Annotated in this window: 53 protein-coding genes, 2 tRNA genes, 1 other RNA gene and 1 pseudogene (2 of these 57 cut by a window edge); 31 read left to right on the top strand and 26 right to left on the bottom strand. The window is 57.7% G+C overall.

Annotation, left to right across the window (positions count from 1 at the left end; translation table 11 throughout):
- The 5 genes in view from ACOWVD_RS03070 to ACOWVD_RS03050 are tightly spaced (each overlapping or abutting the next) and all read left to right on the top strand, a layout consistent with a single transcriptional unit that may run on beyond the window.
- On the top strand, nt 1–1394 hold the 3' portion of the coding sequence (locus tag ACOWVD_RS03070) for a DNA cytosine methyltransferase (protein WP_421105417.1). Its footprint begins 601 nt before the window's first position; only the last 1394 of its 1995 coding nucleotides appear in the window; the start codon falls outside the window, past its left edge; it ends in the stop codon at nt 1392–1394.
- On the top strand, nt 1391–1660 hold the full coding sequence (locus ACOWVD_RS03065; RefSeq protein WP_421105416.1) for a VRR-NUC domain-containing protein: 270 nt from the start codon (nt 1391–1393) through the stop codon (nt 1658–1660). Before ACOWVD_RS03070 ends, ACOWVD_RS03065 begins: the two co-directional genes overlap by 4 nt.
- Nucleotides 1657–1785 carry a hypothetical protein gene (locus ACOWVD_RS03060; RefSeq protein ID WP_275585100.1) on the top strand — a complete coding sequence of 43 codons (129 nt, stop codon included), beginning with the start codon at nt 1657–1659 and terminating at the stop codon, nt 1783–1785. Before ACOWVD_RS03065 ends, ACOWVD_RS03060 begins: the two co-directional genes overlap by 4 nt.
- On the top strand, nt 1782–3176 hold the full coding sequence (locus tag ACOWVD_RS03055) for an SNF2-related protein (RefSeq protein WP_421105415.1): 1395 nt from the start codon (nt 1782–1784) through the stop codon (nt 3174–3176). The genes ACOWVD_RS03060 and ACOWVD_RS03055 overlap by 4 nt, the downstream gene beginning before the upstream one ends.
- Complete coding sequence (locus ACOWVD_RS03050) at nt 3176–3379, top strand: helix-turn-helix transcriptional regulator (RefSeq protein WP_046687211.1); 204 nt, start codon at nt 3176–3178, stop codon at nt 3377–3379. The genes ACOWVD_RS03055 and ACOWVD_RS03050 overlap by 1 nt, the downstream gene beginning before the upstream one ends.
- 1 nt (nt 3380) lies before the next feature.
- Here the strand turns inward: ACOWVD_RS03050 and ACOWVD_RS03045 are convergent, their stop codons facing one another.
- Nucleotides 3381–4562 carry a tyrosine-type recombinase/integrase gene (locus tag ACOWVD_RS03045; protein ID WP_421105414.1) on the bottom strand — a complete coding sequence of 394 codons (1182 nt, stop codon included), beginning with the start codon at nt 4560–4562 and terminating at the stop codon, nt 3381–3383.
- Between the two features lie 363 nt (nt 4563–4925).
- Between ACOWVD_RS03045 and ACOWVD_RS03040 the strand changes: the two genes are divergently transcribed.
- Nucleotides 4926–5876 carry an amidohydrolase family protein gene (locus tag ACOWVD_RS03040; protein ID WP_421105413.1) on the top strand — a complete coding sequence of 317 codons (951 nt, stop codon included), beginning with the start codon at nt 4926–4928 and terminating at the stop codon, nt 5874–5876.
- Between the two features lie 208 nt (nt 5877–6084).
- Here ACOWVD_RS03040 and ACOWVD_RS03035 read toward each other — a convergent pair whose 3' ends face one another.
- Nucleotides 6085–7971 (bottom strand): hypothetical protein, encoded by a 1887-nt coding sequence (locus tag ACOWVD_RS03035; RefSeq protein ID WP_421105412.1) that lies wholly within the window; start codon nt 7969–7971, stop codon nt 6085–6087.
- A 170-nt stretch (nt 7972–8141) separates the two neighbouring features.
- Nucleotides 8142–8464 (bottom strand): annotated as a pseudogene (locus ACOWVD_RS03030) (substrate-binding domain-containing protein); the annotation flags it as partial.
- A gap of 4 nt (nt 8465–8468) precedes the next feature.
- Between ACOWVD_RS03030 and ACOWVD_RS03025 the strand changes: the two are divergent.
- A complete protein-coding gene (locus tag ACOWVD_RS03025) occupies nt 8469–8627 on the top strand; it encodes an amidohydrolase family protein (RefSeq protein ID WP_021503833.1) in 159 nt (52 codons plus the stop codon).
- 12 nt (nt 8628–8639) lie between these two features.
- Here ACOWVD_RS03025 and ACOWVD_RS03020 read toward each other — a convergent pair whose 3' ends face one another.
- On the bottom strand, nt 8640–9506 hold the full coding sequence (locus tag ACOWVD_RS03020) for a LysR substrate-binding domain-containing protein (RefSeq protein ID WP_164094886.1): 867 nt from the start codon (nt 9504–9506) through the stop codon (nt 8640–8642).
- 91 nt (nt 9507–9597) lie between these two features.
- Here ACOWVD_RS03020 and ACOWVD_RS03015 point away from each other — a divergent pair, with 91 nt between their 5' ends.
- Nucleotides 9598–10542 carry a DMT family transporter gene (locus ACOWVD_RS03015; protein ID WP_049242977.1) on the top strand — a complete coding sequence of 315 codons (945 nt, stop codon included), beginning with the start codon at nt 9598–9600 and terminating at the stop codon, nt 10540–10542.
- Between the two features lie 24 nt (nt 10543–10566).
- Here ACOWVD_RS03015 and ACOWVD_RS03010 read toward each other — a convergent pair whose 3' ends face one another.
- Nucleotides 10567–11529, bottom strand: coding sequence for a LacI family DNA-binding transcriptional regulator (locus ACOWVD_RS03010; protein WP_021503836.1), 963 nt, complete (start codon nt 11527–11529; stop codon nt 10567–10569).
- Between the two features lie 110 nt (nt 11530–11639).
- Nucleotides 11640–12194, bottom strand: a complete 555-nt coding sequence (locus tag ACOWVD_RS03005; protein ID WP_021503837.1) for a D-lyxose/D-mannose family sugar isomerase — start codon at nt 12192–12194, stop codon at nt 11640–11642.
- A gap of 228 nt (nt 12195–12422) precedes the next feature.
- Between ACOWVD_RS03005 and ACOWVD_RS03000 the strand changes: the two genes are divergently transcribed.
- From ACOWVD_RS03000 to ACOWVD_RS02980, 5 genes are all read left to right on the top strand, one after another.
- Nucleotides 12423–13457, top strand: coding sequence for an NAD(P)-dependent alcohol dehydrogenase (locus ACOWVD_RS03000; protein WP_004932112.1), 1035 nt, complete (start codon nt 12423–12425; stop codon nt 13455–13457).
- 4 nt (nt 13458–13461) lie between these two features.
- Nucleotides 13462–14979 (top strand): xylulokinase, encoded by a 1518-nt coding sequence (gene xylB, locus ACOWVD_RS02995; protein ID WP_197842859.1) that lies wholly within the window; start codon nt 13462–13464, stop codon nt 14977–14979.
- Complete coding sequence (locus ACOWVD_RS02990) at nt 14976–16481, top strand: sugar ABC transporter ATP-binding protein (protein ID WP_004932117.1); 1506 nt, start codon at nt 14976–14978, stop codon at nt 16479–16481. The genes xylB and ACOWVD_RS02990 overlap by 4 nt, the downstream gene beginning before the upstream one ends.
- Before the next feature lie 76 nt (nt 16482–16557).
- Nucleotides 16558–17535, top strand: coding sequence for an ABC transporter permease (locus ACOWVD_RS02985; RefSeq protein WP_016927501.1), 978 nt, complete (start codon nt 16558–16560; stop codon nt 17533–17535).
- 33 nt (nt 17536–17568) lie between these two features.
- Nucleotides 17569–18576: a substrate-binding domain-containing protein gene (locus ACOWVD_RS02980; protein ID WP_004932124.1), complete on the top strand. Its 1008-nt coding sequence runs from the start codon at nt 17569–17571 to the stop codon at nt 18574–18576.
- Between the two features lie 142 nt (nt 18577–18718).
- Here the strand turns inward: ACOWVD_RS02980 and ACOWVD_RS02975 are convergent, their stop codons facing one another.
- Nucleotides 18719–19282, bottom strand: coding sequence for a TetR/AcrR family transcriptional regulator (locus tag ACOWVD_RS02975; RefSeq protein WP_021503841.1), 564 nt, complete (start codon nt 19280–19282; stop codon nt 18719–18721).
- 128 nt (nt 19283–19410) lie between these two features.
- Here ACOWVD_RS02975 and smfY point away from each other — a divergent pair, with 128 nt between their 5' ends.
- Both smfY and ACOWVD_RS02965 read left to right on the top strand, forming a co-directional pair.
- Nucleotides 19411–20883: a multidrug efflux MFS transporter SmfY gene (smfY, locus tag ACOWVD_RS02970; RefSeq protein ID WP_197799029.1), complete on the top strand. Its 1473-nt coding sequence runs from the start codon at nt 19411–19413 to the stop codon at nt 20881–20883.
- A 200-nt stretch (nt 20884–21083) separates the two neighbouring features.
- The gene (locus ACOWVD_RS02965) at nt 21084–21575 is read left to right on the top strand and encodes a Dps family protein (protein ID WP_004932132.1); all 492 of its coding nucleotides are present in this window, start codon (nt 21084–21086) and stop codon (nt 21573–21575) included.
- A gap of 45 nt (nt 21576–21620) precedes the next feature.
- Here ACOWVD_RS02965 and ACOWVD_RS02960 read toward each other — a convergent pair whose 3' ends face one another.
- Nucleotides 21621–21797: a YciY family protein gene (locus ACOWVD_RS02960; protein WP_025159792.1), complete on the bottom strand. Its 177-nt coding sequence runs from the start codon at nt 21795–21797 to the stop codon at nt 21621–21623.
- 242 nt (nt 21798–22039) lie between these two features.
- On the opposite strand from ACOWVD_RS02960, the gene cls reads away from it, so the two are divergent.
- Both cls and ACOWVD_RS02950 read left to right on the top strand, forming a co-directional pair.
- The gene (gene cls / locus ACOWVD_RS02955) at nt 22040–23500 is read left to right on the top strand and encodes a cardiolipin synthase (protein ID WP_004932137.1); all 1461 of its coding nucleotides are present in this window, start codon (nt 22040–22042) and stop codon (nt 23498–23500) included.
- A 56-nt stretch (nt 23501–23556) separates the two neighbouring features.
- Nucleotides 23557–23880, top strand: coding sequence for an HI1450 family dsDNA-mimic protein (locus tag ACOWVD_RS02950; RefSeq protein WP_004932139.1), 324 nt, complete (start codon nt 23557–23559; stop codon nt 23878–23880).
- Between the two features lie 73 nt (nt 23881–23953).
- On the opposite strand, the gene oppF is transcribed toward ACOWVD_RS02950, so the two are convergent.
- The 7 genes from oppF to ACOWVD_RS02915 all read right to left on the bottom strand — a co-directional run bounded on the left by oppF (nt 23954) and on the right by ACOWVD_RS02915 (nt 32670).
- On the bottom strand, nt 23954–24955 hold the full coding sequence (oppF, locus tag ACOWVD_RS02945) for a murein tripeptide/oligopeptide ABC transporter ATP binding protein OppF (protein ID WP_004932143.1): 1002 nt from the start codon (nt 24953–24955) through the stop codon (nt 23954–23956).
- Complete coding sequence (locus tag ACOWVD_RS02940) at nt 24952–25968, bottom strand: ABC transporter ATP-binding protein (protein WP_015378086.1); 1017 nt, start codon at nt 25966–25968, stop codon at nt 24952–24954. The genes oppF and ACOWVD_RS02940 overlap by 4 nt, the downstream gene beginning before the upstream one ends.
- Nucleotides 25969–25979: 11 nt before the next feature.
- Entirely contained in the window at nt 25980–26888 is a 909-nt protein-coding gene (gene oppC / locus ACOWVD_RS02935) for an oligopeptide ABC transporter permease OppC (protein ID WP_004932149.1), read from the bottom strand.
- Nucleotides 26889–26902: 14 nt separating this feature from the next.
- Complete coding sequence (gene oppB / locus ACOWVD_RS02930) at nt 26903–27823, bottom strand: oligopeptide ABC transporter permease OppB (RefSeq protein WP_004932150.1); 921 nt, start codon at nt 27821–27823, stop codon at nt 26903–26905.
- Between the two features lie 82 nt (nt 27824–27905).
- A complete protein-coding gene (gene oppA, locus ACOWVD_RS02925) occupies nt 27906–29543 on the bottom strand; it encodes an oligopeptide ABC transporter substrate-binding protein OppA (RefSeq protein ID WP_049242990.1) in 1638 nt (545 codons plus the stop codon).
- Nucleotides 29544–29691: 148 nt separating this feature from the next.
- On the bottom strand, nt 29692–31329 hold the full coding sequence (locus ACOWVD_RS02920) for an ABC transporter substrate-binding protein (protein WP_015378088.1): 1638 nt from the start codon (nt 31327–31329) through the stop codon (nt 29692–29694).
- Between the two features lie 696 nt (nt 31330–32025).
- Nucleotides 32026–32670 (bottom strand): YchE family NAAT transporter, encoded by a 645-nt coding sequence (locus tag ACOWVD_RS02915; protein ID WP_015378089.1) that lies wholly within the window; start codon nt 32668–32670, stop codon nt 32026–32028.
- Between the two features lie 531 nt (nt 32671–33201).
- Here ACOWVD_RS02915 and adhE point away from each other — a divergent pair.
- Complete coding sequence (gene adhE, locus ACOWVD_RS02910; protein ID WP_421105411.1) at nt 33202–35874, top strand: bifunctional acetaldehyde-CoA/alcohol dehydrogenase; 2673 nt, start codon at nt 33202–33204, stop codon at nt 35872–35874.
- 119 nt (nt 35875–35993) lie between these two features.
- Here the strand turns inward: adhE and ACOWVD_RS02905 are convergent, their stop codons facing one another.
- Nucleotides 35994–36578 (bottom strand): thymidine kinase, encoded by a 585-nt coding sequence (locus tag ACOWVD_RS02905; protein WP_015378091.1) that lies wholly within the window; start codon nt 36576–36578, stop codon nt 35994–35996.
- Between the two features lie 699 nt (nt 36579–37277).
- Here ACOWVD_RS02905 and hns point away from each other — a divergent pair.
- A complete protein-coding gene (gene hns, locus ACOWVD_RS02900; RefSeq protein ID WP_004932170.1) occupies nt 37278–37685 on the top strand; it encodes a histone-like nucleoid-structuring protein H-NS in 408 nt (135 codons plus the stop codon).
- A 185-nt stretch (nt 37686–37870) separates the two neighbouring features.
- Here hns and ACOWVD_RS02895 read toward each other — a convergent pair whose 3' ends face one another.
- From ACOWVD_RS02895 to rssA, 5 genes are all read right to left on the bottom strand, one after another.
- Nucleotides 37871–38881 carry an NAD-dependent epimerase gene (locus tag ACOWVD_RS02895; protein WP_049240803.1) on the bottom strand — a complete coding sequence of 337 codons (1011 nt, stop codon included), beginning with the start codon at nt 38879–38881 and terminating at the stop codon, nt 37871–37873.
- Between the two features lie 9 nt (nt 38882–38890).
- A complete protein-coding gene (locus ACOWVD_RS02890; RefSeq protein WP_197799027.1) occupies nt 38891–40234 on the bottom strand; it encodes a UDP-glucose dehydrogenase family protein in 1344 nt (447 codons plus the stop codon).
- A gap of 40 nt (nt 40235–40274) precedes the next feature.
- Nucleotides 40275–41192 (bottom strand): UTP--glucose-1-phosphate uridylyltransferase GalU, encoded by a 918-nt coding sequence (gene galU, locus ACOWVD_RS02885; protein ID WP_015378094.1) that lies wholly within the window; start codon nt 41190–41192, stop codon nt 40275–40277.
- Nucleotides 41193–41405: 213 nt separating this feature from the next.
- Entirely contained in the window at nt 41406–42419 is a 1014-nt protein-coding gene (gene rssB, locus ACOWVD_RS02880; protein ID WP_004932178.1) for a two-component system response regulator RssB, read from the bottom strand.
- 103 nt (nt 42420–42522) lie between these two features.
- Nucleotides 42523–43425 (bottom strand): patatin-like phospholipase RssA, encoded by a 903-nt coding sequence (rssA, locus tag ACOWVD_RS02875; protein WP_015378095.1) that lies wholly within the window; start codon nt 43423–43425, stop codon nt 42523–42525.
- Nucleotides 43426–43543: 118 nt separating this feature from the next.
- On the opposite strand from rssA, the gene ACOWVD_RS02870 reads away from it, so the two are divergent.
- The 8 genes from ACOWVD_RS02870 (at nt 43544) to ACOWVD_RS02835 (ending at nt 47660) form a co-directional block, all read left to right on the top strand.
- A complete protein-coding gene (locus tag ACOWVD_RS02870) occupies nt 43544–44008 on the top strand; it encodes a YchJ family protein (RefSeq protein ID WP_004932183.1) in 465 nt (154 codons plus the stop codon).
- 68 nt (nt 44009–44076) lie between these two features.
- Complete coding sequence (gene purU / locus ACOWVD_RS02865) at nt 44077–44925, top strand: formyltetrahydrofolate deformylase (protein WP_004932187.1); 849 nt, start codon at nt 44077–44079, stop codon at nt 44923–44925.
- A gap of 175 nt (nt 44926–45100) precedes the next feature.
- Nucleotides 45101–45185, top strand: a tRNA-Tyr gene (locus tag ACOWVD_RS02860).
- Between the two features lie 96 nt (nt 45186–45281).
- Nucleotides 45282–45366, top strand: a tRNA-Tyr gene (locus ACOWVD_RS02855).
- Nucleotides 45367–45414: 48 nt separating this feature from the next.
- A non-coding RNA gene (locus tag ACOWVD_RS02850) (RtT sRNA) lies at nt 45415–45542 on the top strand.
- A gap of 192 nt (nt 45543–45734) precedes the next feature.
- Nucleotides 45735–46307: a TIGR00730 family Rossman fold protein gene (locus ACOWVD_RS02845; RefSeq protein WP_004932190.1), complete on the top strand. Its 573-nt coding sequence runs from the start codon at nt 45735–45737 to the stop codon at nt 46305–46307.
- A 101-nt stretch (nt 46308–46408) separates the two neighbouring features.
- Nucleotides 46409–47215, top strand: coding sequence for an exodeoxyribonuclease III (gene xthA / locus ACOWVD_RS02840; RefSeq protein WP_004932192.1), 807 nt, complete (start codon nt 46409–46411; stop codon nt 47213–47215).
- A 43-nt stretch (nt 47216–47258) separates the two neighbouring features.
- Entirely contained in the window at nt 47259–47660 is a 402-nt protein-coding gene (locus tag ACOWVD_RS02835; protein WP_021503849.1) for a pyrimidine (deoxy)nucleoside triphosphate diphosphatase, read from the top strand.
- Between the two features lie 21 nt (nt 47661–47681).
- On the opposite strand, the gene ACOWVD_RS02830 is transcribed toward ACOWVD_RS02835, so the two are convergent.
- The 5 genes from ACOWVD_RS02830 to ACOWVD_RS02810 form a co-directional block, all read right to left on the bottom strand.
- Nucleotides 47682–47978 (bottom strand): YnjH family protein, encoded by a 297-nt coding sequence (locus ACOWVD_RS02830; RefSeq protein ID WP_004932195.1) that lies wholly within the window; start codon nt 47976–47978, stop codon nt 47682–47684.
- Entirely contained in the window at nt 47975–49900 is a 1926-nt protein-coding gene (locus tag ACOWVD_RS02825; RefSeq protein ID WP_004932196.1) for a DNA topoisomerase III, read from the bottom strand. The genes ACOWVD_RS02830 and ACOWVD_RS02825 overlap by 4 nt, the downstream gene beginning before the upstream one ends.
- Nucleotides 49900–51009, bottom strand: coding sequence for a tRNA 2-selenouridine(34) synthase MnmH (gene mnmH, locus ACOWVD_RS02820; protein WP_172575159.1), 1110 nt, complete (start codon nt 51007–51009; stop codon nt 49900–49902). Before mnmH ends, ACOWVD_RS02825 begins: the two co-directional genes overlap by 1 nt.
- A gap of 8 nt (nt 51010–51017) precedes the next feature.
- Nucleotides 51018–52061 carry a selenide, water dikinase SelD gene (selD, locus tag ACOWVD_RS02815; RefSeq protein WP_016927479.1) on the bottom strand — a complete coding sequence of 348 codons (1044 nt, stop codon included), beginning with the start codon at nt 52059–52061 and terminating at the stop codon, nt 51018–51020.
- 157 nt (nt 52062–52218) lie between these two features.
- A complete protein-coding gene (locus ACOWVD_RS02810) occupies nt 52219–52770 on the bottom strand; it encodes an NAD(P)H nitroreductase (protein ID WP_004932204.1) in 552 nt (183 codons plus the stop codon).
- Between the two features lie 160 nt (nt 52771–52930).
- Here ACOWVD_RS02810 and sppA point away from each other — a divergent pair, with 160 nt between their 5' ends.
- The 4 genes from sppA to ACOWVD_RS02790 all read left to right on the top strand — a co-directional run.
- Entirely contained in the window at nt 52931–54787 is a 1857-nt protein-coding gene (sppA, locus tag ACOWVD_RS02805) for a signal peptide peptidase SppA (RefSeq protein ID WP_004932207.1), read from the top strand.
- 93 nt (nt 54788–54880) lie between these two features.
- A complete protein-coding gene (gene ansA, locus ACOWVD_RS02800; protein ID WP_421105410.1) occupies nt 54881–55897 on the top strand; it encodes an asparaginase in 1017 nt (338 codons plus the stop codon).
- A gap of 22 nt (nt 55898–55919) precedes the next feature.
- Nucleotides 55920–56552, top strand: coding sequence for a bifunctional nicotinamidase/pyrazinamidase (pncA, locus tag ACOWVD_RS02795; protein ID WP_049240333.1), 633 nt, complete (start codon nt 55920–55922; stop codon nt 56550–56552).
- 233 nt (nt 56553–56785) lie between these two features.
- Nucleotides 56786–57671: the 5' portion of a glycoside hydrolase family 18 protein gene (locus ACOWVD_RS02790; RefSeq protein ID WP_049240332.1), read on the top strand. 392 nt of this gene lie beyond the right edge of the window; only the first 886 of its 1278 coding nucleotides appear in the window; the start codon lies at nt 56786–56788; its stop codon lies off the right edge, out of view.

Here is a 57671-nt window from a genome sequence, read left to right as displayed (position 1 = left end):
ATTACGGCGCACCAACTATCCGCAAGCGTTTTTTCATGGTGATGCGCTGTGATAGTAAACCTGTCGTGTGGCCAGAGCCAACACATGGCGATCCGGAATCGCTGGAAGTGCAAAGCGGTAAGTTGAAGCCCTGGCGCACGGCCGCAGAGTGCATCGATTGGTCTATCCCATGCCCGAGCATTTTTGAGCGCAAGCGCCCGCTGGCCGAAAATACACTGCGCCGCATCGCGCGAGGTCTGCAGCGTTTTGTTCTGGACTCTCCAGCACCGTTCATTGTGAAGTGCAACCACACCAGCACGAAGACAATTTACGATTGTTTCCGAGGTCAATCGCTGGGTGAACCGCTTCAGACCATAACAAAAACTCACGGTTATGCCCTGGTGGCGCCCCACATCACCAAATTCCGCACCGGTGCCACTGGGCAGGAGTGCGATGAACCGATCTCTACCATTACGGCTGGTAGCTCCGATCGCCCTGGTGGTAATGGTCATGCGCTGGGAATGGTTGAGGCAACGCTGACGCCATTCATCGCCGGTGCTGGAGGCTCAGAATATCAGGGTAAACCTCGCGTTGTGGATCAGCCGCTGCACACGGTTCTCAAAGAATCACATGCGGCCTTGGTTACGCCATACATCGCGCGTATCGGGCAGACTGGATTTGGCGGCGATCGCATGTCGTATGGTGCGAAGGATCCACTGACTACTGTCACAAGCAAAGCGGAACACTTGCTGGTGGCGCCGGTTATCGCCCGTCAATTTGGCGCCAGCGTTGGTCATGGCGCTGATGAACCGAGCGGCACGGTCACCGCTGGCGGTGGCGGGAAAAGCCAACTGGTATCAGCGTTTTTGGCGAAACACTACGGTGGTAATTACACCGGCGCTGGTACCGGACTCGATGAACCGACACACACCGTAACGACTACAGATCACCACGCACTCGTATCCTCGCACCTGGTCAAGCTACGCGGAACCTGCAAAGACGGTCAGGCCGTGACGGAGCCAATGCCGACGATTACTGCCGGCGGCCTGCATATTGGTGAAGTGCGGGCCTTTCTGCTGAAGTATTACGGCAACGAGAAAGAAGGAGTAGCCCTCAATGCCCCACTCCACACGGTGACAACGAATGACCGTTTTGGACTGGTGACCGTCGCTGGCGTCGATTATCAGATCGTCGATATTGGTATGCGCATGCTCCAGCCCCACGAACTCTACGCTGCACAAGGTTTTCCGGGCTGGTACATCATTGACCAAGACTACCGCGGCGTAAAATATGCGAAAGATAAGCAGGTAGCGCGTTGCGGCAATGCGGTACCTCCGCCGTTCGCCGAAGCCCTTGTGCGGGCAAACCAGCCGGAGCTATGCGCAACTGTCGCTGCTCAGGAGGCGGCAGCATGACCTACATCCGCGAATCAACGATCGAGCGGCATCTGGTGAAGCAGGTTAAAGCCGCCGGCGGCGCCGCCTATAAATTTACATCACCCGGGCGTCGCAGCGTGCCCGATCGCCTGGTGCTGCTCCCCGGCGGCCGGGCGGTGTTTGTCGAGTGCAAAGCACCTGGCGAACAGCCGAGGCCTGATCAGGTGCGCGAGCACAACCGGCTCCGCGCGCTGGGCTTCGATGTGGTGGTTTTGGACAGTAAGAATCTGGAGGGGATATTGTGAAAGGCTCAAACATTCTCAACTGGACACGGCGCGCCACCTGGTGCGCCGTTTTTGCATTCTGCGCCAGCTTCTGGCTTGGCGTTTTCGGCCTGGTGCTGATCGCTATTGCTGAGTGGGCGCAATGAGCGGCCGCGTATTCACCCCTCGCCCCTACCAAAATCTAATTATCGACCACGCGCTGCGGGTGCCCCGTTCCAACGTCTGGGCTGGCATGGGGATGGGAAAAACGGTGGGCACACTCAGCAGCTTGGAGGCACTCTACTGCTCCGGTGAAGAGACGCAGCCGACGCTCGTTCTGGCGCCGCTACGCGTGGCAGCCAGCACGTGGCCGGACGAGGTCGCAAAATGGGGCCACCTGCGCAACATTGAAATGCAGCCGATCGTTGGCACGGCCAAAGAGCGCGCCGCGGCGCTGCTCAACAGCAACGCCAGCGTGTTCACCACCAATTACGACAACCTAGTTTGGCTTGTTGAGCAGCTCGGCGGCCGCTGGCCGTTCGGCACGGTGATCGCCGACGAGAGCACCCGTCTGAAATCGTTCCGGCTGCGGCAAGGCGGTAAGCGTGCCGCGGCGCTGGCCAAGGTGGCGCACAAGCACGTGCACCGCTGGGTAAATCTCACCGGCACGCCGGCGCCGAACGGCCTGATCGACCTGTGGGGCCAGGCATGGTTCGTTGACCGCGGCGAGCGGCTGGGACGCACCTTCGGCGCGTTTACCTCGCGCTGGTTCAACAGCATTCAGTTCCCAGGGCAGCAGTGGTCAAAACTGGAGCCGTGGCCGCACGCGCAGGAGCAGATGCAGGCAGCGCTCGCCGACGTGACGATTTCCCTTGATGCCGCCGACTGGTTCGACATCGACGAACCCATCCACAACGTGATCCGCGTTGAACTGCCGCCAAGGGCGCGCCAGCAATACCACGACATGGAAAAAGAAATGTTCCTCGAGCTGAACGGCACCGACATCGAAGCGCTGAATGCCGCGGCCAAAACGGTGAAGTGTTTGCAGATCGCCAGCGGCGCCATCTACACCGACGACGCAGGCAGCTGGGCCGAAGTGCACGACGGCAAGCTGCAGGCGCTGGACAGCATCGTGGCCGAAGCCGGTGGCATGCCGGTGTTGGTTGCCTACCACTGGAAACACGACCTCGAGCGGCTGCTAAAGGCGTTTCCCAAAGGCCGCCAGCTCGACGCAGATCCGCAGACAATCCGCGACTGGAACGCCGGCAAGATACCGGTACTATTCGCGCACCCAGCCAGCGCTGGCCACGGCCTGAACCTGCAGGATGGCGGCAACATTCTCGTGTTCTTCTCGCACTGGTGGGATCTGGAACAGTACCAGCAAATCATCGAGCGCATCGGGCCGACGCGCCAGGCGCAAGCCGGCCACCGCCGGCCGGTGTGGATACACCACATCATCGCCGCCGATACCACCGACGAAATGGTGATGGAACGGCGCAATTCTAAACGTGAAGTGCAGGACATCCTGCTGGAAGCCATGAAAAAGAGAGGCATGTGATGGGCGAGAATCCGATCGTGTTCACGCGGGATATTCTGTCCCGCTATCAGATTTCAGAAAAGACGCTGTGGAAATGGCGAGACAAAGACCAATGTCCGAAGGGGTTTAAGTTACCTTTTCCGGCGCCGACGATCCCCGGCAGTCCAAACCGCTGGCGCCTTTCCGATGTGCTGACCTGGGAAGACGCCAACAGCGCAAAGTAAGTTACCCTGTAACCCCTTTCACATACTCCTCCCACACTGCCAACCAATGCCGCTGATCGTCCATGTAATCGTGCAGATTGTAATGCGCCATCGTCCCTGTCATCAGGTGGCCAAGAATCTTCTCGATTACGTGCGGTGGCGCGCCCTGTTCTGACAATTTTGTCGCCAGCGTTCTGCGCAGGTCATGCATCGACCACGGCTTCATCCCGGTGCCTTCAAACACGCGCCGAGTGTAGTTTGCGGCAACCTGTGGCTGAACAGGCCTATCAAACTCTTTCCCAGGCATGGCCCGCTGTGAGGTAACCACATGGCGGGTATTCACCTTTTCGCGATGGGCCAAAAGCAACGCTTTTGCCAGCGGCGGCAGCGCGCGGCGGACCGCCACTCCGGTCTTATACTCTTCTTTCGGCACCGTCCAGGTGTCATCCTCAAAATCAAACCAGTCCCAGCACGCCCGGCGGATCTCAGCAGTTCGGCACCCGGTCAGCAGCATAAACCGGATAATCAGGCGCGCCTCGTCGGTCTGGTGGTCATCCAACCACTGCCAGGTTTGCCGAATCTCGCGATCTGCCAGATAGCGTTTTTTACGCGTCGGTGCTGTGCCTACGTCACGCGGCCCCAGCCCTCCCAACGGATTCGCCGCGATATACCCCCGATTGACGCAAAACTTGAACGCGCGTTTACACAGCGATGTCATGTAGTTGGCCATGACGCTGCTATCGATAGAGTCCAGCACCTCCAGCCAGTGCATCCGGGCAGTTGACTCCATCCGCAGTTCGCCCAGCTTGGGTTTGATATGCTTGCGGTACACCTGCAGGTAATAGTCGATCTTAACCGAACCATTCGGCCGGCAGTATTTGTCGATCCAGTAGTTGAAGGCTTCGTCCACCGTCGGCGAAGCGTTGCGGGAAAGGCGCTCTAAACGAATTTTTTCGCGAGGGTCGAAGCCCTCCGTCAACCAACCGCGCAGCACCTGGCGCCGCTCGCGCGCCTGTGCGATAGTCATCGCAGGGTATTCGCCGATCGATAGCTGCACAGGCTCTTTCACCCACCGGTAGCGGTAGAAGAACGTAATTTTGCCGGCTTTGCTGATCCGGGCGTTCAGTCCGTGGCTATCTGAAATGATCTCTATCGCATCGCGTTTTTTACCCAGCGATTTTTTCAGCTTCGTGTCTGTCAACATAGGGGGTTGGCTCATGTTTTTATGTACGCATTAGTGTACACAAAATTAAAGCCTTGCAAATAAATCGAGGGTAAAAACTTAGAGATGAAAGGTAATGATTTGTCCTATCAAGCCAGATACAACGGGACTTAAAAGGTAAAAACGTGAAAGGTGGGTACTGAAGGGTAAACCTGCCAGAATACTTTTCAAACAGGTGTTCTGACCTCATTAGCTGACCGGGAGCGGCGCACCGTTCCCGGATCAATGCGTGCTCTCGCCCGCTCCCGTCGGTAGAAAAAATGCCTTCCCTCCAGGGGCTGTCGCACCGCCCGCCTATACTCTCCTGAACCAGCGGCATCGCCGCGTACTCCGGGAGATCGACCGATGCGACTCGATGTTCACGCTCACCTGTGGAGCACTGAGTATCTGGATCTTTTGCAATCTCATGGCCTGCACGAAGTCGCCGCCTATCGGCAATTGGGCGCCGGCCGCAGCGATCGCGAGCTGGCAGCCCGCTTCGCTCTGCTGGACAGCGTCGGCATCGACATGCAAATCTTGTCGGCGACGCCGCTGTCGCCGCACCTGAAAGACGAGCAGGCTGCCGTTGATGCCGCGCGCCGGATCAACGATGAATATGCGGAGCTGGCAGCGCGTTATCCCGCCCGCTTCCGGGCCATCGCTTCCTTGCCGCTGCCGCATATCGACGCTGCGTTACGCGAGCTGGACAGAGCCTTGACCCAGCTCGGCATGCTGGGCGCGTGTATCACCACCTCGGTGCTCGGGCTGTCTATCGCCAACCCACTGTTCGAGCCGCTCTATCAGGAACTCAACCGTCGCCGCAGCGTGCTGGCCATTCATCCCGCTGGCCGCGGCGCGCACTCGCCGCTCATCGCCGATTACGCTTTAACCTGGTCGATCGGCGCGCCGATCGAAGACACGGTCGCCGCCATGCACTTTATCCTCAACGGCATCCCCCAACGCTTTGCGGAAATGAAAATCATTGTGCCACACCTGGGCGGCCTGCTGCCGATGACACTGGAACGCCTCGACCAAACCGTCGCGTGGGAAGCGCCGAATACGCCGGAACCCCCGAGCCGCGCCGCCCTGCGCATGTGGTACGACACGGTAGGCCACGATCAGGTGCCCGCGTTGCAAGCGGCGGCAGCGACGTTCGGCACAGAGCGGCTGTTGTTCGGCACCGATTTCCCGTTCCAGCCGGGCGAACTGTTTCAAACCACGGTGGACTACGTCCGGCGCGCGGGATTGCCGGAGGAAGACGTGAACGCCATTTTGGATCGCAATGCGGCTGCGCTGTTTGGGCTGGGTGCGGACTGAAGATCCGTCCTCATTCAGTAACGGGCAGGAGACTCCATTCCGGCCCCGGATTTCGGTTAGCTCAAGTGGGCTTTATACGGTTCTTTCACGTTGTGCTTCACGCAGGCCAGCGACAGCCGCGCAAAACGCTGCGTCCTCAATGTCGCACATCCCCCGTAATAACGGGATGTGCGACATGTCGTGAACCGGTCAATGTTGGGAAACTGCGTCAGACCTGTCGCAGGTAAACATCCGTAATGCGCAGGTCAAAGTTGCTTTTCATTTCGGTGACGTCAATAAGCAAGAAAGCGTGCGTAGCCCAGTCCGGCGCTCGCTCGAAGGCGGGAGGCTGCGTAGGATAACCCTGCATTTGGCCTGGGATGATAACGCTCTTCAGATCGGATTCATTGCCGCTAAATTGATAGGTGTAAACGTGACCGGTTTGCTGCTTGAGAATTTGGGGTTCCACGTCTTGTTGCGGACCATATTCGCGCAGCTTCGCCCATAGGATTTTGACCTGGCAGCGTTGCCCATCACCCGCGTAAGTGTTGGCGCGAACATGGTGAATAACGCTGCCGTAACCTTTCAGGCTGATGGTTCCCAGCACCGCCTGGAACACACCATTACCAGCGGCCGCGTTGCGCCCCAATGAAACGAAACCGGCCTGGCGAATAAGGCTGAAATTGGTGCTGTTAGTCGTACCCCACCCGTAGCGAGATTTGCGCACCGTATTAACGCCTCCCGGCGGCAGAACCCAAACTTCCTCAGTCCATTTGTCGCTACCGTTGCTATACGTCGTGCCATCCAGCCAATTGTCCTGTACGGCGGTATCGGTTCGCACCTGAGTTAACAGATAAGGCCAGGCGATAGGCAATTGCGTATTACGCAAAGAGACAGAGCCCGTGCCATCAATCCAACCACTGACGTTGGAGTCACCACCTTGTTGCATCTGACCAATATTGACCTTATCAAAGACCACTCGCGCCAAATCACCCACATAGAATGGGTTAGAGGTTGTCGGATAGGCCGTTGGGCTACCGCCGGCTTTGAAGGTAAACAGACCGCCGATAACGTTGACTTTGCAACTTTTGGCATCCGGGATGTTCAGGATATAATTTTGCGGGCCATAGCCTTCAACGTGACAATCGCGGAAAATATGTTGCCCCCCCTCGATATGCATATACTTTCCGACATGGCTGGAGGAGGTTTGCGACCCGTTTTTACCATAAATGTAATCGAAGGAACAGTTGAAGAAATAGCTGTAGCCCCCCTGTAATTTCACACCGCAATTGCTCTGAGCGAAAATGCAGCTGTGGAAATTCATTTCTTCACCGGAGTTGGAAGTATTGTCGGGGAAGTAATAGCAAATGTCGCAGTGATTGAAACTAAAGCCATACATACGCAGGAAGTAGAAATCGGTAGTGCCGGTTATGCCATAGGCAAAACCTTCGATCCCACCCCCGATAAAGGTCAACGAATTGCGACCATAGCTAGCCGAGAGCGAAGTAGAAAACGTCATGCCATCGACAAATGAATTGGCGCCAGGGCCAATCATACGCAAATTTTTCACGCTGAGATTGCCCTGGGTATAACCGGCGTTGTTTTGCCATTGAATCGCGATTTTACGTTCGGTGGCGTTGCCCTGTGTCATGGCGCTAAAATCCAGCAAGGCGCCGGAGAAATCGTAATCGACGGTTTTCAAATCCAGCTTTAGCGTTTCCGTACATTTAAATTGCCCGCTCCCGAACTGCAGATTCCCGTTTTTCAATACGCGTGAACCGCTGGATACAGCCTGCGAACTGGCATAATCGTGAGCGGCTTGAATGGCAGCGGCATCTTCTGAAATACCGTCACCTTTCGCACCGAACATATAAGGCGACACCGTGCCGGCAACGTCCAGGACGCGCACCCACAACCAAGCGGCGTTGGGGCGGATGAACATCCCGCCATCATCCATCGGTGTCGATTGTGCTTTGGCGACGAAGATACCGCCGCCGAGAGGCTGACGATTGCCGGCATTCCAATCGCCATAGTATGCGGTCACGGCGATCAATTCGCCGACTGCGCCAGGAAGAGTGTTTCGTAACGTAGCGATATCAGGGCAGGTATTCATCATATTATCCTCATAGGGTTACTGTATTTATATACAGCCATATAACTCTATGAACGAATGAACCGTGCATCAATAGCGGGAGTGTTGTTCTATTGCCCACCGAACATACCGGTCTATTGGATGGCCTCCTTCTGCTCCTTTTATCCCCTCCATACAAAGGCAGAGACATGCCGTTACGCGACGAGTTTTCCTCGCACCACCACCTTGCCCGGCTTGATCTCGGGTTCGGCAATACGACAGATCGCCAGATTCAACGCTTGCCAGGCGATCTCGTGCAAATCATACGAAATGCAGGAGAAATGAAAACCGTAGATCTCGGCATGCGAAACCTCATCAATGCTGAACAGCACACGTCCTGCATCAACGGCAGCCGATATTCGATGCAGGCCTTGATGATGCCCAGAGAGATCTGGTTATTGCAGCCCACGAAAAAGTCCGGGGCGCGGTGATTGGCCAGCTAACGGCTCGTCTCTTGCCAGGCGACGCCCATAAAGAAACTGTTGTTCGGCACCGATTTTCCAATCCAGCCGGGCGAACTGTTTCAAACCACGGTCGACGACATCCGGCGAGCGGGTTTGCCGGAGGAAGATGTGAACGCCATTTTGGATCGCAATGCGGCTGTGCTGTTTGGGTTGCAGAATGTGAAGCGGCCCACATAGGTTTGGCCGCGTTTACGGCACGATGTGTTCACCGCTCTGAAAATACTCACCGATGACGCTTTCCAGCATCGCCACCGCCGGTTGACTGGCGGCCGTGGCAGAACGGAGCAGTTGCACTTCATGTGGTGCGACCGACGGCAATTCGTCGAGTATCCGCATCGCCGCCGAAACCCGTGCGCGGTCGAGCAGCGTGACGGCCAATCCTGCCTCGATGGCAGCCGCCACCACGCTGGCCGAAGGGCTGCTCACAACCACTCGCCAACGCCTTCCCGCCCTGGTCAATGCATCGATCATAGCCTCACGATAAGGGCAATCGGCGGCATGCAACGCCAGCGGCAGTGGCCGGTTAGCCTGCAGCGCCAGCGAACGGCCTCCGGCCCACACCGGCGCAGTCACCGCGAGCGGTGTCTGGCACGGTTTCCCCGAGGGTTGAACCACCAGCGCGAGATGCAGCCGATTACGGCCAACTTGTTCCGCCAGCGCCTGACTGGCAGCGGTAGAGACCTCCAGTTCCACCGCGGGAAAACTGTCGGCAAACCGCGGCAAAATATGGCGTATCACATGGGAAGCGTACTCATCAGGCAACCCCAATTTGATATGGCCGCTTAGCGGCGCGCCCCGCAGTTCCCGCAGAATATCGTCATGGGCGCTCAACAGCCCGAGCGTCGAAGCCAGCAGCTTGTTGCCCAGCGGCGTCAACGCCACGGACTGATTGTCACGCTCCAGCAAGCGGCCGCCCGCCACCTGTTCCAGGCGCCGGATATGCACGCTCACGGCGGCGGGGCTGCGATTGACAAATGCCGCCGCCGCGCGAAATTGCCCCAAACGCGCAATAGCGTGAAAAGTGCGCAAGAGATCGATATCCAATGTCGGCCGCATGATTTAACTCCATTAAACAACTGAACGAAAATCATTCGATTTATTAAATTATAGCCACTCACTACCATCGGGCGGAAAGGAGGTGACCATCATGTCCCTGCCACCATTTCGCCCCTCTTCCCACCGAGGCAAAGCCGCCCTCTGGCTGGCTGCGGCCGAGGTCCTGCTGATCGTGGCCTGGAGCTCCGGCTTCGTCGGCATCCGCTTCGCCGCCGATTACGCGCCGGTGTTACTGGTGGCGTTCTGGCGCTGCGTGGTGGTCGCGTTCGCGTTGCTGCCGCTTAGTGTGCGCGCCATCAGGCGCGCATCTCCGCTGACGATAGCTGTTCACGCCGGGATTGGGTTGCTCGCCATGACCGGTTACCTGACCGGCGTCAGCAAAGGCATCGAATATGGCGTGCCGGCCGGGTTGGCCGCGCTCATCGCCGATTTGCTCCCGCTCGGCACCGCGCTGCTGAGCATGCTGTTGCAACGCCGCTTGCCCGATGGCCGCGTTTGGTCCGGGTTAGCCCTGGGGGTTAGCGGGGTAACGCTGGCGACCGGCAGCGCCATCTCATGGGGAGATGCCCCATTGTGGAGTTACCTGTTGCCGCTGGCGGGGATGTTGGCGCTGGCGCTGGCAACGCTGTGGCAGGAACGGCTGCCGCAGACGCAAGCAATGAGTTTGCCAGCCTCGCTGGGGATACAAAGCGCGGTTTCCGCGCTGGCTTTCGCCGCCATGGCCGGCGCGGAAGGCCCGCTGCTGCCAACGGTAACGACGGGGTTTGTGATCGGCGTGCTTTGGACCGCGCTACTGGCGACGCTGGCCGGCTACGGTCTGTACTGGTTTTGTCTAAGGCTCACTTCTGCGCTGCGCGTGACGAGCCTGCTGTTTCTCAGCCCCTTCGTCACCTTCTGCTGGGCAGGGTTAATGTTCAATGAACCCCTTTCCTGGCCCATGCTGCTAGGCGCGGCGGTGGCGGGAAGCGGTTTATGGCTGCTAATCCGTCCCGCCGGGCGGGATGAGCCCAAAACAGCGCAACGCGCTGAAAAATGACGGATAAGGCGAAAGGCGGCGCCGTTATGCGACGAGTTTTCCCCGCACCACCACCTTGCCCGGCTTGATCTCGGGGTCGGCAATACGACGGATCGCCAGATTCAACGCTTGCCAGGCGATCTCTTGCAAGTCGTGTGACACGCACGGGAAATGAAAACCGTAGATCTCGGCATGTGAAACCTCATCGATGCTGAACAGCGACACCTCCTGCATCAACGGCAGCCGGTGTTCGATGCAGGCTTTGATAATGCCCAGGGAGATCTGGTTATTGCAGCCAACGAAAAAGTCCGGGGCGCGGTGATTGGCCAGCCAACGGCTCGTCTCTTGCCAGGCGACATCCATAAAGAAATCGGCATACAGCACTTCAAACGACGCCACTTTCCCTTGCAGCGCCGCCTGCAGCCCTGTAACCCTGTCCCGTGCAACGTTGGAGTTCTCCGGCCCGGACACCACCACCACCCGCTGCGCTTTCTGTTCCAGCAGCCAGCGCCCCGCCTGAAGGCCGCAGTCCAGGTTATCGATATACACCCCGCTGCAGTGGCGATTGTCCAGCTCACGGTCGATCAATACCACCGGGATATTCAATGTTTCCAACCGCTTTAGATAGGAAGGCTGGTACAGATGATCGTTGGAAATGACCGAGAGAATGATCGCATCGACGTTGTAGCCAATCAGTTTGTCGATGATTCTGTCTTCGCTTTCCTGAGACTCATAGGAATCGAACACCAGGGTGTCATATCCCATTTTTTGCGCTTCAAGCGTCATCAACCGCGTCAGGCCGCCAAAGAACGGGTTGGCCATATCAGGGTTGACGATGCCGATGGTTCTGCTGCTTTTCGCCCGCAGGTTGCGCGCCGCAGCATTGACCACATAACCGAGTTCGGCAGCGGTCTCCCGAATGCGGCGCAGCGTTTCCGGATGAACCTTGTCCGGCTGTGAAAATGCCCGCGACGCGGTGATTTTACTGACGTTTGCCTGTGCGGCCACGCTAGCCAGCGTCGCTTTCCGTCCTCGCCCCACCGCCAAATGCAGCTCCTTAGCTTAAAGTTATCATTTTGTACCATTAACAACATCATGACAGAACTTTCATCGTGGCGCTAATGGTTTACGCCTGCCAGCCGGTTAATCCGGGGATCGGTAAAGATATCCAGCTCGTCACGGCTCTCGGAAGAGAACTCGGACACCACCGCCCCCCGCTTTCCAGCCTGAAACCAGTGCCGGGTATTGGGCGCGATGGTATATTGTTCGCCAGGCCGCAAGAGGATATAGCGATTGCAGGTATACCACTGCTCCGCGCCTTCCGGCACCCGGCATACCGGTTCACCGCCGGCGTCATTAAGCGTCAGGTTTTCATCGTCGACAAACAGAAACACCTCGCCCCAACGGCAGCGAAACGTCTCTTGCTTGCCGGGCGTGCCGGCAAAAGGAGGATGCAAATGCTCTGGGCAAGTCTGCTCAGGAAACAGCACCAACTCTTTCGCACAATACCGAGGTGAGTTGACATAGGTCAGCAGCTGCAGCCCTGAGACAGGATAGTCGGCCAAGCCAAACGTCGCAATTTCAATACGTTGCTGTTCTTCTTCGGTCAGAACGATGTCCGCCTCGCGCAAATATTCCAGCGTAGCGGCTATGGCACGTTGTTGTTTGTTCATCATTTCCCCTGCAAAGTAACGGTATCGATATCAGAATACTGATATTAAAACCGTCATTACATCGCCGATTTTGTGATCTTCATCCCCATATTGAATAACAACCCACCAGTAAAATTAACTCCCATCGAGTAATTCCAACATCGATCACAGTTTAACCACCCGCTTTAGCCCACTATCGCCGCATTGAAATGATATCGTTACCATAAAAATGATTCACCAGGAGGCAATATGAAAGCATTAGTGTTGGCCAAAGCGGGGGAAATCGCTATCGAGGACGTCCAGCTTGCCGAAACGCTGGGGCCCGATGATGTGCAGATAAAAATTCATTCCGTGGGCATCTGCGGCAGTGATGTGCACTATTACCAACATGGCCGCATTGGCCCGTTCGTGGTTAACGCCCCGATGGTGCTCGGCCATGAAGCTTCTGGCGTGGTGCTCGCGACAGGTAAAAACGTCACTCACCTCAGTATCGGCGATCGCGTTTGCATGGAACCCGGCATTCCGGATCTCAACTCGGCGCAGACGCGCGCCGGCATTTACAACCTTGACCCGGCCGTGCGCTTCTGGGCGACGCCGCCGGTGCACGGCTGCCTGCGCGAAACCGTCATCCACCCCGCCGCCTTCACGTTCAAATTGCCGGACAACGTCAGTTTCGCCGAAGGCGCCATGGTGGAACCCTTAGCCATCGGCATGCAAGCAGCCACCAAAGCCGGGATCAAACCCGGCGATATCGCGCTGGTGATCGGCGCCGGGCCGATCGGCGTGGTCACCGCTCTCGCGGCGCTGGCGGGCGGCTGCTCGGACGTCATTATTTGCGACCTGTTTGACGAAAAACTCGCCGTTGCGGCCAGTTATGAGGGGCTGCACGCCGTCAATATCAAAACCGGCGACCTGGCGGGGAAAGTGGCCGCGCTCACCAGCGGCAATGGCGCCGATGTCGTGTTTGAATGCAGCGGCGCAAAACCGGCCATCGCTACGCTGGCCGAACATGCGGCGCCAGGAGCGACCGCCGTGCTGGTCGGCATGCCGATCGATGCCGCGCCGATGGATATCGTCGCCGCGCAGGCCAAGGAAATCACCTTCAAGACCATTTTCCGCTACGCCAACATGTACCCGCGCACGCTGCGACTGTTGAGCAGCGGCAAATTGCGCGTCCAGCCGTTGATAAGCCAAACCTACAAGTTCTCCGACAGCGTGGCCGCCTTCGAGCGCGCGGCGGCGGGACATGCCTCGGACATCAAAATCATGCTGGAAATGGAGTGATCCTATGGCGCTCTATGCTGGCATAGACTGCGGTACGCAAGGCACGAAAGTCGTGATTGTCGACAGCACACAGGGCGTGATCCTCGGTGAGGGCAACGCCCCTCACCGTCTCATCAGCCAAGCCAATGGCCGGCGCGAACAGGAGGCCGACTGGTGGATTGAGGCGCTGGTCATCGCTTTTCGCCAAGCCGTGACTAACGCCGGCGTTGATGCACGGGAGATTCATGCTCTGGGGGTCTCGGGCCAACAACATGGGTTTGTACCTCTGGACGCAGACGGCAACGTGCTGCACAGCGTCAAGCTGTGGTGCGATACCGAAACCGCAGATGAAAACGAACGGCTCCTGCAGCAGCTCGGCGGTGCCAACGGCTCGCTGGAAACACTCGGCCTGCGGATCGCCACCGGTTATACCGCGTCAAAAATCCTTTGGTTCAAGACACACCATCCGGCGTTGTGGGCAAAACTGCACACCGTATTGTTGCCTCATGATTATTTGAACTTCTGGCTGACCGGAGAGCGCGTAGCGGAATACGGTGACGCTTCCGGCACCGGGTTGTTCGATGTGCGCACCCGTAGCTGGAGCAAAGCCGCCGTCGATCTCATCGACGACAGCGGCCGTCTGTGGCAAGCCCTGCCGCCGCTCAAAAATGCGGAGTGCTGCATCGGCACGGTGCGCCCCGCCGCGGCGGAAAAACTCGGCCTCAGCCCAACGGTGCGGGTATCGACCGGCGGCGGCGACAACATGATGGCGGCCATCGGTTCCGGCAACATCGAGGCCGGCACCCTCACCCTGAGCCTGGGCACCTCCGGCACGCTGTTCGCCTGGTCTGCCGCCCCCGTCGCGGCGGAATCAGACATGATTGCCGGCTTCTGCTCCAGCACCAACGGGTGGCTGCCATTGATTTGCACCATGAATGTCACCTCGGCCACCACCGCGGTACAAACGCTGCTGGACGAAGACCTTGCCGGCTTTAACGGTTTATTGGCGCAGGCCTCACCCGGCGCAGGCGGTGTCGAGATGCTGCCGTTCTTCAATGGCGAACGCGTTCCGCCGCTGCCTCACGCGCGCGCCAGTCTGCATAACCTCGATAGCGACAATTTTACCCGCGCCAATCTCTGCCTGGCGGTGGTCGAAAGCGCCACCTATGGCCTGCGCTATGGCATCGAGCTGTTTCGCCGTCAGGGCATTGAAGCGCGCGAGATCCGCCTCACCGGCGGCGGCGCTCGCAGCGCCGCCTGGCGACAAATCGTCGCGGACGTGATGGGGTGCCCGGTGGTCTGTCTGAAAGCCAAAGAGACCGCTGCGCTGGGCGGTGCCATTCAGGCGATGTGGGCGACGACGTTGGCCGACGATCCGCTGCGGAATGCCGGCGCGTTGCTGTCCGAACTGTGCCAACGTTTCGTTGCGCTGGATGAGGCCACACGTGCACGGCCACATGCCGGCAGACGGGCGCAATACGAGACGCTTTATCAACGGTACCTGCAACGCTTGCAGCAGACCTACCCGGAGGTGCAACTGTGACGCGAGATCCCCATACGCAAGCGCCCGCCTACCTGCTGGAGGTCAGCGGCGTCAGAAAAGCCTTTGGCCCGGTCGTGGCGCTCAAGAATGCGGAGTTTTGCCTGCGGCGTGGTTCCATCCATGCCCTGTGCGGCGGCAACGGCGCGGGTAAATCCACCTTTCTCAGCATTCTAATGGGCTTTATTCAACCCGATGGCGGCGACATTTTTATCAATGGCCAACGCTGTGAATTTCATCATCCCCGGGAAGCCCTCAACGCCGGCATCGCCATCGTGCAGCAGGAACTGAGCGCGATCCCGGATCTGACGGTGGCCGAAAACATTTGGCTGGGCCGTGAGCCGAGACGCCTGGGGTTCGTCGATTTCGCCACGCTCAATCAACGCACCACCAGCCTGCTCAAGGAACTCGATTTCAAGATCGACGCCCGAGAGAAAATGCGCAACCTGAGCGTCGCCGAGCAGCAGCTGGTCGAGATCGCCAAAGCGCTGTCGCATGCCAATGCCGACATCATCATCATGGATGAACCCACCTCGGCGATTGGCGAGGAGGATGCGCAAAAAATCTTTCAGACGCTTCAGCAATTGGCGGCGAAAGGTAAAGGCATTATTTACGTCTCTCACCGTTTGTCAGAGATATTTCAAATTGCGGACAGCTACACCATTTTCCGCGACGGCGCCTATATCCATGAAGGCTATATCGCCGACATTACCCGTGAGCAGTTGATCGAACACATTATCGGCGGCGAGTACGACAGCGAGTTCGCCAAATTCAATCAGCCCGGCGAGGAGGTCTTGCTGGAGGTCAACGGCCTGTGTTGGCGCAGCAAGATAAAGGATATCAGCCTGCAGCTTAAGCACGGTGAAATCCTGGGCATCTACGGGCTGGTGGGATCGGGCCGCAGCGAATTTCTCGATCTTATCTTCGGCATTCAGCATGCCGACAGCGGCACGATCCGTTTGGGCGACAAGACGCTGAACCGCCATTCCCCGCGAGAGGCCATCGACAGCGGCATTGCCTACGTGACGGAAGATCGCAAGGAAACCGGCCTGGTGCTGTGCCGTTCCGTCAGTGAAAACATCAATATCGCCTCTTTTGCCGGCATCAGCCGAATGGGGTTCGTCAGCGAGAAACGGGAGCAAGCGCGAACCCGCGACATGATCCAGCGCTTCAACGTTAAAACCCACGATGGCGAACAGCCCGTGGGCAACCTGAGCGGCGGCAACCAGCAAAAAGTGGTGCTGGGCCGCTGGGCGCTGCTGGATCCGGAGGTGTTGTTGCTCGACGAGCCGACGCGCGGCATCGACGTCGGCGCCAAGAAAGAGATCTATCGATTTATGTCGGAGTTCGCCTTGCAAAACAAGGGGATCATCATGGTTTCCTCCGAGCTTTCGGAAATTATCGGCATGAGCGATCGCATATTGGTGTTTCGTGACGGGCAGTTGGCCGGTGAGCTTTCGGCAGCCGATGCGACCCAGGCAGCACTGATGAAACTTGCGGTTTAACAGAGAGAGAAAAAAAATGAGCAGCGCCCACTCCTTATCACCAGGAATTTCATTTTTCACCCGCAATAAGCGCCGTATGCACAAATACGGCATTATCATCGCCTTCTTCGCGCTGTGCCTGATCGTGGCGCTGATTGGCGAATATCAGGTCGCCCAGGGGGCCTGGAGCAGCAATTATTTTCTCAGCAATGAAAACACCCTGATCGTCCTGCGCCAGGTCTCGATCAACGGCATTCTGGCGATCGGCATGACCTTCGTCATCATTACGGCCGGCGTCGATCTCTCCGTGGGCTCGGTGCTGGCGCTAAGCGGGATCGTCGCCGCTCGCTTCGCCACCAACAACAGCGGATTGGCTATCGGCGACACCGCGACCGCCGTCATGGCGCCGCTGATCGTGGCGCTGGGCATCGGGATCGTCTGCGGCCTGGTGAACGGCACCGTGTTGGCTCGCTACCGGCTGCAACCCTTTATCGTCACCATGGGCATGCTCTCTGCGGCGCGCGGTTTAACCATGTTGACCACCAACGGCAATCCGGTTTCGCAATTGAACAGCGATTTCCGCTGGTTGGGCAATGGTTATGTCGGCGGCGTTCCGGTGCCGGTCATTATCTTCATCGTGCTGTTCGCCCTCGCCTGGCTGGTGCTGAATAAAACCCTCTTCGGGCGCTACATCTACGCCGTCGGCGGCAACCCGAAAAGCGCGCGCACCTCGGGGATTAACGTCACGCGCATCAAAATACTGGTGTATACGCTGTGCGGCGCGCTGGCCGGCATCGCCGGCCTGATCCTCACCGCACGCACCGGTTCGGCGCAGACCAACGCCGGCGCAGGGTATGAGCTGGACGCCATCGCAGCGGTGGTGATCGGTGGCACCAGCATGGCCGGCGGCGTCGGTACGCTGGTCGGCACCTTCTTCGGCGTGCTGATTATCGGGGTGATGAATAACGGCCTCGATCTGCTCGGCGTGCAATCGTATTACCAACAAATTATCAAAGGCGCATTGATCGTTCTTGCCGTCTTGCTCGACCCATCGCGTAAGCAACAGCGCGATTAATAACATCAGACCCAACTCTACCAGGAGAAAACCATGAATAAGACCAAGATAGCGTTGTTTGCCTCTGCCATGATGCTCGGTAGCCTGTCGGCAGCTCAGGCCGCCCCGGTAAAAATCGCGGTATTGATGTACGGCAACAAAGCCGAGTTCGTGCAATTGATGGAAAGGTTCGGCAAGGAGCACCCGGCGGTGAAAAGCGGCGAAGCCGTGCTGACCTTCTACGATGGACGTTATGATGCCTCGGTGCAAAACGATCAGGCCGCCACCGCTATCCAGACGCGCGCCGATGCCATTATCGTCAACCCGATGGATTTTGAGGCCAATATCGATATCGTCACTAATGCCAACGAAGCCAAAATTCCGGTGGTGGTCACCAACGCGCGCCTGAACACGGACGCGATGACGTCTGAAGTAGTGTCTAATGACGAGTTGGGGGGATACCTGGAAGCCAAAGCCGTCCTGGACAAACTCGACTGCAAGAACCGAAAGGTGAACGTGGTGATTATCGAAGGCCCGAAAGGCGGCAGCGGCGAGATCCAGCGCGGCAAGGGCAATGATAAAGCGATTGCCGAGTGCGGCGTCGGCCAGGTCACGGTACTTGAACGTAAAACGGCCAACTGGTCACGCGCGGAAGCGCAGCCGCTGATGGAAAACTGGCTGCAGAAACACCGGGGCAAAATCAACGGCGTGATTGGCCAAAACGACGAGATGGCGCTGGGCGCTATCGAGGCGATCAAAGGCGCCGGCCTGAATGTGAAGGACTTCGCGATTGCCGGCGTTGACGGCGTTTCCGACGCGATTCATGCGGTGCAGGCCGGTGAAATGGTCTCTATTCTGCAAGATGCCAAAGGCCAGATGCAGGGCTCCATCGACGTCGCGCTGCGCGCCGTGAAAGGGGAAAGCTATCAACCGCAGTCGGAGATCTGGAAGCAATACGCCAAGGATCTGAAATGGGAGGGCGGCACGCAAAAGCATTACTACATTCCGTGGACCGTCGTTACCGCAGAGAACGCCCAGTCGCTGTTGGACGCTCGTAAATAATTTCCCCCGCCCCCTGCCTTCAGGGGGCCCCGCTGGGGCGCTTGCCTGCAAACAAAAAAAAGCCAGCACGGAGTGGCTGGCTAAAAAGTTCTTCGAGGGAATATCTTGTGCGATAAACATACGCCTTTCACTGCGGGCTTTACTAGCTATCAGTGCGATAGGCACCCCCAGTTAAAATCAACGCCTGCATATCGGTGAACATCGCTTCCCATTCCGCCTGATCGATATCCATCAAACCAAAGTAACGCAGCATAAAGGCGCCTTCCGTGGCGAGAAACGCCAGGCGCGCGCGCTTGCCTTCTTCCGTCGTCAAATCCAAACCGGCGATGCGGCTGCGATACCATTCGCGCGTGCTCGCCAGATGCTCCGGCGTTTGAATCAGCGTCGCCATCAGCCCGGCGGCCTTGGCGCTGGCGGTCTGATCCGAGCTTTGCGTCGCCAGCATATGCGCCCGCACGCCGGTCTGCGGTGAAGGATCGTCACCGGCGATAGCGGCGAACAGCGTCTCGTAGGCACTGCCCCAGCGATCGAACATGGCGTCAATCAGGGCGTCTTTGCTGCCGAAACAGTACTGCACCCCGCCCTTGGAGATCCCCATCGCTTTGGCGACGGCGTCGATGGTCAAACCGGCGGCCCCCTGAGTGGCGACGATCTCTTCGGCGGCGTCCAAAACCTTGTCGCGATCGATGCTGCGTTGACGTCCCATTAAGAAACCCTTCTTTTCAATACAAACGTATGGATATATATTATCACCAGTATATCATCCGGCATCGCCGGATGGGTTACCCGAATGGCGGCGCCTTCGCGCCGCCTACTTTAACTGGATTATGACTTATGTACGCCAAGAACCGCTGGTTGATCCTGACGATGGTCGCCAGCGCCCTGTTCCTGATCGTCATCGATATGACGGTGCTCTATACCGCTCTGCCGCGTTTAACCCAGGCGCTGGACGCCAGCGCCTCGCAAAAACTCTGGATCGTCAACGCCTACCCGTTGGTGGTGGCCGGTCTGTTGCCTGGCGCCGGCATGCTGAGCGATCGCATCGGCCATAAACGGCTGTTTCTCGCCGGGCTGCCGGTGTTTGCCGTCGCGTCGCTGTGCGCCGCTTTCTCGCCTACCGCCGAGTGGCTGATCGCCGCGCGGGTATTCCTCGCCGTTGGCGCGGCAATGATGATGCCCGCCACGCTGTCCATCGTACGCCACGTCTTTACCGACGAACGCGAACGCGCGCTGGCGATCGGCATCTGGGCATCGGTGGCCTCCGGCGGCGCGGCCATCGGCCCGGTGGTCGGCGGCCTGCTGTTGGAATATTTCTGGTGGGGCTCGGTGTTCCTGATCAATGTGCCGGTGGTGTTGCTGGTCTGGCCGTTGGCATGGAAACTGATCCCGCGCTGCGGCGGCGATAACCCGCGCCCCGCCGACATCGTCGGCTCGATACAGATCATGATAGGCCTGGTCGGCGCTATCTATGCGCTGAAAGAATTGAGCAAGCCGGCGCCTGACGTCAGCGCCTTGCTCGCGGCGGCCCTGATCGGCATCCTGTTCCTGGCGCTGTTCGTGCGTCGTCAGCAGCGCAGCGCCCACCCGATGATCGATTTCTCTCTGTTCCGCAACCGGCTGTTCGCCGGCGGCATCGGCGTGGCATTGCTGTCGATGGTGGCGCTGATCGGCGTCGAGCTGGTGCTCAGCCAACGCTTGCAACTGGTGCTCGGCCTCAGTCCGCTGCAGGCGGCGCTGTTCATCTTGCCGATCCCGCTGGCCTCGGCGTTGGCGGGGCCGATGGCCGGTTTGCTGCTGCCGCGCTACGGCGAACGCAGCATTATCCTCGGCGGTTTCGCCCTGACCGCCGTCGGCATTGCCGCCCTCGCCCTGTTGTCTCAGAGCGGCATAGCGCCGCAGCTGGTGAGCCTGGCGCTGGTGGGCTTCGGCCTCGGCGGCGTGATCACCGCCGCTTCCACCGCCATCATGCTGAACGCGCCGGAGGAGAAATCCGGCATGGCGGCGTCCATCGAAGACGTCTCCTACGAGCTGGGCGGCGTGCTGGGCGTGACGCTGCTCGGCGGGCTGATGACGGCGGTTTACAGCCACAGCCTGGCGCTGCCGGCGGAGCTGCCGGTCAGCGATTTAGCCTACGACAGCATCGACGAAGCGTTGCGCCTGGCGGCCGGAATGGCGGCCGATCGAGCGCAGCAGTTGACGCAGCTGGCGCGTCTGGCCTTTGATCGCGCCTTTATTTCGGTACTGATCGCCGCCGCGCTGTTAATGGCGCTGGGCGCAGGTGTGGTAAAACTGGCGATGCGCAAGTAACCGAGAAAAGCGGCTTTTTTCGCCTGCGGAACCTGCGTAAACTGATTCGGCAATTTGCTCGGCGGATTTATCGTCATCGGTTTGAGCGATGGCAATAATGCCTGTTATCGTATTTAACCCTGCGATAAATCCGGTTACTGTAACAGCTATGGAAATTGATTCTGTCTACTATCGGAACAAATAATCAGGAGAAGATTATTATGGCAACGGCAAAGAAAGCAGCGAAAACCCATATCGGCCTTGACAGTAAACAATCGGCAAAACTCGCCGAAGCGCTCAATGCGCTGTTGGCAAACTATCAGGTGCTGTATATGAACGTGCGCGGCTATCATTGGAACATTACCGGCCCGCAGTTCTTTGAACTGCACGCGAAATTCGAAGAGACATATAACGATCTGCTGACCAAGGTAGATGAGCTGGCGGAACGTATTCTGACGTTGGGCTCGCAGCCGCGTCACGCTTTCAGCGATTATCTGAAAACCGCCGACATCAAGGAACACACCAACGTGACCGATGATAAGGGTACGCTGCGCGGCCTGTTGGAAGGGTATTCAATCTTGCTGCAACAGCAGCGTGAGCTGCTGACGGTGGCGGCAGACGCCGGCGACGAAGGCACCGCGTCGCTGATGAGCGATTACATCAAAGAGCAGGAAAAACAGGTCTGGATGCTCAACGCCTATTTGGGCAAATAACTCAGACACCATAACAAAACAGTCCCTTACGGGACTGTTTTCGTTTTACCACTCGCAGGATACCGCAAACAGCAGCGCGCGCCGATGCTGATCGTCCAAGCGGCGCCGCACCCGGATAATATGGCGATTGCTGCACGACTGGCGCTCCAGCCAGCGATGCCGCCGACGTTGGCTCTGCCGCAACATGCGCCAGCGGCCCACTTCATTTCTACTGCGTCTCATAATTCCGTCACTCGTTCGTCTAATGCCAACCGCGGGCATTATAGCCCTTTCAGCCCGCGATCCAAGCCGCCGTTATCGGCGACATCGCAGGCGTCGCGCCGCTAAAAGCCGCCCTTTCGATTTCGGCAAGTGCCTTAACTTCATCATATTTATGTAACATAAGCGCCGATAAAAGGTTTCGCCTTGCCCGATCTGTGCGTACACTCATCATTGGTGGTTTGCGAACGGGATTTTTCGCCTTTATGACAACATTTTATACCGTAATCAGTTGGCTCATGGTGTTCGGCTACTGGCTGCTGATCGCCGGCGTGACGATGCGCATTTTGATGAAACGCCGTGCGGTTCCCTCTGCCATGGCCTGGCTGCTGGTTATCTATATTCTGCCGCTGTTCGGCATCGTCGCCTATTTATCGTTCGGCGAACTGCATCTGGGCAAGCGCCGTGCCGAGCGCGCCAAGGCCATGTGGCCGTCGACCGCGCGCTGGCTGAAAGAATTGAAAGAGAGCCGCCGCATCTTCGCCACCGAATACAGTGAAGTCGCCGAACCGCTGTTCCAGCTGTGCAACCGCCGCCAGGGCATCGACGGCGTCAAGGGCAACCAGCTGCAGCTGCTCACCACTACCGACGACACGTTGAAAGCGCTGATCCGCGACATCGAGCTGGCGCGCCACAACATCGAAATGGTGTTCTATATCTGGCAGCCCGGCGGCCTGGTCGATCAGGTGGCCGAATCGCTGATGGCCGCCGCGCGGCGCGGCGTACACTGCCGCCTGATGCTGGACTCCGCCGGCAGCCTGCCATTTTTCCGCAGCCCCTACCCGGCGATGATGCGCAACGCAGGCATCGAAGTGGTCGAAGCGCTGAAGGTCAACCTGCTGCGCGTATTCCTGCGCCGCATGGATCTGCGCCAGCACCGCAAGGTGGTGCTGATCGACAACTACATCGCCTATACCGGCAGCATGAACATGGTCGACCCGCGCTATTTCAAGCAGGATGCGGGCGTCGGCCAATGGATCGATCTGATGGCGCGCATGGAAGGCCCGGTGGCCACTACGATGGGCATCGTCTATGCCTGCGACTGGGAGATTGAAACCGGCAAGCGCATTCTGCCGCCGCCGCCGGACGTCAACATCATGCCGTTCGAGCAGGAAAGCGGCCATACCATTCAGGTGATCGCCTCCGGCCCCGGCTTCCCCGAGGAGATGATCCACCAGGCGCTGCTGACCGCGGTTTATTCCGCTCGCGAACAGCTGATCATGACCACGCCGTACTTCGTGCCGAGCGACGATCTGCTGCACGCCATCTGCACCGCCGCTCTGCGCGGCGTTGAGGTCAGCATCATCGTGCCGCGCGACAACGATTCGATGATGGTGCGCTGGGCCAGCCGGGCGTTCTTCTCCGAGCTGCTGGAAGCCGGCGTGAAAATCTATCAGTTCGAAGGCGGCCTGTTGCACACCAAGAGCGTGCTGGTCGACGGCCAGCTCAGCCTGGTCGGCACTGTCAATCTGGATATGCGAAGCCTGTGGCTCAACTTCGAGATCACCCTGGTGATCGATGACGACGGCTTCGGCAGCGATCTGGCCTGCGTGCAGGAAGACTATATCGCCCGTTCCAAACTGTTAAACGCCAAAGAGTGGCTGAAGCGGCCGTTCTGGCATCGCCTGGTCGAGCGCCTGTTCTACTTTTTCAGCCCGTTGCTGTAAAAGCCGCGGCGAGCGTGCTTTAATAGCGCCAAATCATTTGTTATCAGGATTTTTTTATGGATTTGAATAACCGCCTTACCGAAGACGAAACGCTGGAACAGGCCTACGACATCTTCCTCGAATTGGCCGGCGACAATCTGGATCCGGCGGATATTCTGCTGTTCAATCTGCAGTTTGAAGAGCGCGGCGGCGCAGAACTGTACGACCCCTCCGAAGACTGGAGCGAGCACGTGGATTACGACCTGAATCCGGACTTCTTCGCCGAAGTGGTGATCGGTCTGGCGGACAGCGACGGCGAGCCGATCAACGACGTGTTCGCCCGCGTGCTGATCTGCCGCGAGAAAGACCACAAGCTGTGCCACATTCTGTGGAAAGAGTGATTCGCCGCTCATATTTCGGATAAAAAAAGCCCCGCTGAGTCAGCGGGGCTTTTTGTTGCCGGCTAGCGGCGCATTACAGCGGATCGACCTTCAGGCATGAAACCGCATGACGGAAACTGCCCTCCAGCAGCGGACGCGTCTTGGCGCACTCCGGCCCGGCGATCGGGCAGCGGGTGCGGAACACGCAGCCGGACGGCGGGTTGATCGGCGAAGGCAGCTCCCCTTCCAACAGCTGGATCTGCTTTTCCTTCTCCTTGTCCGGATCCGGGATCGGCACCGCCGACATCAACGCCTTGGTGTAAGGGTGCTGCGGATTGTGGTACACCTCGTCATAGGTGCCCAGCTCCACCGCATGGCCCAGATACATCACCAGCACGCGATCGGAAATGTGCTTCACCACCGCCAAATCGTGGGCGATAAAGATCAATGACAGGCCCATCTCGCGCTGCAGCTGCTGCAGCAGGTTTACCACCTGCGCCTGAATCGACACATCCAACGCGGAAACCGGCTCGTCGCAGATCACCAGCTTCGGTTCGAGGATCAGCGCGCGCGCGATGCCGATGCGCTGGCATTGGCCGCCGGAGAACTCGTGCGGATAACGGTTGATCAGGTTAGGCAGCAGGCCGACCTTCAGCATCATCGCCTTGACCTTGTCCTTCACTTCCTGACGCGGCATTTTCGGGTAATAAGTGCGCAGCGGCTCAGCGATGATTTCGCCGATGGTCATGCGCGGGTTGAGCGAAGCCAGCGGATCCTGGAAGATCATCTGGATATCGCTGCGGGTTTTGCGCCAGTCGGCGTCGTTCATGCCCAGCAGATCTTTACCCAGCCAGGCGACGCGCCCGCTGGTGGCCTTCACCAGGCCGATGATGGCGCGCGCGAAGGTGGATTTGCCGCAGCCGGATTCGCCGACCACGCCCAGGGTTTCCCCCTCGAACAGCCGCAGCGTAACGCCATCGACCGCCTTCAGGGTTTTCGGCGGCTGCCAAAACCACTGCTTGTCGTCATGAATGTCGAAGTGCACTTTCAGATCGGCCACTTCGAGCAGCACTTTCTTGTCGGTTACCGCTGTCATACCAACGCCTCCACCGGTTTAAAGCAGGCGCGCAGGCGCCCTTCCCCAAATTGCTCCAATGGCGGAGCGCTCGCGCACTGTTCCATGGCGTACGGGCAGCGCGGCTGGAACGGGCAACCTTTCGGCAGCCGCAGCAGGTTCGGCGGGTTGCCGGGAATGGTCAGCAACGCTTCGCCTTCGGCGTCGAGGCGCGGCACCGCGTTCAACAACCCGATGGAGTACGGGTGGCTCGGCTGGTAGAACACCTCGCGCGCGCTGCCGTATTCCATGGTGCGACCGGCGTACATCACCAGCACCTTGTTGCAGATGCCGGCCACCACGCCCAGATCGTGGGTGATCATGATGATGGCGGTGTTGAACTCGCGCTTGAGCTCGTTGAGCAGTGTCATGATCTGCGCCTGAACGGTCACGTCCAGCGCGGTAGTCGGCTCGTCGGCGATCAGCAGCTTCGGCCGGCACAGCAGCGCCATGGCGATCATCACGCGCTGGCGCATGCCGCCGGAAAACTCATGCGGATACATGCGCATGCGCTTGCGCGCTTCCGGCATTTTCACCGCGTCGAGCATGCGCACCGACTCTTCGAAGGCTTCGCTTTTGCTCATTTTCTTATGCAGCATCAGCACTTCCATCAGCTGTTCGCCAACGCGCATATACGGGTTGAGCGAAGTCATCGGGTCCTGGAAGATCATCGAGATCTCTTCGGCCCGCAGCTTGTTGAGCTGGTTTTCCGGCAGGTTGAGGATTTCGCGGCCGTTGAATTTGGCCGAGCCGCCGATGCGGCCATTACTGGCCAGCAACCCCATCAGGGCGAACGCGGTCTGCGATTTGCCGGAGCCGGATTCGCCGACGATGCCCAGCGTTTCACCGGCGCGCAGATCGAAGTTCAGATCGTTCACCGCCGTCACGTCGCCGTCCGGGGTGGAAAACGTGACGCGCAGGTCTTTCACGTCCAGCAGCGGCGACGCTTTAACGCCGACGGCGGTTTGCATCTCAGGATGTTCAATGGTGCTCATGGTGGCACTCCTTAACGATCTTTCGGGTCGAGGGCGTCACGCAGGCCATCGCCGATGAAGTTGAAACAGAACAGAGTGACAACCAGGAAACCCGCCGGGAACAGCAGCAACCACGGTGAAACTTCCATTGAGTTGGCGCCGTCGCTGAGCAATGCGCCCCAGCTGCTCAGCGGCTCCTGCGTACCCAGCCCCAGGAAGCTGAGGAAGGATTCGAACAGGATCATGCTCGGCACCAGCAACGAGGCATACACCACCACCACGCCGAGCACGTTAGGCACGATATGCCGCAGCACGATGTTGCGCGTGGAAACGCCGCACACCAGCGCCGCTTCGATGAACTCCTTGCGCTTCAGACCGAGGGTTTGGCCGCGCACGATACGCGCCATGTCCAACCACGATACCATGCCGATCGCCACGAAGATCAGCAGGATATTCTGGCCGAAGAAGGTCACCAGCAGGATCACGAAGAACATAAACGGGAAGGAGTTGAGGATCTCCAGCAGGCGCATCATCACCGAGTCGATCTTGCCGCCCAGATAGCCGGACATCGCGCCGTACAGGGTGCCGACGATCACCGCCACCAACGCCGCCGCCACGCCGACCATCAGCGAGATGCGCCCGCCGATCGCCACGCGCACCAGCAGATCGCGCCCGGAGGAGTCGGTGCCGAAATAGTGCCCCGATTCAACGCTGGGTGCGGCGGACATCATCGCCCAATCGGTATCGTCGTAGGCGAATTGCGACAGCATCGGCGCCAGCACCACAAACAGAGTGATCAGCGCCAGTATGAACAGGCTGCTGACCGCCGCGCGGTTGTGCATAAAACGCCGACGCGCGTCTTGCCACAGGCTGCGCCCTTCCACTTCCAGCTTCTCGCTGAAGTGTTCCAGAGCTTCGCTGTTCTTTTTAGTCAACATCATTCGCGTGCTCCAGATTAATAACGGATTTTCGGATCGATGACCGCATACAGCACATCGACGATTGCGTTGAACAGAATGGTCAGAGCGCCCACCAGAATGGTCAGGCTCAACACCAGGGAGTAGTCGCGGTTCAGCGCGCCGTTAACGAACAGCTGGCCGATCCCCGGCAGACCGTAAATGGTTTCGATCACCATTGAACCGGTGATGATCCCGACGAACGCCGGGCCCATGTAGGACAGCACCGGCAACAGCGCCGGCTTCAGCGCGTGGCGGAAAATGATGCGACGCATCGGCAAGCCTTTGGCGCGCGCGGTGCGGATGAAGTTGGAGTGCAACACTTCAATCATCGAGCCGCGCGTGATACGGGCGATGCTGGCGATATAGGCCAGCGACAACGCCACCATCGGCAAGATGATGAACTTAGGCGCACCACCGTTCCAGCCGCCGCCCGGCAACCATTTCAACGTGATGGCGAAGATCAGCACCAACAGCGGCGCCACCACGAAACTGGGTATCACCACCCCGGTCATGGCGAACCCCATCACCGTATAGTCCCATTTGGTGTTCTGGTTCAGCGCGGCGATCACACCGGCGCTCACGCCCAGCACCACCGCCAGCAGAAACGCGGCCAGGCCGAGCTTGGCGGAGACCGGGAAAGAGCTGGCCACCAAATCGTTGACCGAATAATCCTTGTATTTAAAGGACGGGCCGAAGTCTCCCTGCGCAAGCTGCGCCAGATAATGACCGTACTGTTTCCAGATCGGGTCGTTCAAATGATATTTGGCTTCGATATTCGCCATGACTTCCGGCGGCAATGCGCGTTCCCCGGTAAATGGACTGCCGGGCGCCAGGCGCATCATGAAGAATGAGATGGTGATAAGGATAAATAGTGTCGGGATCGCTTCCAACAAGCGACGAAGTATAAATTTAAGCATTGCCCTAACCCTGTGCGACAGCCTGATAACGGCTTATTATTCTCAACATGGGCCGGCGGCCAGGCCGCCGGCTCTTACCGTATCAATGCTTGATGATGTACAGGTTTTTGTCGTACACGTTATCAAGCGGGTCTTTGCCGGTGTAGCCACCGACGTAAGGTTTCACCAGACGGGCGTTCACATAGTAATACAGCGGAACGATGGCGGAATCTTTATCCAGCTGAACTTCCGCTTTCTGATACAGATCGGCGCGCTCGTCTTTGCTCTTCGCGGTCAACACGTTGGCCATCAGCTTATCGAACTCGGCGCTCTTGTAGTGCGGGGTGTTACTGCTGCTGTCGGACAGCATCATATTCAGGAACGAACTCGGTTCGTTGTAGTCGGCACACCAGCCGGCGCGCGCCACGTCATAGGTTCCCTGATGGCGGGTATCCAGGAAGGTTTTCCACTCCTGGTTCACCAGCTTCACGTCCACGCCCAGATTTTTCTTCCAGATGGAGGCGGCGGCGATCGCCAGCTTCTTGTGCAGGTCTGACGTGTTGTACAACAGGGAGAAGGTCAGCGGTTTACCCGGGCCGTAGCCGGCTTCCGCCAGCAGTTTCTTCGCCACTTCGTTGCGTTTTTCCTGCGTCCAGCCGAACCACTCCGGCGCGGTCAGCTTGGCGCCGTCGGTGTATGGCGGCGTAAAGCTGTAGGCCGGCAGATCGCCCTGGTTTTTCACCTTGTTGACGATGATGTCGCGATCCATACCCAGCTTCAGCGCTTCACGCACGCGCGCATCGGTGAACGGCGCCTTCTGGTTGTTGATTTCGTAGTAATAGGTGCACAGATAAGGATCGACGTGCACCTCTTTCGGGATCTCTTTCTTCAGCTTCTGGAACAGTTCGATCGGCATGTTGTTATAAGTCATGTCGATTTCGCCGGTGCGGTAGCGGTTAACGTCGGTCACTTCCGACGAAATAGGCAGGAACGTCACTTTATTGATGATGGTTTTGGCGTTATCCCAATATTCCGGGTTGCGTTCCAGTACGATGCGTTCGTTGACAATCCAGTCTTTCAGTTTGTAGGCGCCGTTGCTGACGTAGTTGGCCGGCAGCGTCCACTTCTCGCCGAATTTCTCCACCGCCTCTTTATAAACCGGCTTCATGGCGTAGTGCGGGGTCATTTCAACCAGATAAGGCACCGGCTCGCTCAGGGTCACCTGGAAAGTATGGTCGTCGATGGCCTTCACGCCCAGCGTCGACTTGTCTTTTTTACCGGCGATGATGTCATCGACGTTTTCCACATGGGCGTACTGCAGGTAGCTGGCGTAAGGCGACGCGGTTTTCGGATCCACTACGCGCTGCCAACTGTAGACGAAATCTTGCGCCGTCACCGGCTTGCCGTTGGACCATTTGGCGTCTTTGCGCAGGTGGAAGGTCCAGATTTTGAAATCCTTGTTATCCCAGCTTTCCGCGACGCCCGGCACGATGGAACCATCCGGGCTGTTGTTCGCCAGGCCTTCCATCAGATCGCGGGTCACGTTGTTTTCCGGCACGCCCTCGATTTTATGCGGATCCAGCGACTGCACTTCGGAACCGTTGTTTTTGACGATTTCTTGCTTGTCGGCCAGTTGCACGCCTGCAGGAACGTCGGCCGCGAAGGCGGAGGTGGTTGCTGTGATGCCGAGTGCGGCGATGACGCCGGCGGCAATGAGGGTTTTCTTCGTGATGTTGGTCATACTTATCGACTCCAGTTTTTTATTATCACAGGCTCTTCGTGGAACCTGCGTTGCCCGTAAGCGGACTCTGTTTTCCCGCCGCCGCGGAACGAATGCGGCGGCCGGCCTTCCCTATATCCCCCAGCGCCTCGGCGTGAGGAATACCCCTTTACTGCTTGATAATGTAAAGATTTTTAACGTCGGTATAGTCCAGCGGATCTTTGCCGGTGAACCCGCCTACCGTCGGCTTAATCAACCGCGCGCTGACGCGGTAATACACCGGGATCAACGCGGAGTCTTTGTCCAGTTGCGCTTCTGCCTGCTGATAGAGCGCGGCGCGCGCGGCCTCATCCGGCGCCTTCAGGGTGGCGGCCATGATGGCGTCGAACGCCGGGCTCTTATAAAACACGGTATTGATGCTGCTGTTGGACAGCACCAGGTTCAGGAAGGCGCTGGGTTCGTTGTAATCCCCGCACCAGGTGGCGCGCGCCACGTCGTATTGCCCCTGATGGCGGCTTTCCAGCGAGGTCTTCCACTCCTGATTGCGCAGCGTGACGTCGGCGCCGAGGTTCTTCTTCCACATCGACGCGGCGGCGATCGCCTGCTGTTTGTTTTGATCGGAGGTGTTGTACAGCAGCGAGAACTTCAGCGGTTTGGCGTCGCTGTAACCCGCTTCCGCCAGCAGTTTCTTGGCTTCGGCGTTGCGCTGTTCCTGGCTCCAGCCGGCCCAGGCGGGCTGCGTGAAGTTGGCGCCTTCGGTGAAGGTTGGCGTGAAACTGTAGGCCGGGATCTGCCCCTGGCCCATGATCTTGTTGGCGATGATGTCGCGATCCAGCGTCATCTTCACCGCCGTACGCACCCGCGGATCGGTGAACGGCGCCCGCTGGTTATTGAGTTCGTAATAGAAAGTGCACAGATAAGGGTTAACGTGCAGTTGCTCGGGCACTTCGCGCTTCATTTTGACATACAGGTACGGCGGAATGGCGCTGTTGGTGATGTCGATCTCGCCGCTGCGGAAGCGGTTGACGTCGCTGACTTCGGAAGCAATCGGCAGGAAGGTCGCCTGATTGATCACCGTCTGCTTGTTGTTCCAGTAGCTCGGGCTGCGCTCAAGCACAATCCGCTCGTTCACCACCCACTCTTTCAGACGGTAAGCGCCATTGCCGACATAGTTGGCGGGCAGCGTCCATTTGTCGCCGAATTTCTCCACTACCGCGCGTTTCACCGGTTTGAGCGACGTGTGGCTCAGCATGCTGATGAAATACGGCACCGGCTCGCTCAGCGTCACCTGCAGCGTCTGGTCGTCCAGCGCCTTGACGCCGAGGGCCTGTGGAGGCTTCTTACCGGTCAGGATATCGTCGATATTGTCGACTTTGGTGTACTGCAGGTAGCTGGCATAGGGCGAGGCGATTTTCGGATCGGCCAGGCGCTGCCAGCTGTAGACGAAGTCTTGCGCGGTCACCGGGCTGCCGTCGCTCCACACCGCGCCGGGGCGCAGGTGGAAGGTCCATTGCTGATAATTCTGGTTTTCCCAGCTCGCCGCCGCCGCCGGCACCACATGCCCGTTGGCGTCGGTGCTCACCAGCCCTTCCAGCAGGTTAAGAATGATATTGCTTTCCGGTACGCCCTCGACCTTATGCGGATCCAATGAAGCCACTTCGCTGCCGTTGTTGATCACAATATTCTGCTGCTGCGCCAACTGAACGCCGGCCGGCACTTCCGCCGCCAAACTGCTATTTATGGCGCCGACGCTCAGCGCGCCGCTAATCAACAAGGTCAAAGAAGTGCGCTTCAGGGTTTGCTGCATAATCGAGGCTCCTTTTCACCGACAAGCATCGCTTATCGAAGTTTGTGAAGTGTTTATAAGAATTCTAAATAAACGGATACCAGCAAAAATCATTCCCGTTTTTATGGCGCATTTCAGTTAATTGACCACGGGAAAGTTGCTCGGAAATTAGCAGAAGCCAAATTCCATAGCCAATAAATTTTACGAAAATGTTAAGCAATTCTCTTTTATCGCACGAAGCCCGATCCGGCCCCCAAGATCGAGGACGCGGAGAAACAAAATCATCGCTATGATTTTAAAGAAAAAAAAGACGAAATCATTTCATTTGAAACCATCAACGCAATCTCATTACCGCACAAAGAAACATTCAGTTAACAATCCGGACATTCAAAGAACAAACACCTGCCTATGGTCGGTTAATCACTAATAACACCTGGATGAAAGTGAGACAAGCCCCACAGAATGATGTGATTAATTTAACAACAGCTTTACCGTTGAACGGGGGCAAAACGCGCGGAAATGGGGGAAGAAAAGTGTCTGAAATAACGCTTAGCGTTTTTTTTGCACAGCAACATGAGATTTATGCAACATAAGAGTGCAACCGCATAAATTTTATTCATCCTGTGCACTATAATAATGCGAACCAATAAATAATTTAAACTTTAAAATTAATTTTAGCCGCGCCAAGGCGAAAGGTGCGCGGCTAAACAAAGGGTATTACAACAGGCCGGGGAATATCGCCTTAATGCCGGTAACGATAAACTCGATCCCGAGCGCCATCAGCAACAGACCCATGATACGGGTGATCACGTTGATGCCGGTCTGCCCAAGCAAACGCACCAACAGCGGCGCGGCGCGGAACAACAACCAACAGCAAAAGGCGAACAAGGCGATCGCGACCGTAAAGCCGAGCAGGCTTTGCCAGTTGTGATAACGGGAACTCCACACGATGGTGGAACTGATCGCCCCCGGCCCCGCCATCAGCGGCAGCGCTAACGGCACCACGCCGATGCTCTCGCGGATCGCGCTCTCCGATTTTTCCTGTTTGTTCTGTTTGTCTTCTCCCAGCTTGCCGCTGATCATCGACATGGCGATGGTCACCACCAGAATACCGCCGGCGATGCGGAACGAATCGATGGAGATGCCGAACATCCGCAAGATCCCTTCGCCCAGGAACAGCGATGTCCACAGAATAATGGCGACCGACAGGTTGGCGGTCAGGTTGGTTTTATTGCGCCCTGCTTCCGCCTGGTAGCTGGTCATGCTGATAAACACCGGCAAGATGCCCACCGGGTTGACCAGCGCAAACAGACCGACAAAGAACTTGATAAAGCCGGAAAGATCCAACAGAGATTGGCCCACAGATGGCTCCGCGTTAAGTGCTATAAAAAGGTGTGCTGCCTATGCGCGCTAATGTAATGGAATTGCCGCGGGTAATCCATCCGGCCAGAGCAGCATTTTTGACTACCAACAAGTTAGGCAACAAAACAAATGCCCTTTGTTAAAGTGATGTATGGCCTTTTGATTTTTTATGTTGAAAAAAGAGTCATCGATCACAGTTATTGATAATCACTCTCAACACCGTCAAGCTGAAAGGTGTCAGCTTGCACTTTTCATGATTTAGATCACAAATCAACTACCCAACAGTGGGTAAGCTCTTAGTCGTAGGCAGGGAGTAGAACAAAGTCGGTGGCAATCCAGCCGGTTCCGTTCTCTTCACTGCCTGCCCCTCCGGTTGGCGCAGGGTAAAGCTCTTTAAGCAAATCAGCAGCATGCGAAGAAATAACGCGGGAAACCCCCGGTATTCGAATCACCGTTTATTCCCGTTATGACTATACTAGTGGCTCGCACGGCTTATTTACTGAAAGAGTTTAACATTATCAGGAGAGCATTATGGCTGTAACGAATGTCGCTGAACTGAACGAGCTTGTCGCACGTGTCAAAAAAGCCCAGCGCGAATATGCCAACTTCACTCAAGAGCAAGTGGATAAAATCTTCCGCGCTGCCGCCCTCGCCGCTGCTGATGCCCGTATCCCGTTGGCCAAAATGGCCGCGGAAGAATCCGGAATGGGTATCGTCGAAGACAAAGTGATCAAAAACCACTTCGCTTCCGAGTACATCTACAACGCCTATAAAGATGAAAAAACCTGTGGCATCCTGTCTGAAGATGACACTTTCGGTACCATCACCATCGCCGAACCTATCGGCCTGATTTGCGGTATCGTCCCTACCACCAACCCAACTTCTACCGCGATCTTCAAAGCGCTGATCAGCCTGAAAACCCGTAACGGCATCATCTTCTCGCCGCACCCGCGTGCGAAGAATGCCACCAATAAAGCCGCCGATATCGTGCTGCAAGCCGCTATCGCCGCCGGCGCGCCAAAAGACATCATCGGTTGGATCGATCAACCTACCGTCGAGCTGTCCAACCAGCTGATGCACCACCCTGACATCAACCTGATCCTGGCCACCGGTGGCCCGGGCATGGTGAAAGCCGCCTACAGCTCCGGCAAACCGGCCATCGGCGTCGGCGCCGGTAATACGCCGGTCGTGGTAGACGAAACCGCAGACATCAAGCGCGTGGTCGCCTCTATCCTGATGTCCAAAACCTTCGACAGCGGCGTTATCTGCGCTTCCGAACAGTCGGTCATCGTCGTTGACGCTATCTATGATGCGGTACGCGAACGCTTCGCTTCCCACGGCGGCTATCTGCTGCAGGGTAAAGAACTGAAAGCGGTGCAGGACATCATCCTGAAAAACGGCGGTCTGAATGCGGCCATCGTCGGGCAATCCGCACCGAAAATCGCCGAAATGGCAGGCATCAAAGTGCCGGCCAACACCAAAGTGCTGATCGGTGAAGTGAAGCTGGTCGACGAGTCCGAACCTTTCGCACATGAAAAACTGTCGCCTACCCTGGCGATGTACCGTGCCAAAGACTTCGAAGACGCGGTCGCCAAAGCCGAAAAACTGGTCGCCATGGGCGGTATCGGCCACACGTCCTGCCTGTACACCGACCAGGATAACCAAACGGCTCGCATCGCCTACTTCGGCGATAAAATGAAAACGGCTCGCATCCTGATCAACACCCCGGCTTCTCAGGGCGGTATCGGCGACCTGTACAACTTCAAACTCGCGCCTTCGCTGACGCTGGGTTGCGGTTCCTGGGGTGGCAACTCCATCTCTGAAAACGTCGGACCTAAACACCTGATCAACAAGAAAACTGTAGCGAAGCGAGCAGAAAACATGTTGTGGCACAAACTTCCGAAATCGATCTACTTCCGCCGTGGCTCGCTGCCTATCGCGCTGGAAGAAGTGGCGACCGACGGGGCGAAACGCGCCTTCATCGTGACCGACCGTTTCCTGTTCAACAACGGCTATGCTGACCAGATCACCAAGGTTCTGAAGTCTCACGGCATCGAAACCGAAGTGTTCTTCGAAGTGGAAGCCGATCCGACGCTGAGCATCGTGCGTAAAGGCGCCGAGCAGATGAACTCCTTCAAACCGGACGTCATCATCGCGCTGGGCGGCGGTTCGCCGATGGACGCCGCGAAAATCATGTGGGTGCTGTACGAACATCCTGAAACCCACTTCGAGGATCTGGCGCTGCGCTTCATGGACATCCGCAAGCGTATCTACAAATTCCCGAAAATGGGCGTGAAAGCGAAGATGATCGCTATCACCACGACGTCAGGCACCGGTTCGGAAGTCACACCATTCGCCGTCGTGACCGACGACGCCACCGGGCAGAAATACCCGCTGGCCGACTATGCGCTGACCCCGGACATGGCGATTGTCGACGCCAACCTGGTGATGAACATGCCGAAATCCCTGTGCGCCTTCGGTGGCCTGGATGCGGTGACCCACGCGCTGGAAGCTTACGTGTCAGTGCTGGCGAACGAATACTCCGACGGCCAGGCGCTGCAGGCGCTGAAACTGTTGAAAGAGTATCTGCCGGCCAGCTACAAAGAAGGCGCGAAAAACCCGGTTGCCCGTGAACGCGTGCACAACGCCGCCACCATCGCCGGTATCGCTTTTGCCAACGCCTTCCTCGGGGTTTGTCACTCCATGGCGCACAAACTGGGTTCGGAGTTCCACATTCCGCACGGCCTGGCCAACGCGATGCTGATTTCCAACGTCATTCGCTACAATGCGAACGACAACCCGACCAAGCAGACGGCCTTCAGCCAGTACGACCGCCCTCAGGCGCGCCGCCGCTACGCTGAAATCGCCGACCACCTCGGCCTGAGCGCACCGGGCGACCGCACCGCGCAGAAGATTGAGAAACTGCTGGCCTGGCTGGACGAGCTGAAAACCGAGTTGGGCATCCCAACCTCCATCCGTGAGGCGGGTGTGCAGGAGGCGGACTTCCTGGCGAAAGTCGACAAGCTGTCGGAAGACGCGTTCGACGACCAATGCACCGGCGCCAACCCGCGCTATCCGCTGATTGCCGAACTGAAGCAAATCATGCTGGATACCTTCTACGGCCGCGAATTCAGCGAAGCAGTCGAAGAGGAAGCGGCAGCTCCGGCTGCAGCCAAAGCCGCGGTAAAGAAGCCCAAGAAATAACGGTTTCGTGAACCGATAAAAAAACCCGCCAAACGGCGGGTTTTTTATTGCGCCGGAGGCGCTGCATTTCGACTCACGCCGCCAAAACGCCTCAGCGGGCTTTGGCGGCGTTTTCTCCCCTACTCCAGGGAGTGAATCGCCTCTTTATAATGCTTGCGGCAGACGGAGACATAGCTCTCGTTACCGCCAATCACCACCTGCTCACCGGCGTGCATCGCCTGGCCGTTTTCATCCAACCGCAGCACCATATTGGCTTTGCGCCCACAGTGACAGATGGTTTTCAATTCCACCAGCTTATCGGCCCAGGCCAGCAAATATTGGCTGCCGGTAAACAGCTCACCGAGAAAATCGGTACGCAGGCCGTAGCACAATACGGGAATGTCCAGTTGGTCCACCACATCGCACAATTGCTCAACCTGCGCCTTGGTCAGGAACTGGCTTTCATCCAGCAGTACACAATGCACCGGTTGCTGTTGATGCTCTTGCTGAATCATGGCGTACAGCATCGAGTCGTTGTTATAGAGCTGGGCCTGCGAGGATAAACCGATGCGCGAGCTGACCTTACCTACGCCAAAGCGGTGATCGATCTCCGCAGTGAACACCAGCGTGCGCATACCACGTTCTTGATAGTTATATGAAGACTGTAGCAGCGCGGTGGACTTGCCGGCATTCATCGCAGAGTAATAAAAATAAAGTTGAGCCATGGCCCCGCAACTCCGATGGTATAAGAAATATTCAAATGTCGATTAGGACGGTAAGTGTACCATAAGCCGCCCCCCAGCTCAGCCCAAAGCGAACGAATATTGCGTTCGCCGTAATAATGCGCTTTCAAGCGAAACATATCGTTCTGTCGGCCCGTTCCTTTTACAGCTATTTACAGGATAATGTATGCCTGTCATCACTATTAATTCTTGCTAATGGTTAACCGCGATCATTTGCCCATTAATGCATAATCACCCTTTCGCAGCGGCGGGTGCCGCAACCGCAACGGCGCGTCAGTCTATTATACACGGGGCCAATACAGGGCATTTAATCACCTCCGCTGTCCCCGACGTTTCCTGACGCAATCTTTACCTATATACCCCTATTGTTTACAATGTCTGTCTTGCCATGACGTGATTAAGCCCACAGAACCCATTGTAATATTGATATAAATTACGGCGATAACTTATCGATGAAAGCCTTGCGACACGCGCCTTTTAAAGCATGCCTGCTGAAATTTTGACTTAAGTGCGACAAGGGTAATAGTTAACAGCCCTTCCTATATTAGTCGGACAGATCCGATTAACGGTTTTTTAAAAGGTAAATTTGAGTATTCAAGTCAATTTGGCTATTGCAGAAAAGAAAATAGCGCTCTATTATTATCGAGACGCCCCCCACCAATATAATTTGAGACTAGGACAATGAGCGAAGCATTAAAGATTTTGAACAACATCCGTACTCTGCGCGCCCAGGCAAGAGAATGCACACTGGAAACGCTGGAAGAAATGCTCGAGAAACTGGAAGTTGTTGTGAACGAACGTCGCGAAGAAGACAGCCAGGCTCAAGCAGAAATCGAAGAACGCACTCGTAAACTGCAACAATACCGCGAAATGCTGATTGCTGACGGTATTGATCCGAATGAACTGCTGCAAACCATGGCTGCCAACAAGGCTGCCGGCAAAGCAAAACGTGCGGCACGTCCTGCCAAATACCAATATAAAGACGAAAACGGCGAGCTGAAAACCTGGACCGGCCAAGGCCGTACTCCTGCGGTGATTAAGAAAGCTATCGAAGAGCAAGGTAAATCTCTGGACGATTTCCTGCTGTAATAGCGATTCAGTCCGTATCTGAAAGGCTCCCTGCGGGGGCCTTTTCATTTTAAAGCTTATAGACGTGATCCCGCCTCATCCCTCTCTTTTTAGTAAATATCCTGATTCACATTTTCCTCCTTGCATGAAGTCCCAGCGAAAAAAAAGGGCCCTAAGGCCCCTTTATCGCATTTACTCCCGTTCAATTATTGAACCTGGTAGAATGCCTTATACCAATCAACAAAGCGCTTTACACCCTCTTCAACGCTGGTTTCCGGTTTAAAACCAATGTCGCGATAAAGCTCTGCGGTATCAGCGCTGGTATCCATCACGTCGCCAGGTTGCATCGGCAGCATATTCTTGCGGGCTGTTACCCCTAAAGCCTGCTCCAACGCCGTGATATATTCCATCAGTTTAACGGGGGTGTTATTGCCGATATTATAAACATGATACGGTGCGGAACTGGTCGCCGGCGATCCCTGTTCAACGGTCCATGACGGATCCGCCTGCGGAATAACCGCCTGCAGCCGCACAATCGCCTCGGTGATATCATCAATGTAAGTAAAGTCACGGTGCATTTCACCGTGGTTATATACATCGATACTCTCCCCCGCCAATATGGCCTTGGTAAACTTGAACAGCGCCATATCCGGGCGCCCCCAGGGACCATATACGGTAAAGAAGCGTAGCCCCGTCGTCGGGAGACCGTATAAATGAGCGTAACTGTGTGACATCAGCTCATTGGCTTTTTTAGTTGCCGCATACAGTGACACAGGGTGGTCGACAGAATCTTCGGTAGCAAACGGCAACTTGCGATTGAGGCCATAAACAGAGCTGGATGAAGCGTAAAGTAAATGCTCGACCTTATTATGACGACAGCCTTCCAGAACGTTCAAATGACCGATCAGGTTAGCGTCCGCATAAGCCAACGGGTTGACCAGCGAATAACGCACGCCGGCTTGGGCACCCAAATGAATGACTCGTTGGAACTGATGCTCGGCGAACAATGTCGCCATGCCTTCACGATCGGCCAAATCCAACTTGATGAAGCGGAATCCCGGCTTATCCGCCAGTCTGTCCAGACGGGCCATTTTCAGGCCCACGTCATAATAGTCATTCAGGTTATCGATGCCGACAACCTGATGCCCGGCGGTCAACAAACGCTCTGCAACGTGATAACCAATAAACCCTGCGGCGCCTGTAACCAGGAATTTCATGCCCACTCCTTAAATAACCGGTTTAATCGAGGCGCCGCGGCCAATCGCGTAGTAGGTAAAGCCGCGATTCTCCAAACGCTCCGGATCGTACAGGTTACGTCCATCGAAGATCACCGGCTGCTTCAACTCACTTTTGATCACGTCGAAGTCCGGCGCGCGGAAATTCTGCCATTCGGTGCAGATCACCAGAGCATCGGCGCCGTGCAACGCAGCCTCTTTGGTACCCATCAGCTTCAAGTCGTCGCGCTGGCCATAAATGCGCTGAACTTCGTTCATCGCTTCCGGATCGTAGGCCTGAACGGTGGCACCGGCAGCCCACAGCTGTTCCATCAGCACGCGGCTGGACGCTTCACGCATGTCATCGGTATTCGGCTTGAACGCCAGGCCCCACAGCGCGAAGGTTTTGCCCTTCAGATCGCTGCCGAAGTAGTCTTTGATAAAGCTGTTCAGCTTGTCTTTCTGTTGGTAGTTGACCTGCTCTACCGCCTGCAGCAGCTTCGGTTGGTAACCGATCTGCTCTGCCGTGCGGATCAACGCCTGGACATCTTTCGGGAAGCAAGAACCACCGTAGCCGCAGCCAGGGTAGATGAAGTGATAACCGATGCGTGAGTCGGAACCAATGCCCTGACGCACTTTCTCGATGTCCGCGCCCAGCATTTCTGCCAGGTTGGACATTTCGTTCATAAAGCTGATTTTGGTCGCCAGCATGCAGTTGGCGGCATATTTGGTCAGCTCCGCGCTGCGGATATCCATCATGATCATACGATCGTGATTGCGGTTAAACGGCTCGTACAGCTCGCGAATAGGCTCGATCACCTCTTTATTATCGGTGCCGATCACGATGCGCTCAGGGCGCATGCAGTCAGCCACCGCAGCGCCTTCCTTCAGGAATTCAGGGTTGGACACCACGTCGAACGGCACGTTGCTGCCGCGTTTTGCCAGCGTTTCCGCCATCACCTGACGCACTTTGTCCGCCGTACCGACCGGCACGGTAGATTTGTCGATCACCACTTTGCGATCGGTCATGTGCTCGGCGATGGTGCGCGCCACCGCGGTGACATATTTCAGATCGGCGGAACCGTCTTCATCCGGCGGCGTACCGACGGCGATAAACTGGATATTCCCGTGCGCCACGCCCGCTTTGGCATCGGTGGTGAAATGCAGGCGCCCAGCCTCATAGTTTTGCTGTACCAGCGGCGTCAGGCCCGGTTCAAAAATCGGGATATTCCCTTTTTTCAGGTTCTCGACTTTTCGTTCGTCAACATCGATGCACATAACATCATGGCCAACTTCAGCCAGCACGGCGGCCTGTACCAGCCCCACATAACCAATACCAAAAACTGTTACTTTCATGTGAAAATCCTAGTTTTTCAAATTAAGACGAAAGATCAAATTACTTCTTGTCAGCGGCAACAACCTGTTGCAGCCACTGAGAAAACTCTTTGCCCAGGCTGGCATGACGCATGCCGTACTCCACGAAGGCCTGCATGTAACCCAGTTTGTTACCGCAGTCATGGCTCACGCCTTTCAGGTGATACGCTTCCACCGTTTCCTGCTGCATCAGCATTTCGATGCTGTCAGTCAGCTGAATTTCATCGCCGGCACCTGGAGGCGTTTTCGCCAACAGCGGCCAAATATCGGCGGACAACACATAACGACCGACAATCGCCAGGTTGGAAGGGGCTTTATCCGGCGACGGTTTCTCAACCACGCTGACCATCGGCGCGCTTTCGCCCGGTTGCAAATCAACGCCCTTACAGTCGGCTACGCCGTAGTTTCCGACATCCTTATGCGGCACGGGTTCAACCATGATCTGGCTGACGCCGGTGGCTTCGAAGCGCTGCAGCATTTCGTGCAGGTTGTCTTTTTTCGGATCGGCGCTGTATTCGTCGAGGATCACGTCCGGAAGCACCACCGCGACCGGTTCATCGCCCACCATCGGGTAGGCACACATAATCGCGTGCCCCAGGCCTTTGGCATTACCCTGACGAACCTGCATCACGGTAACACCTTTCGGGCAGATCGACTGCACTTCGTCCAGCAATTGGCGCTTGACGCGTTTTTCCAGCATCGCTTCGAGTTCGAAACTGGTATCAAAATGGTTTTCGATCGAGTTCTTGGAGGAGTGGGTGACCAGCACAATCTCGTTAATCCCCGCCGCAATGCACTCATTGACGACGTATTGGATCAGAGGTTTATCAACCAGCGGCAGCATTTCTTTCGGAATGGCTTTGGTGGCCGGCAACATCCGCGTACCCAAGCCTGCAACCGGGATCACGGCTTTTCTGACTTTGCGATTTACAGCAGGCATTATTTCCTCTCTTAAAGCTAAAGCGCTCATTTTATGAGCTTGGGCTCGATATAAAAAAACCTTCGGAGTATACCAGCTTATGCGCGCCGAGCATTAACCAGAACACAAATAGAAAGCATTTAGGACTATTACCCGTTCGGATAATCCGGAGAATAAATAAACGGTTTAATTACAGATAAGTAAATAGCTTAAGATCGCGCCGATCGCTGCCTGCTATTCAGCGCTGAGCATCAGTCGCAATCGGCCACCGCTGCCCCATACCTGACATTGCCAGGCGGTACAACGCTGGCTGATCTGATTCATGTAGGTAGCCCCCAGCGTCCCCAGTGGCACGCCGTTGCTCAGCTGGATTTGATTGTCACCGGTATTGACGTTGGCATGCAACCCGGCGGAAACCAGAATCAGGTTTTTATTTTCGGCGTGATAATATCCCAACAACAGAGGGAATTGACCGTCTAATTTCCCCTGCCGCAATAATTGATTAACCTGCTTTAACAATGCCGACATTTGCGGCAAACGATGCTGTTGATTAGCCAGATGGTCCTGCAGCAGCCCATTAAATAATGCGCGCAACAGCAATGCCGCCAATACGCCATTATCGCCGGCGCGCGTGACGTCCAGGCAATAGAATGCCAGGTCCTTTTCTGACAAGGCGGCAATATCCAGCACCAGGCCGGGATTTTCGCCGGTGGTTAACTGCCGATAGTTGATCCGGCAATGCGCAATGGTCTGCTGTACCGGCGGCTGCAGTTGCTTAAGCAGTTTGACGGCTTCGGAAGGATTTTTGCTCAACGCATCCCAATCCTGAAACAGTTCAACCTCTTCAATCGCCTGGGAGGTGAACATATTGGGGTATAAGCACGCCAGCACCGCTTCACGCAAGCGATTGAGATCGGTCAGCGGCTTGAGCAGCACATCCTGCACGCCCAACCGCAGCACCTTGGCGATGTCCGCCATCTTGTCGGTGGCCGAGATCACCAGCACCGGGATCTGCAGCCCCTGCAAACGCAGGTGTTCAACGAATTCGATACCGCCCATTTCCGGCATCGCGAGATCGCACAGAATCAGATCCGGCTTGAAGTCATCGACGGCACTCAGCGCCTGTAAACCGTTGGTCGCCTCGCCGGTTTCAGCGCCCAGCGAGGTCAGATAACCGACCAGCACGGAACGAAAAACCTGTTCGTCCTCAACGATCAAGATGCGCTTGTGAGTGAGTGGTAATGCCATCAGCCGAGCCTCGTCCCTTTCCATAGTGTAATAGTGGCTCAAAAAGGTCACTTATGCTCGTCTGAAACAGACCAACTGCGCATTGCCAACCAAGAACCGAGAATTATCTATTTTTTATCAACGGCAACAACCGATCCAGTTGTTTTTCAACCGCCAGCAACCCCGCCTCGATCGCTTCATCGGCGCGATGGAAATCCAGCGTTGAGATTTGCGGGCAAAAAGGCTGGATCAAGACATCCGGCGGATCGCTCGCCATTCGGTTGCGCTTCAGGCGATTCTCCAGCATTTGAATCGATGTGCTCATAATCTCCATCGCCGTCGGCGCCGTCGCCGGTTTGCGCTTGCGCATTCTGCCGACGCGTTCCCGCAGACGCCCGCGCCAGGTAGCCGCAGGCGCATCGTCCGGGCTTTCTTCCTCGATACGTATCGAGAACAGATCCTGCTGCATCAGGTGCGCGTCATGCTGCAGATCGACCGCAATGACGATATCGGCGCCCATGGCGCGGCAAAGCGACACCGGCACCGGATTGACCACCGCGCCATCCACCAGCCAATAGCCGTCGGCCCATACCGGCGCCAACAGGCCGGGCATGCTGCAGGAGGCGCGTATCGCCTGATGAATATCGCCTTCGGTCAGCCACAGCTCACGCCCGGTACTGAGATTGGTCGTCACGGCACCGAACTTCAACGCACAATCGGCGATATCATTGATCTTCAGCAGCTGTCCGACGGCGTTAAACACCCGCTCGCCCCGCAACAGGCCGCCGCGCTGCCAGGAAAAATCCATCAGGCGAATCACGTCCCAATAGCTGAACGATCGCACCCACTGCTCCATCGCCGGCAGGCGATGGCTGGCGAACGCGGCGCCCACCAACGCGCCGACAGAGCAGCCGGCAACGATATCGACCTCAATCCCCAGCTTCTTTAACGCATTGATCACGCCGATGTGCGCCCAGCCTTTAGCCGAGCCCGCTCCCAGCGCCAGTCCGATCTTGATTTGCCGCATCGCGTCATCCTCTCGGTAAACGGTGTTCTCTGCTTTCAGGGTAGATTGTCACTGACGAATATTGTTAGGTAACATATGCGCTAAATTCATTTTCAGCCTCGTTTTCTCAGGAGTCATTTTGCCCGAATCATGCCCATGCGGCAGCGGACTGGCGTATAACGCGTGCTGCGCCCCTTTTATCAGCGGCAGTCAGCCGGCACCGACGCCCGGCCAACTGATGCGTTCACGCTTCACCGCCTACGTGAATCATAACGTCGACTATCTGATCGCCACCTGGCACCCCGACTGCGGCGCCGAAGCATGGCGCAATGCCATCGTCGACAGTTTTAAGAATACCGAGTGGCTAGGCCTGACGATCGTGGAAGAGAAAGCCGGTCATGAGCCGGATGAAGGCTTCGTCGAATTCATCGCCCGTTTCACCGATGGCGAAAGCGGCGAGCCGCAGACGATGCATGAGCGCTCGCGCTTCCTTCGTCGCGATCAACGTTGGTATTATATCGACGGCACCAAACCCCAGCCCGGCCGAAATGCGATGTGTCCCTGTGGCTCAGGGAAAAAATACAAGAAGTGCTGCGGGCGCTAATCGGCCGGCGCTTCACGTTTACGCCTGCGCAGACAGGCCGTTCAGTATCAGACAGGATCCTCAAACCCATGCCACACCAAAATGTACAACGGAAAGTGTTACGCACCATCTGCCCGGACGCCAAAGGGCTGATCGCCAAGATCACCAACATCTGTTACAAGCACGAACTCAATATCGTCCAGAACAATGAGTTCGTCGATCACCGCACCGGGCGTTTCTTCATGCGCACCGAACTGGAAGGCATTTTCAACGACAACACGCTGCTGGCCGATCTGGACAGCGCTCTGCCGGAAGGTTCACTGCGTGAACTGCACAGCACCGGGCGCCGGCGCATCGTGGTGCTGGTCACCAAAGAGGCGCACTGCCTGGGCGATCTGTTGATGAAAAGCGCCTATGGCGGCCTCGACGTTGAGATCGCCGCCGTAATCGGCAACCACGACACGCTGCAAACGCTGGTGGAGCGTTTCGATATTCCTTTCCATCTGGTGAGCCACGAAGGCTTGACGCGCGAACAGCACGACCGCGAAATGACGGCCAAGATCGATCAATATCAGCCGGATTACGTGGTGCTGGCCAAATATATGCGCGTGCTGACCCCGGCCTTCGTGCAACATTATCCGAATCAGGTAATCAACATTCACCATTCGTTCCTGCCGGCGTTTATCGGCGCACGGCCTTACCACCAGGCCTACGAGCGCGGGGTAAAAATCATCGGCGCCACTGCCCATTACGTTAACGACAATCTCGACGAAGGCCCGATCATCATGCAGGACGTGATCCACGTCGATCACACCTATTCCGCCGAGGATATGATGCGCGCCGGCCGCGACGTGGAGAAAAACGTGCTCAGCCGCGCTCTGTATCAGGTGCTGGCGCAGCGCGTCTTCGTCTACGGCAACCGCACCGTTATTCTGTAATCGTTCAATAAATCGGTGCATTTCGTTCAGGGATGCACCGTCAAGAATAAAAAAACGGCAAACGATTCATTTTCTGCATTTCAATACTTTACACATCCGCTTCATTTGATATGATGCGCCCCGCTTACCGAGACAGCGCTCTCGCAAGCAAGGCCAGTTAAATAGCCATGTATATGGTGGGGTTCCCGAGCGGCCAAAGGGAGCAGACTGTAAATCTGCCGTCACTGACTTCGAAGGTTCGAATCCTTCCCCCACCACCATCTTCTCTCTGCCAGGAGCGAAGACGCAGTAAAGAAACCGGCCAGGTTTCTTCCGGGTAAAACCGGAACAACAATTTGTAAATCCATGAATACCATGGTGGGGTTCCCGAGCGGCCAAAGGGAGCAGACTGTAAATCTGCCGTCACAGACTTCGAAGGTTCGAATCCTTCCCCCACCACCATCCCTTGCAGAAAATCCCCGAACCTAATTAAAAGCACATCACTTCCATAATGCTCCGCATTGGGGAAGGATGAGAAGCTTCGACCAAGGTTCGAGTCTCACGCAGTGAGACAACGCGCTTCAGCGCGGCCCGCAGGGTGAGTCGCGTAGCGACGAATCATCCTTCCCCCACCACCACCTTTTGCAGAAAATTCCAAACCCTACTTAAAACACGTTGCATCCAATGTTCTCGTATCAATAAATCAAGTTATCTCCCCTTATTAACCGCTTTAATCCAGCCGTTTTGTTCCTCTCTCCCAGCCGTAACTTGAACTCCGGCCGACAATTCGCTATACCACTGGCTTCTTTAGTGCAGTAAGGAACAGGTGGATGCGAAACAATATTTGCGTTTTTTGTGGCGCCAGCGAAGGCGTCAATCCCGCTTATGCCGAGCAGGCTCGTCAACTGGGGCAACTGCTGGCCGCACAGGGGCGCCGTTTAATCTATGGCGGCGGCAAAAAAGGATTGATGGGGATCGTGGCAGACGCGGTGTTGGCCGCAGGCGGTGAAGCGGTCGGCATTATCCCCGAGCGCCTGGTTGAAGCGGAAACGGCGCATCGCGGCCTGACTGAATTGGAAGTGGTGCCAGACATGCATACGCGCAAAGCCCGTATGGCAGCGCTGGCGGACAGTTTTATCGCCCTGCCCGGCGGCATCGGCACGCTGGAAGAGCTGTTTGAAATCTGGACCTGGGGGCAAATCGGCTATCACAATAAGCCGGTCGGCCTGCTGAACGTCAACGGATTCTACCGCCCGCTGAGCCAGTTCCTCGAGCACGTCGCCGATCAGGGTTTTATGCGTCACGACTATCTCGGCACCCTGCACATCAGCGAATCGGCACAGACGCTGCTGCAACAGTTTGACGACTATCAACCTAAAAATTACGACCGCTGGGCGAAATAAACCCGCGGCGCAGTCAGCGGTCCTGCCGCTGTCTGCGTTACATTTCCCGCCAAACTCTGCTACTATCACAGCACATTTTTCTCGTGAAAACGGCACCGCTCATGAAGTTTGTCTCTTTTAATATCAATGGACTGCGCGCGCGTCCGCATCAGCTGGCGGCAATTATCGAACAGCACCAGCCCGACGTGATCGGTCTGCAGGAAACCAAAGTTCACGATGACATGTTCCCATTGGAAGAAGTCAGCCAGCACGGCTATCACGTGTTCTATCACGGGCAAAAAGGCCATTACGGCGTGGCGCTGCTGACCAAAGCGGAGCCCCTGGCCGTGCGCCGCGGTTTCCCAACCGATGAAGAAGACGCGCAGCGTCGCATCATCATGGCCGATCTGGCTACGCCGCAGGGCACGCTGACGGTGATCAACGGCTACTTCCCGCAAGGTGAAAGCCGCGACCATCCGATCAAATTCCCGGCTAAAACACGCTTTTATCAGGATCTGCAAAACTACCTGGAGCAGCAGCTGTCGGCGGAATCCCCGGTGCTGATCATGGGTGACATGAATATCAGCCCGAGTGATTACGATATCGGCATCGGCGAAGACAACCGCAAACGCTGGCTGCGCACCGGCAAGTGCTCCTTCCTGCCGGAAGAGCGCGAATGGATGGATCGCCTGCTGAACTGGGGCCTGGTGGATACCTATCGCCACGCCAACCCGGGGCGCAACGACGAGTTTTCATGGTTCGACTACCGCTCCAAAGGGTTCGACGACAATCGCGGCCTGCGTATCGATCTGCTGCTGGCCAGCACCCCGCTGGCTTCGCGCTGCATCGCCACCGGCATTGATTACCAAACCCGCGGCATGGAGAAACCTTCCGACCATGCGCCGGTCTGGGCGGAATTCACGCTGTAACCCCATCCCCCGGCGCTCGCCGGGGTTTTATTCTGTGAAGCCGATGAAAATTATCGACGTAGTAGCCGCCATTCTGGAACAAAATGGGCGTATTTTGCTCGCCCAGCGCGGCGCAGGCAGCGATCAAGCCGGACTGTGGGAGTTTCCCGGCGGCAAGGTTGAAACCGGCGAAAGCCAGCCGGAGGCGCTGACGCGCGAGCTGGATGAAGAATTGGGGATTAGCGCCCGTATCGGCAACTATGTGGGCAGCAATCAGTGGCGGCAAGGCGAACGCATCATCCGACTGCATGCCTGGCGAGTCGCGGAGTTCTCCGGTGAACTGCAACAGCGCTGCCATTCGGCGCTGGTCTGGGTCACGCCGCAACAGGCGCAGGAATACCCCCTGGCGCCCGCTGACGTTCCACTGCTGGCGGATTATCTAGCCGCGCAAGGCGAGGCGCGCTAAGCGCGGTGACAGGTTACATCGTCACTTCTTCAATCGTACCCAAATCAAGGGGTTGGTGCCGATAGTATTAGGCTCACGCACGCACTGCAGCACTTCCCCTTCGACTTTGAGCACCGCCCCCTCGGAATAGTTCTGATTCTGGTAGACGCAACAACGGCTGCAGGGCTGCGCCGACGGCGGATTGTCGCCGCTTTTGGCCGCGCCCCAGATCTCCGGCGAAACCGGTAGCACCACGTCCACATCGCCGCGATTGGCGGCGGCCAGGCCGGAAAACATCAGGGCCGCGGCAGCCAATACACCAGTGAGTCCACGCTTCATTCACTCTTCTCCTGCGCCTTGCCGGCGCTTTTCCTGCGTTTTTTGCCTCCGCTGGAGGGCGGCGGCGGCAATCCACGAAACGCCATGCTCGCCCGGCTCTGCTTGGCCTGATAAATCAGCTCTTGCAGCGTGCCGACCAACGGCTGCATAAAGTCCTGATAGCGGCAGGATTTCTCGCTGATTTGCGTCAGCGTGGCTTCCCAGTTGGCCGTCATATCAGGGCGCGCAGCAAGATCCGGCAGCGAGTGAATCAACGCGCGCCCGGTTTCGCTGGAGTGAATATAGCGTCCCTTCTTGTACAGAAACGCCCGCTTGAACAGCAATTCGATGATCCCCGCTCGCGTCGCTTCCGTACCTAAACCATCGGTCGCCCGCAGGATTTTCTTTAGCGCTTTATCTTGTACGAACCGCGCGATGCCGGTCATGGCCGACAACAGGCTGGCGTCAGTAAACGGCCGCGGCGGCTGCGTCTGGCGCTCCACCACTTCACCGCGCTCGCACAACAGCTCATCATCTTTAGCCACCACCGGCAGCGGCGCACCTTCGTTCTCCTCGTCACGCTCCTTGCTGCCCAGCAGCGTACGCCAGCCGGCCTCCGCCAGGAATCGCGCCTTGGCGATAAATTTGCCGCCGGCGATATCCAGCTCGATCACACATTTGCGGAATACCGCATCCGGACAGAACTGCATCAGATACTGGCGCGCCACCAGCCCATACACGTTCCGCTCATCCTGCGTCAGATTAATCTTGCCGGCGCGGGCGGTGGGAATGATGGCGTGGTGCGCGTCGACCTTTTTATCGTCCCAGCAACGGTTGCGGCGATCGCTGTCGATCACCGGCTGCGGATACAGCTCGGGCTGGTGCACGCTGATGGCGTTCAGCACCGCGTGGCGGCCGGCGAAATGCTCTTCCGGCAGGTAGCGACAGTCGGAACGCGGATAGGTAATCAACTTGTGGGTTTCGTACAGCCGCTGGCAAACGTCCAGCACCTGTTGCGCGCTGAGGTTATAACGCCGGGCCGCTTCGATTTGCAGCGTGGAGAGCGAAAACGGCAGCGGCGCGGTATCCGATTCCCGTTTATCGTTATAAGACGTGACCAGAGCCGGCTGGCCTTCAATGCGCTTGACCACATGCTCCGCCAACGGCCGGTGCAGCAAACGCCCCTCTTCGTCCTGATAAGGCTCGCACGACTCGCTGGGCTGCCACAGCGCCACGAAACGCTCTTCTTTCGGCGTGACGATGTGCGCCTTGACCTCAAAGAAGTCTTTCGGCACGAAGTTTTCGATCTCTTCATCGCGCCGCACCACCAACCCCAGCACCGGCGTCTGCACCCTGCCCACCGACAACACGCCGTCATAACCGGCGTTGCGGCCCAGCAGCGTATAAGCGCGGGTCATATTGATGCCGTACAGCCAGTCGGCGCGTGAGCGCGCAAGGGCGGACACGCACAATGGGATGAAGTCACGGTTGTCGCGCAGGCGTTCAACCGCGCGCTCCACCGCCTGCGGGTTGAGGTCGTTGATCAGACAGCGGCGCACGTTCTGGCGCTTTTCCGCCGTCAAATCCAGGTAGTCCAGCACCTCATCCACCAGCAGCTGCCCTTCGCGATCCGGGTCGCCGGCGTGAACCACTTCATCGGCTTCAAGCAGCAACTTTTTAATGGCGTTGAGCTGTTTGCTGACCGAAGGCCGCGGCTGCAACCGCCATTTTTCGGGAATTATCGGCAGGTCTGCCAACGACCAGCGCGCATAGCGGCTGTCATAGGCGTCAGGCTGAGCCTGCTCCAACAGGTGGCCGACGCACCAGGTCACCACATCATTGTTGCCGCAGGCGATATACCCGTCGCCGCGGCGATGCGGCTTGGGCAATACGTCGGCAATGGCGCGCGCCAAACTCGGTTTCTCGGCTATGAACAGTCGCATTATTCACCGTTTTTCTGGCTGAACGTCATCAAAAATTCTCTTACTTCTGCATAGTTCCCACGGAAGACAATCCGCTGGGCTTTCTTTTCCAACTGATAGCAATACATCGGATCGTAGTACTGCTGCAACAAGGGCGCCAACCACTCGCGGTGCGCGTCACCCTGGCCGCTGAGACGCTGTGCCCGCAGCGCCGCTTCCAGCCGCTGCGTCAGCTGCTGGAAGCGCTCCAGGCCCAACCGGCGGCGAATGGCGAACAGGCCGTGATGCAGATAGTCGTCGTACTGCCGCCAGCCTTCTTCCACGCCATAGGCCTGTTCGAACTGTTCGCGCATCCCGTCGATATATTCGGCCTGCAGGCGTGCCAGGCGAATATCAAACGGATCGTCGATCACCGCCACCGGCGCCTGCTGCATGCCGTTGAACAACGGCAACGGCAGATTGTTGCTGCCGATGATCCGCCCTTCGTCTTCCAGCACCCAACGGCGGCTGCCACCATGCTGTTTTTTCAGCAATAACACAGCCAGACGATTCTCAAAATCGATCTGTGAGCTTTGCCCCGCCAGCGTTCGGCCAAAAGATGAACCGCGATGGCGCGCCGCGCCTTCCAGATCGACGCCGTCGGCCAGTTCGTTGACCAGCAGCGTCTTGCCGCTGCCGGTATTGCCGCCCACCAGGGCCATCGGCAATGCCGCGCTTTGCGCCAACACGCCGAGCAGATAATTGCGCAGCGCCTTATAACCGCCAGTGATACGTGGGTACTCGACGCCGGCCTCATGCAGCCATTGCTGCACCAGCTGTGAGCGCAGCCCACCACGGAAGCAGTAAATATAACCTTCGGGTCGCTGCGCACAGGCCGCCAGCCAGGCGGCGGTGCGCTGTTCGCGCAGTTTGCCGTTCACCAGGCTGTGGCCGAGCGCAATCGCCGCTTGCTGACCATGCTGTTTATAGCAGGTGCCCACCGCCTGCCGCTCGCTGTCGACCATCAGCGGCAGGTTCACCGCCTGAGCGAAGGCGCCTTGCTGAAACTCGATCGGCGCACGCACGTCAATCAGCGGCACGTCCTGCAGAAAAATGCGTTGATAATCGGCGCTGTCCGGCCTGCCTTGCATCTTGGACACTACACAACCTCGATCAGCGGTTTACCTGCCTGTGCGGCATGCAGCTCACCGATAGGATTGAGCGTGATGCCGTGCTGCTCGGCAATCGCCAGCACCTGCGCCTGCGCCTCCGGCAATACCGCCAACAGCAAACCGCCGGAGGTTTGCGGATCGCACAGCAGCTGACGCTGCAAATCGCTCATCTCGCCCACCAGATGGCCGTAACTGTCGAAGTTGCGCCCGGTGCCGCCCGGCACGCAGCCCTCGGCGATGTACGCCTCGACGTGCGGCAGTTTCGGCACCCGATCGAACCAGACCGTCGCCTGCAGACCGGAGCCCTGACAAACTTCGCTCAGGTGGCCCAACAGGCCAAAGCCGGTGATATCGGTCATCGCCGTGACGCCCGCCACTTCGGCAAAGTCGGCGCCCGGCTTATTCAGGCGGCACATCACGTCCGTCGCCAGCCCTTGATGTTCAGGGCGCAGCTTGCTTTGCTTCTCGGCGGTCGTCAGCACGCCAATGCCCAGCGGCTTGGTCAGATAGAGTTGCGCCCCGGCCTGTGCGGCGCTGTTCTTTTTCACTCGCTCGGTATTGACCACGCCAGTGACCGCCAGGCCGAAGATAGGTTCCGGCGCATCGATGGAATGGCCGCCGGCCAGCGCGATCCCCGCCTGCTGGCAGGCGAAACGCCCGCCGTCGATCACCTGCTGCGCCACCTCCGGCGGCAGTTTAGCGATTGGCCAGCCGAGAATGGCGATCGCCATGATCGGTTTGCCGCCCATGGCGTACACGTCGCTGATGGCGTTAGCGGCGGCGATACGGCCGAAATCGAACGGATCGTCGACGATCGGCATGAAGAAGTCGGTAGTGCTGATGATGCCGACGCCGTTGCCGATGTCATACACCGCCGCGTCGTCGCGGGTTTCATTGCCGACCAACAGACGCGGATCGACAAATTTTTCCCGCTCGCTGTGCAAGATGGTTTCGAGAACTTTCGGTGAGATTTTGCAGCCGCAGCCAGCGCCATGGCTGTACTGGGTTAAACGGATCGCTGGCGATGTCATAGTCCACTCCCTTCGGTAACGGCACTCAAGATAACATAGGGTAGCGCTTGCCGAGGGGATTGATAAGAGCGCGCCGCGGATAAGCGAGCGGCCTGCTCAGAAACCATGCAATTTTGCGGGGTTTGGCGCATTTTCGCCGCGCCCCTTTGGAAAAAACTTAGAAATAGCTGACGAAAGGCGTGCTGTCCGGCGGCGTCACTTTAGTGGCGGCCTTCAGCTGCGGCGTGCCCAGATAGAGGAAACCGACGATCTCATCCTGCTCGCGGCAACCGAAGGCTTCACGCACCAGCGCATGCTCGGTCCAGGCGCCGGTGCGCCAGATGCCGTTAAAGCCCTGCGCCAGCGCCGCCATCTGCATCGCCTGCACGGCGCAACCGGCGGAAACCACCTGCTCCCAGCGCGGCACCTTGGTCTCTTCAGTGCAATGCGCGATGACGGTGATGATCAGCGGTGCGCGGAACGGCGCCTTGGTGGCTTTTTCGATCGCCGCTTCATCCAACTGATCCTGCTTCGCCGCCGCCTGCAGCAGCTGACTGAAGCGCTCCAGGCCCTGATTCTCGATCATCACGAAACGCCACGGCTGCAGCGCACCGTGATCGGGCGCACGCAGGCCCGCGTTGATGATGTTTTGGCGCACTTCCCCCGCCGGCGCCGGTTCCGCCAGGCGCGAAGCCGAGCGACGATTCAATAAAAGATCCAGAGCATCCATCGTAAACTCCTGATAACAATTTTCATTCCGGCCACGTTAACATAGCTAAACGGCGAGTTACAGCCTCGGCGATAGCGTCTGTGTGCCACGATTTAAAGCTGACATTTACCCGGCCGCTCATTAGGATAGCGGAACATTCTCGACTCTTGTTGGAGAGCACATGCGCACATTGTGGCAAATTATTGCCGGCATTTTCCGGTGGACATGGCGTCTGCTGAATTTTATCAGGGAACTGATCCTTAACCTGTTCCTGGTCCTGCTGATCCTGGTTGGGGTTGGCATCTATCTGTCCTTCCAAAGTTCCTCCACCTCGACGGCCCCGGCGCGCGGCGCGCTGTTGGTCGATTTAAGCGGCGTGGTGGTCGATCAGCCTTCGGTAAACAACCGGGTGCGGCAATGGGGGCGTGAACTGTTGGGCGCCTCCAGCAGCCGCCTGCAGGAGAACTCGCTGTTCGACGTGGTGGACAGCATCCGCAAGGCCAAAGACGACAAAAACATTACCGGCATGGTGTTGCAGCTGAATGACTTCGCCGGCGCCGATCAGCCGTCGCTGCGCTATATCGGCAAAGCGCTGCGCGAGTTCCGCGACAGCGGCAAACCGATCTTCGCCATCGGCGACAGCTACAACCAAACGCAATACTACCTGGCCAGCTACGCCAACAAGGTCTTCCTGTCACCGCAGGGCGCGGTCGATCTGCACGGTTTCGCCACCAACAACCTGTACTACAAGTCGTTGCTGGACATGCTCAAGGTCACCACCAATATCTTCCGCGTCGGCACCTATAAATCGGCGGTCGAACCGCTGATCCGCGACGATATGTCCCCGGCGGCGCGCGAAGCGGACAGCCGTTGGATCGGCGGCCTGTGGCAGAACTACCTGGAGACCGTGGCCGCCAACCGCCAACTGACGCCGCAGCAGCTGTTCCCGGGCGCAGCCGGCGTGCTGAGCGGCCTGCAGGCGGCCGGTGGCGACACCGCCCGCTATGCGCTGGACAATAAGCTGGTGGACGAGCTGGCGTCGCGCACCGCGATCGAAAATCAGCTGGTCAAGACCTTCGGCTGGGACAAACAGGCGAACGATTTCAACGCCATCAGCATCTACGACTATCAGCCGAAGCCGGACGCCAACCAGGGCGGCAAGATCGCCGTGGTGTTCGCCAACGGCGCCATCATGGACGGCCAGCAGACGCCGGGCAACGTCGGGGGGGATACCACCGCCGCCGAGCTGCGCCAGGCGCGTCTGGATCCGGCCGTCAAGGCCGTGGTGTTCCGCGTCAACAGCCCAGGCGGCAGCGTCAGCGCGTCCGAAGTGATCCGCTCCGAGCTGGCCGCCGTGCGCGCCGCCGGCAAACCGGTGGTGGTGTCGATGGGCGGCATGGCCGCATCGGGCGGCTACTGGGTCTCGACGCCGGCCGACTATATCATCGCCAGCCCGAGCACCCTGACCGGTTCTATCGGCATTTTCGGCATCATTAATACCTACGAGAAAACCCTGGATACGCTGGGTGTGCACACCGACGGCGTGGCGACCTCGCCGCTGGCCGATATCGCGGTCACCAAGGCGCTGCCGCAGGAGTTCTCGCAGATGATGCAGCTGAATATCGAAAACGGGTATAAGAACTTCCTCGATCTGGTCGCCAAATCACGCAAGATGACCCCGCAGCAGGTTGACCAAATCGCGCAGGGCCACGTCTGGCTCGGCAGCGACGCCAAGGCCAACGGCCTGGTCGATCAGTTGGGTGATTTCGACGACGCGGTGAAGAAAGCCGCCGAGCTGGCAAAGCTGCAGCAGTGGCAGCTCGACTGGTTCGTCGATACCCCAAGCCTGAGCGATATGGTGCTCAGCCAGTTTGGCGTTTCCATTCACGCCATGCTGCCGGCCGCGATTCAGGCCATGCTGCCCGCCCCGCTGGCTTCGGTCGCCAACGCGGTGAAAGAACAACCTGGCTTGTTCAATAACCTGAACGATCCGCAAAACCGTTATGCGATCTGTCTCACCTGCGGAGAAGTCCGCTAACAAATAATTCTGCAGCCCGGCCACCGCCGGGCTTTTTTTCTGCCGCCATGTCCCTATAATTCAGCCCATCTTATCTTTGTTAAAATCATAACCATGCAAAAGAAATCCATTTACGTCGCCTACACCGGCGGCACCATCGGCATGCAGCGTTCCGAGCACGGCTATATTCCGGTTTCCGGCCACCTGCAGCGTCAGCTGGCGCTGATGCCGGAATTCCATCGGCCGGAGATGCCGGATTTCAACATTCATGAATACGCGCCGCTCATCGATTCCTCGGATATGACGCCGGAAGACTGGCAGCACATCGCCGACGACATCAAACAGAACTACGATCGCTACGACGGCTTCGTGATCCTGCACGGCACCGATACCATGGCGTTCACCGCCTCGGCGCTCTCCTTCATGCTGGAGAACCTGGCCAAACCGGTGATCGTCACCGGCTCGCAGATTCCGCTGGCGGAGCTGCGCTCCGATGGCCAAACCAATCTGCTGAATGCACTGTACCTGGCGGCCAACCATCCGGTGAACGAAGTCAGCCTGTTCTTCAACAACAAGCTGTTCCGCGGCAACCGCACCACCAAAGCGCACGCCGACGGCTTCGACGCCTTCGCTTCCCCCAATCTGCCGCCGCTGCTGGAAGCCGGCATCCATATTCGCCGCCAGCAAGGCATCGACAGCCCGGCTTGCAACGGCGCGTTGCAGGTGCATGACATCACGCCGCAGCCGATCGGCGTGGTCACCATCTATCCGGGCATTTCCGGCGCGGTGGTGCGTAATTTCCTGTTGCAGCCGGTCAAGGCGCTGATCCTGCGCTCCTACGGCGTCGGTAACGCGCCGCAAAAGGCCGAGCTGATCGACGAGTTGCGTGCGGCCTCTGAACGCGGCATCGTGGTGGTCAACCTGACGCAGTGCATCTCCGGGCGCGTCAATATGGAAGGCTACGCCACCGGCAACGCGCTGGCGCATGCCGGGGTGATCAGCGGTTTCGACATGACGGTGGAAGCCGCCCTGACCAAGCTGCACTATCTGTTGAGCCAGCCGCTGACGCCGGAACAAATCCGCGGCCTGATGCAGCAAGATCTGCGCGGCGAGCTGAGCATCAACGGTTAACCTACTGAACTCTGGAGCGGCGATGAAAACGGCCCTGTTGTTGATCGATCTGCAAAACGATTTCTGCCCCGGCGGCGCGCTGGCGGTCACGGAGGGCGACGCCGTCATCCCGGTCGCCAATCAGGCTATCGCCGCCTGCCTGGCGCGGGGCGAGCCGGTGGTGGCCAGCCAGGACTGGCATCCCGCCAATCACCGCAGCTTTGCGATGAACTCCGATGCGCAGGTCGGCACCCTCGGCGAGCTGGAAGGTCTGCCGCAGGTGTGGTGGCCGGTGCACTGCGTGCAAGGGAGCCACGGCGCCGATTTTCATCCTCAATTGCAGCGGCAACACATCGATGCCGTTTTTCGCAAAGGACAGGATACGGATATCGACAGCTACAGCGCGTTCTTCGATAACGGCCACCGGGCGCAGACCGAACTGCACGATTGGCTGCAATCGCAGGGCGTCCGGCGGCTGGCGATCATGGGCCTGGCGACCGACTACTGCGTGAAGTTCAGCGTGCTGGATGCACTGGCTGCCGGCTATCCGACGCAGGTGATCGTCGACGGCTGCCGCGGCGTGAATCTGCAGCCGGGCGACAGTGAGCGAGCGCTGCAGGACATTGCGCGCGCCGGCGCACAGCTAGTTACCCTGTCACAGTTTCTCGCCAACTAAATCCTCTCGGGCGCCGCCGGCGCCCTCTCTACGCAGCGGCGAAATTATCGACGCCGCTCACAATACCACCTTTCTTCTTCCCCAACGGCTTGTGACCAGCAGGCGCTTTTGCTGTTATGGCTGCGACGCTTTTGGCGTCAATCGGTTATACGCATCCGGGGCCCACTGAGCCCGGCTTTATTGTGCCCGCCCCTGGCGGTACGGTCGGCCTTGCCGACCACAAGGAGACAGACATGAAAATAACCCGAAAACTGCTGCCTTTGCTGGCGGCGGTGCAATTGGCTATGGCCGGCGCAAGCACGGCCCAGGCGGCCTATCTCTCCGTCGGCTACTTCAACGGCGGCGGCGATGTCACCGCCGGCCCCGGTGGTGACATCGACAAGCTGGACGTGACGCAAATCACCCATCTCAACTATTCGTTCGGCCTGATCTACAACGACGAGAAAGACGAAACCAATGCGGCGCTGAAAGACCCCGCTCGCCGCCACCAGATCTACCTGTCGCCGAAAGTCACGGCCGATCTGCAACGTCTGCCGGTGCTGCGCAAACAGAACCCCGAGCTGAAAGTGCTGTTGTCGGTCGGCGGCTGGGGCGCACGCGGTTTCTCCGGCGCCGCCGCCACCGCGGAAAACCGGGCGATATTCATTCGCTCCGCGCTGCAGGTGATCGCACAGTACCGGCTGGATGGGATCGATCTGGACTGGGAATACCCGGTAAACGGCGCCTGGGGGTTGGTGGAAAGCCAACCGGCAGACCGCGACAACTTCACCCTGCTGCTGAGAGAGCTTCATCAGGCGCTGGGTAAAGGCAAGCTGTTAACCATCGCCGTCGGGGCCAACGTCAAAAGCCCGCAGGAATGGGTCGATGTGAAAAGCATTGCCCCTTACCTCAACTACATCAATCTGATGACCTACGACATGGCTTACGGCACGCAGTACTTCAATGCCAACCTGTACGATTCAAAGCGCTGGCCAACCGTAGCCGCCGCCGACCGCTACAGCGCCGATTCCGTGGTAAAACATTATCTGGCCGCCGGATTAAAACCGGCGCAGATGAACCTGGGTATCGGTTTCTACGGCCGGGTGCCGAAACGAGCGACCGAAGCGGGCATCGACTGGG

Source organism: Serratia sp. SA088, from assembly GCF_049065515.1.
Lineage (GTDB): Bacteria > Pseudomonadota > Gammaproteobacteria > Enterobacterales > Enterobacteriaceae > Serratia > Serratia nematodiphila.
The sequence above is the reverse complement of the archived record's forward strand: the minus strand, read 5'-3'. Positions and strand labels throughout refer to the sequence as shown.

Coding starts and splice junctions, on each gene's coding strand:
- xthA (WP_004932192.1), top strand. CDS start 46,409: ATGAAGTTTGTCTCTTTTAATATCAATGGACTGCGCGCGCGTCCGCAT.
- ACOWVD_RS02985 (WP_016927501.1), top strand. CDS start 16,558: ATGCACAAATACGGCATTATCATCGCCTTCTTCGCGCTGTGCCTGATC.
- ACOWVD_RS03005 (WP_021503837.1), bottom strand. CDS start 12,194: ATGAACAAACAACAACGTGCCATAGCCGCTACGCTGGAATATTTGCGC.
- ACOWVD_RS03065 (WP_421105416.1), top strand. CDS start 1,391: ATGACCTACATCCGCGAATCAACGATCGAGCGGCATCTGGTGAAGCAG.
- oppB (WP_004932150.1), bottom strand. CDS start 27,823: ATGCTTAAATTTATACTTCGTCGCTTGTTGGAAGCGATCCCGACACTA.
- rssA (WP_015378095.1), bottom strand. CDS start 43,425: ATGCGGCAAATCAAGATCGGACTGGCGCTGGGAGCGGGCTCGGCTAAA.
- ACOWVD_RS03015 (WP_049242977.1), top strand. CDS start 9,598: ATGTCCCTGCCACCATTTCGCCCCTCTTCCCACCGAGGCAAAGCCGCC.
- ACOWVD_RS03055 (WP_421105415.1), top strand. CDS start 1,782: ATGAGCGGCCGCGTATTCACCCCTCGCCCCTACCAAAATCTAATTATC.
- ACOWVD_RS03035 (WP_421105412.1), bottom strand. CDS start 7,971: ATGATGAATACCTGCCCTGATATCGCTACGTTACGAAACACTCTTCCT.
- ACOWVD_RS02890 (WP_197799027.1), bottom strand. CDS start 40,234: ATGAAAGTAACAGTTTTTGGTATTGGTTATGTGGGGCTGGTACAGGCC.
- ACOWVD_RS02905 (WP_015378091.1), bottom strand. CDS start 36,578: ATGGCTCAACTTTATTTTTATTACTCTGCGATGAATGCCGGCAAGTCC.
- ACOWVD_RS03045 (WP_421105414.1), bottom strand. CDS start 4,562: ATGTTGACAGACACGAAGCTGAAAAAATCGCTGGGTAAAAAACGCGAT.
- sppA (WP_004932207.1), top strand. CDS start 52,931: ATGCGCACATTGTGGCAAATTATTGCCGGCATTTTCCGGTGGACATGG.
- ACOWVD_RS02810 (WP_004932204.1), bottom strand. CDS start 52,770: ATGGATGCTCTGGATCTTTTATTGAATCGTCGCTCGGCTTCGCGCCTG.
- hns (WP_004932170.1), top strand. CDS start 37,278: ATGAGCGAAGCATTAAAGATTTTGAACAACATCCGTACTCTGCGCGCC.
- xylB (WP_197842859.1), top strand. CDS start 13,462: ATGGCGCTCTATGCTGGCATAGACTGCGGTACGCAAGGCACGAAAGTC.
- oppF (WP_004932143.1), bottom strand. CDS start 24,955: ATGACAGCGGTAACCGACAAGAAAGTGCTGCTCGAAGTGGCCGATCTG.
- ACOWVD_RS02960 (WP_025159792.1), bottom strand. CDS start 21,797: ATGAGACGCAGTAGAAATGAAGTGGGCCGCTGGCGCATGTTGCGGCAG.
- ACOWVD_RS02980 (WP_004932124.1), top strand. CDS start 17,569: ATGAATAAGACCAAGATAGCGTTGTTTGCCTCTGCCATGATGCTCGGT.
- ACOWVD_RS03050 (WP_046687211.1), top strand. CDS start 3,176: ATGGGCGAGAATCCGATCGTGTTCACGCGGGATATTCTGTCCCGCTAT.
- oppC (WP_004932149.1), bottom strand. CDS start 26,888: ATGATGTTGACTAAAAAGAACAGCGAAGCTCTGGAACACTTCAGCGAG.
- ACOWVD_RS03040 (WP_421105413.1), top strand. CDS start 4,926: ATGCGACTCGATGTTCACGCTCACCTGTGGAGCACTGAGTATCTGGAT.
- rssB (WP_004932178.1), bottom strand. CDS start 42,419: ATGGCATTACCACTCACTCACAAGCGCATCTTGATCGTTGAGGACGAA.
- adhE (WP_421105411.1), top strand. CDS start 33,202: ATGGCTGTAACGAATGTCGCTGAACTGAACGAGCTTGTCGCACGTGTC.
- ACOWVD_RS03000 (WP_004932112.1), top strand. CDS start 12,423: ATGAAAGCATTAGTGTTGGCCAAAGCGGGGGAAATCGCTATCGAGGAC.
- ansA (WP_421105410.1), top strand. CDS start 54,881: ATGCAAAAGAAATCCATTTACGTCGCCTACACCGGCGGCACCATCGGC.
- galU (WP_015378094.1), bottom strand. CDS start 41,192: ATGCCTGCTGTAAATCGCAAAGTCAGAAAAGCCGTGATCCCGGTTGCA.
- ACOWVD_RS02920 (WP_015378088.1), bottom strand. CDS start 31,329: ATGCAGCAAACCCTGAAGCGCACTTCTTTGACCTTGTTGATTAGCGGC.
- mnmH (WP_172575159.1), bottom strand. CDS start 51,009: ATGCAAGGCAGGCCGGACAGCGCCGATTATCAACGCATTTTTCTGCAG.
- oppA (WP_049242990.1), bottom strand. CDS start 29,543: ATGACCAACATCACGAAGAAAACCCTCATTGCCGCCGGCGTCATCGCC.
- ACOWVD_RS02845 (WP_004932190.1), top strand. CDS start 45,735: ATGCGAAACAATATTTGCGTTTTTTGTGGCGCCAGCGAAGGCGTCAAT.
- ACOWVD_RS03020 (WP_164094886.1), bottom strand. CDS start 9,506: ATGCGGCCGACATTGGATATCGATCTCTTGCGCACTTTTCACGCTATT.
- selD (WP_016927479.1), bottom strand. CDS start 52,061: ATGACATCGCCAGCGATCCGTTTAACCCAGTACAGCCATGGCGCTGGC.
- ACOWVD_RS02965 (WP_004932132.1), top strand. CDS start 21,084: ATGGCAACGGCAAAGAAAGCAGCGAAAACCCATATCGGCCTTGACAGT.
- pncA (WP_049240333.1), top strand. CDS start 55,920: ATGAAAACGGCCCTGTTGTTGATCGATCTGCAAAACGATTTCTGCCCC.
- ACOWVD_RS02830 (WP_004932195.1), bottom strand. CDS start 47,978: ATGAAGCGTGGACTCACTGGTGTATTGGCTGCCGCGGCCCTGATGTTT.
- ACOWVD_RS02825 (WP_004932196.1), bottom strand. CDS start 49,900: ATGCGACTGTTCATAGCCGAGAAACCGAGTTTGGCGCGCGCCATTGCC.
- ACOWVD_RS02950 (WP_004932139.1), top strand. CDS start 23,557: ATGGATTTGAATAACCGCCTTACCGAAGACGAAACGCTGGAACAGGCC.
- ACOWVD_RS02940 (WP_015378086.1), bottom strand. CDS start 25,968: ATGAGCACCATTGAACATCCTGAGATGCAAACCGCCGTCGGCGTTAAA.
- ACOWVD_RS02895 (WP_049240803.1), bottom strand. CDS start 38,881: ATGAAATTCCTGGTTACAGGCGCCGCAGGGTTTATTGGTTATCACGTT.
- ACOWVD_RS02835 (WP_021503849.1), top strand. CDS start 47,259: ATGAAAATTATCGACGTAGTAGCCGCCATTCTGGAACAAAATGGGCGT.
- smfY (WP_197799029.1), top strand. CDS start 19,411: ATGTACGCCAAGAACCGCTGGTTGATCCTGACGATGGTCGCCAGCGCC.
- cls (WP_004932137.1), top strand. CDS start 22,040: ATGACAACATTTTATACCGTAATCAGTTGGCTCATGGTGTTCGGCTAC.
- purU (WP_004932187.1), top strand. CDS start 44,077: ATGCCACACCAAAATGTACAACGGAAAGTGTTACGCACCATCTGCCCG.
- ACOWVD_RS02975 (WP_021503841.1), bottom strand. CDS start 19,282: ATGGGACGTCAACGCAGCATCGATCGCGACAAGGTTTTGGACGCCGCC.